The organism is Christiangramia aquimixticola (genome assembly GCF_048285835.1).
Taxonomy (GTDB): Bacteria; Bacteroidota; Bacteroidia; order Flavobacteriales; family Flavobacteriaceae; genus Christiangramia; species Christiangramia aquimixticola.
Window position 1 is genome coordinate 492,861 of the sequence record NZ_JBLVTL010000001.1, and the last position, 40,594, is coordinate 533,454.

Annotated in this window: 35 protein-coding genes; 11 read left to right on the top strand and 24 right to left on the bottom strand. The window is 38.4% G+C overall.

Translation table 11 applies throughout. The annotated features are described in order from the left end of the window. The first annotated feature begins 210 nt into the window (after window positions 1–210). Entirely contained in the window at window positions 211–519 is a 309-nt protein-coding gene (locus ACNKXV_RS02210) for a hypothetical protein (protein WP_417906062.1), read from the top strand. Window positions 520–621: 102 nt separating this feature from the next. On the opposite strand, the gene ACNKXV_RS02215 is transcribed toward ACNKXV_RS02210, so the two are convergent. The 5 genes from ACNKXV_RS02215 to ACNKXV_RS02235 all read right to left on the bottom strand — a co-directional run bounded on the left by ACNKXV_RS02215 (window position 622) and on the right by ACNKXV_RS02235 (window position 6,620). Beyond that, the gene (locus ACNKXV_RS02215; protein WP_417906063.1) at window positions 622–2,889 is read right to left on the bottom strand and encodes an aconitate hydratase; all 2,268 of its coding nucleotides are present in this window, start codon (window positions 2,887–2,889) and stop codon (window positions 622–624) included. 192 nt (window positions 2,890–3,081) lie between these two features. Continuing rightward, window positions 3,082–3,387, bottom strand: a complete 306-nt coding sequence (locus ACNKXV_RS02220) for a PLDc N-terminal domain-containing protein (protein WP_417906064.1) — start codon at window positions 3,385–3,387, stop codon at window positions 3,082–3,084. 1 nt (window position 3,388) lies between these two features. Then, complete coding sequence (locus ACNKXV_RS02225; RefSeq protein ID WP_417906065.1) at window positions 3,389–4,339, bottom strand: AAA family ATPase; 951 nt, start codon at window positions 4,337–4,339, stop codon at window positions 3,389–3,391. 9 nt (window positions 4,340–4,348) lie between these two features. After that, window positions 4,349–5,797, bottom strand: coding sequence for a peptidylprolyl isomerase (locus ACNKXV_RS02230; protein ID WP_417906066.1), 1,449 nt, complete (start codon window positions 5,795–5,797; stop codon window positions 4,349–4,351). Then, window positions 5,760–6,620 (bottom strand): peptidyl-prolyl cis-trans isomerase, encoded by an 861-nt coding sequence (locus tag ACNKXV_RS02235; protein ID WP_417906067.1) that lies wholly within the window; start codon window positions 6,618–6,620, stop codon window positions 5,760–5,762. The genes ACNKXV_RS02230 and ACNKXV_RS02235 overlap by 38 nt, the downstream gene beginning before the upstream one ends. Window positions 6,621–6,817: 197 nt before the next feature. Here ACNKXV_RS02235 and ACNKXV_RS02240 point away from each other — a divergent pair, with 197 nt between their 5' ends. Beyond that, the gene (locus ACNKXV_RS02240) at window positions 6,818–7,270 is read left to right on the top strand and encodes an SRPBCC family protein (RefSeq protein ID WP_417906068.1); all 453 of its coding nucleotides are present in this window, start codon (window positions 6,818–6,820) and stop codon (window positions 7,268–7,270) included. A gap of 71 nt (window positions 7,271–7,341) precedes the next feature. Next, the gene (locus ACNKXV_RS02245; protein WP_417906069.1) at window positions 7,342–7,884 is read left to right on the top strand and encodes an OmpH/Skp family outer membrane protein; all 543 of its coding nucleotides are present in this window, start codon (window positions 7,342–7,344) and stop codon (window positions 7,882–7,884) included. Between the two features lie 62 nt (window positions 7,885–7,946). Here the strand turns inward: ACNKXV_RS02245 and guaB are convergent, their stop codons facing one another. The 8 genes from guaB to ACNKXV_RS02285 all read right to left on the bottom strand — a co-directional run bounded on the left by guaB (window position 7,947) and on the right by ACNKXV_RS02285 (window position 17,510). Continuing rightward, the gene (gene guaB, locus ACNKXV_RS02250) at window positions 7,947–9,419 is read right to left on the bottom strand and encodes an IMP dehydrogenase (protein ID WP_417906070.1); all 1,473 of its coding nucleotides are present in this window, start codon (window positions 9,417–9,419) and stop codon (window positions 7,947–7,949) included. A 36-nt stretch (window positions 9,420–9,455) separates the two neighbouring features. Further along, entirely contained in the window at window positions 9,456–9,980 is a 525-nt protein-coding gene (locus tag ACNKXV_RS02255; protein WP_417906071.1) for a hypothetical protein, read from the bottom strand. Next, on the bottom strand, window positions 9,980–10,492 hold the full coding sequence (locus ACNKXV_RS02260) for an FMN-binding protein (RefSeq protein WP_417906072.1): 513 nt from the start codon (window positions 10,490–10,492) through the stop codon (window positions 9,980–9,982). The genes ACNKXV_RS02255 and ACNKXV_RS02260 overlap by 1 nt, the downstream gene beginning before the upstream one ends. 86 nt (window positions 10,493–10,578) lie before the next feature. Beyond that, on the bottom strand, window positions 10,579–11,748 hold the full coding sequence (locus tag ACNKXV_RS02265) for a porin (protein ID WP_417906073.1): 1,170 nt from the start codon (window positions 11,746–11,748) through the stop codon (window positions 10,579–10,581). A 139-nt stretch (window positions 11,749–11,887) separates the two neighbouring features. Beyond that, window positions 11,888–12,751: a hydroxymethylglutaryl-CoA lyase gene (locus tag ACNKXV_RS02270; RefSeq protein WP_417906074.1), complete on the bottom strand. Its 864-nt coding sequence runs from the start codon at window positions 12,749–12,751 to the stop codon at window positions 11,888–11,890. Between the two features lie 105 nt (window positions 12,752–12,856). Next, window positions 12,857–13,471 (bottom strand): LysE family translocator, encoded by a 615-nt coding sequence (locus ACNKXV_RS02275; RefSeq protein WP_417906075.1) that lies wholly within the window; start codon window positions 13,469–13,471, stop codon window positions 12,857–12,859. 11 nt (window positions 13,472–13,482) lie between these two features. Further along, on the bottom strand, window positions 13,483–14,505 hold the full coding sequence (locus tag ACNKXV_RS02280; protein ID WP_417906076.1) for a quinone-dependent dihydroorotate dehydrogenase: 1,023 nt from the start codon (window positions 14,503–14,505) through the stop codon (window positions 13,483–13,485). A 131-nt stretch (window positions 14,506–14,636) separates the two neighbouring features. After that, on the bottom strand, window positions 14,637–17,510 hold the full coding sequence (locus tag ACNKXV_RS02285) for a TonB-dependent receptor (RefSeq protein ID WP_417906077.1): 2,874 nt from the start codon (window positions 17,508–17,510) through the stop codon (window positions 14,637–14,639). 236 nt (window positions 17,511–17,746) lie between these two features. Between ACNKXV_RS02285 and pepT the strand changes: the two genes are divergently transcribed. Together pepT and ACNKXV_RS02295 are read left to right on the top strand one after the other, a co-directional pair. Beyond that, window positions 17,747–18,988: a peptidase T gene (gene pepT, locus ACNKXV_RS02290; RefSeq protein WP_417906078.1), complete on the top strand. Its 1,242-nt coding sequence runs from the start codon at window positions 17,747–17,749 to the stop codon at window positions 18,986–18,988. 11 nt (window positions 18,989–18,999) lie between these two features. Continuing rightward, entirely contained in the window at window positions 19,000–19,596 is a 597-nt protein-coding gene (locus ACNKXV_RS02295; protein WP_417906079.1) for a YdeI/OmpD-associated family protein, read from the top strand. A gap of 53 nt (window positions 19,597–19,649) precedes the next feature. Here the strand turns inward: ACNKXV_RS02295 and yajC are convergent, their stop codons facing one another. The 4 genes from yajC to ACNKXV_RS02315 form a co-directional block, all read right to left on the bottom strand. Beyond that, window positions 19,650–19,943, bottom strand: coding sequence for a preprotein translocase subunit YajC (yajC, locus tag ACNKXV_RS02300; protein ID WP_417906080.1), 294 nt, complete (start codon window positions 19,941–19,943; stop codon window positions 19,650–19,652). Between the two features lie 8 nt (window positions 19,944–19,951). Continuing rightward, the gene (locus tag ACNKXV_RS02305; RefSeq protein WP_417906081.1) at window positions 19,952–20,410 is read right to left on the bottom strand and encodes a DUF1573 domain-containing protein; all 459 of its coding nucleotides are present in this window, start codon (window positions 20,408–20,410) and stop codon (window positions 19,952–19,954) included. A gap of 53 nt (window positions 20,411–20,463) precedes the next feature. Further along, window positions 20,464–21,408 carry a transcription antitermination factor NusB gene (nusB, locus tag ACNKXV_RS02310; protein WP_417906082.1) on the bottom strand — a complete coding sequence of 315 codons (945 nt, stop codon included), beginning with the start codon at window positions 21,406–21,408 and terminating at the stop codon, window positions 20,464–20,466. An 83-nt stretch (window positions 21,409–21,491) separates the two neighbouring features. Further along, window positions 21,492–22,595: a Glu/Leu/Phe/Val family dehydrogenase gene (locus tag ACNKXV_RS02315; RefSeq protein ID WP_417906083.1), complete on the bottom strand. Its 1,104-nt coding sequence runs from the start codon at window positions 22,593–22,595 to the stop codon at window positions 21,492–21,494. A gap of 132 nt (window positions 22,596–22,727) precedes the next feature. On the opposite strand from ACNKXV_RS02315, the gene ACNKXV_RS02320 reads away from it, so the two are divergent. The 3 genes from ACNKXV_RS02320 (at window position 22,728) to ACNKXV_RS02330 (ending at window position 27,544) form a co-directional block, all read left to right on the top strand. Continuing rightward, the gene (locus ACNKXV_RS02320) at window positions 22,728–24,485 is read left to right on the top strand and encodes an ABC transporter ATP-binding protein (protein ID WP_417906084.1); all 1,758 of its coding nucleotides are present in this window, start codon (window positions 22,728–22,730) and stop codon (window positions 24,483–24,485) included. A gap of 74 nt (window positions 24,486–24,559) precedes the next feature. Then, entirely contained in the window at window positions 24,560–24,937 is a 378-nt protein-coding gene (locus ACNKXV_RS02325) for a PUR family DNA/RNA-binding protein (protein WP_417906085.1), read from the top strand. Between the two features lie 90 nt (window positions 24,938–25,027). Beyond that, the gene (locus ACNKXV_RS02330) at window positions 25,028–27,544 is read left to right on the top strand and encodes a M14 family metallopeptidase (protein ID WP_417906086.1); all 2,517 of its coding nucleotides are present in this window, start codon (window positions 25,028–25,030) and stop codon (window positions 27,542–27,544) included. A 79-nt stretch (window positions 27,545–27,623) separates the two neighbouring features. On the opposite strand, the gene ACNKXV_RS02335 is transcribed toward ACNKXV_RS02330, so the two are convergent. Continuing rightward, a complete protein-coding gene (locus ACNKXV_RS02335; protein ID WP_417906087.1) occupies window positions 27,624–27,962 on the bottom strand; it encodes a tRNA-binding protein in 339 nt (112 codons plus the stop codon). Window positions 27,963–28,027: 65 nt separating this feature from the next. Between ACNKXV_RS02335 and ACNKXV_RS02340 the strand changes: the two genes are divergently transcribed. Further along, entirely contained in the window at window positions 28,028–28,585 is a 558-nt protein-coding gene (locus ACNKXV_RS02340; RefSeq protein ID WP_417906088.1) for a thioredoxin family protein, read from the top strand. Window positions 28,586–28,637: 52 nt separating this feature from the next. Here the strand turns inward: ACNKXV_RS02340 and ACNKXV_RS02345 are convergent, their stop codons facing one another. From ACNKXV_RS02345 to ACNKXV_RS02360, 4 genes are all read right to left on the bottom strand, one after another. Next, entirely contained in the window at window positions 28,638–29,570 is a 933-nt protein-coding gene (locus ACNKXV_RS02345; RefSeq protein WP_417906089.1) for a peptidylprolyl isomerase, read from the bottom strand. A 32-nt stretch (window positions 29,571–29,602) separates the two neighbouring features. Further along, window positions 29,603–31,234: an amidohydrolase gene (locus tag ACNKXV_RS02350; RefSeq protein ID WP_417906090.1), complete on the bottom strand. Its 1,632-nt coding sequence runs from the start codon at window positions 31,232–31,234 to the stop codon at window positions 29,603–29,605. 209 nt (window positions 31,235–31,443) lie between these two features. Next, entirely contained in the window at window positions 31,444–33,180 is a 1,737-nt protein-coding gene (locus ACNKXV_RS02355; RefSeq protein ID WP_417906091.1) for a TonB-dependent receptor, read from the bottom strand. A gap of 25 nt (window positions 33,181–33,205) precedes the next feature. Further along, window positions 33,206–36,226, bottom strand: coding sequence for a tetratricopeptide repeat protein (locus tag ACNKXV_RS02360; protein ID WP_417906092.1), 3,021 nt, complete (start codon window positions 36,224–36,226; stop codon window positions 33,206–33,208). Between the two features lie 159 nt (window positions 36,227–36,385). On the opposite strand from ACNKXV_RS02360, the gene ACNKXV_RS02365 reads away from it, so the two are divergent. Then, window positions 36,386–37,069, top strand: coding sequence for a cell division ATP-binding protein FtsE (locus tag ACNKXV_RS02365; RefSeq protein ID WP_417906093.1), 684 nt, complete (start codon window positions 36,386–36,388; stop codon window positions 37,067–37,069). Window positions 37,070–37,365: 296 nt separating this feature from the next. Continuing rightward, the gene (ppgK, locus tag ACNKXV_RS02370; RefSeq protein WP_417906094.1) at window positions 37,366–38,112 is read left to right on the top strand and encodes a polyphosphate--glucose phosphotransferase; all 747 of its coding nucleotides are present in this window, start codon (window positions 37,366–37,368) and stop codon (window positions 38,110–38,112) included. A 3-nt stretch (window positions 38,113–38,115) separates the two neighbouring features. On the opposite strand, the gene ACNKXV_RS02375 is transcribed toward ppgK, so the two are convergent. Together ACNKXV_RS02375 and typA are read right to left on the bottom strand one after the other, a co-directional pair. Beyond that, window positions 38,116–38,364, bottom strand: a complete 249-nt coding sequence (locus tag ACNKXV_RS02375) for a uroporphyrinogen decarboxylase (RefSeq protein ID WP_417906095.1) — start codon at window positions 38,362–38,364, stop codon at window positions 38,116–38,118. A 69-nt stretch (window positions 38,365–38,433) separates the two neighbouring features. Beyond that, a complete protein-coding gene (gene typA, locus ACNKXV_RS02380) occupies window positions 38,434–40,236 on the bottom strand; it encodes a translational GTPase TypA (RefSeq protein WP_417906096.1) in 1,803 nt (600 codons plus the stop codon). Window positions 40,237–40,594: the final 358 nt, after the last annotated feature.

Consider the following 40,594-nt stretch of genomic DNA (forward strand, 5'->3'; position numbering starts at 1 on the left):
TTGACTTTCTATAATTTATAATGTTAAGCTTTCTGTATTAAAAATTTTTCGAATGTTTTAGATTGAAAGATTATTAATCCCAGGATGAATTCTTATAGATTATATTCCAGACTTTGCAAATTGGAATGTTCCAATAACAAACTTCTGTTTATTTATAACCAGTTAAGTAAACATCAGAATGAAGAAAAGAGAGAGATCTGCTTAAATAGATTGAGAAAAAGAAATAAAATAAAAAACGATCTTCATTTAAGTATCAACAAGATACGCAATGAAAATCGGCTTTGGCCTGAAAAATTTTTTATTTATTTTATTTCCTATTTAAAGGGTAGGAAAGCGGGTATTGGACGTTCATCCAAAAAACCCAAATGGAAAAACGTATCACGGAATGAATTAAAGAATTTGAAGCTTTATTATACGGCTTTATATACGAAAGGTGCACCAAAACCAATAATTGATATGTTGTTGCAGCAGAAGAACGATATCGAGGCCTATTTAAATATAAGAAGCAAACAGTTTTAGAATTAAAAACTCCTAATTACTCCCTTTAAATTTTAAAAATTAAAAATAAAAAAAACCTTCAGGAAGTACCTGAAGGTTTTTTATTCAAATTATTAAACAGGATTAAGATGCGTTTTGCTTCTTGATAAGGTTAAGGGCAGAACCGTGCTTATACCACTCAATTTGTGGAGCGTTATAAGTATGATTAGCCTTAATAGTATCCTTACTTCCATCAGCATGAACGATTTCAATTGTTAATGGAGTATCCGGAGCAAAGTTCTCAAGATCTACAAAGTTGAAAGTATCATCTTCCTGAATAAGATCATAATCATTCTCATTCGCGAAAGTAAGACCTAACATTCCCTGTTTCTTAAGGTTAGTCTCGTGAATACGGGCAAAAGATTTTACCAATACCACTTTAACTCCAAGATGTCTTGGCTCCATGGCAGCATGCTCTCTGGAAGATCCTTCACCGTAGTTATGATCTCCAACAACTACCGTAGGAATTCCATTAGCTTTATATTCTCTTTGTACAGCAGGTACACCGTTATATTCTCCGGTTAACTGATTCTTTACAAAGTTGGTTTTCTTGTTAAAGGCATTGATCGCTCCTATCAAACAGTTATTAGAAATGTTATCCAGGTGACCTCTGTAACGCAACCATGGTCCTGCCATAGAAATATGGTCTGTAGTACATTTACCCCATGCTTTGATAAGAAGTTTAGCTCCGGTTAGGTTTTTTCCATCCCAAGGCTCAAATGGAGTCAATAACTGAAGTCTTTCACTGTCTTCAGCTACTTTCACCTCCACACTGCTTCCATCTTCTTTTGGAGCAATATAACCTGCATCTTCCACTGCGAACCCTTTTGTTGGAAGTTCGATTCCTTGTGGTTCGTCCAGCATTACTTCTTCCCCATCCTCATTGATCAATTTATCACGGGTTGGATCAAAATCAAGTCTTCCTGAAATTGCAATTGCTGCAACCATCTCAGGAGAACCTACAAAGGCATGAGTATTTGGGTTACCATCTGCACGCTTAGAGAAGTTACGGTTAAAAGAGTGAACAATAGTGTTCTTCTCCTCACCTTTTCTATCACTACGATCCCATTGACCAATACATGGTCCACAGGCATTTGTAAAGATAGTTGCATCAAGATCTTCAAAGATCTTAAGCAATCCGTCTCTCTCTGCAGTGAATCTAATTTGTTCAGATCCCGGGTTAATTCCAAAATCAGATTTAGCTTTTACTTTCTTGTCTACCGCTTGTTTTGCGATAGAGGCAGCTCTGGTAAGATCTTCATAAGAAGAGTTTGTACAAGAACCTATAAGTCCCCAATCTACATTGATTGGCCAGTCATTTTTCTTTGCTTTTTCCCCCATTTCAGAAATAGGAGTTGCAAGATCCGGAGTAAATGGCCCGTTTAAATGTGGCTTTAATTCAGATAGATTGATCTCGATCAATTCATCAAAATACTGCTCTGGATTTGCATATACTTCGTCATCACCTGTTAAGTGCTCACGTACTTCGTTTGCAGCTTCAGCCACATCTGCACGATTCGTAGCTCTCAGGTAACGCTCCATAGAATCATCATAACCAAAAGTAGAAGTGGTAGCACCAACTTCAGCACCCATGTTACAAATAGTTCCTTTTCCGGTACAGGACATTGAAGTTGCACCTTCACCAAAATATTCAATAATTGCTCCGGTACCACCTTTTACGGTAAGGATACCCGCAACTTTCAGGATCACATCTTTAGCTGAAGTCCAACCAGAAAGTTTTCCGGTTAATTTAACTCCAATAAGTTTAGGGAATTTAAGCTCCCATGGCATTCCTGCCATAACATCAACGGCATCTGCACCACCAACACCAATTGCTACCATTCCTAATCCTCCGGCATTTACCGTGTGAGAATCGGTACCAATCATCATTCCTCCTGGGAATGCATAATTTTCAAGAACTACCTGGTGAATAATACCTGCACCCGGCTTCCAGAATCCAATTCCATATTTATTCGATACTGATTCCAGAAAATCAAAAACCTCACTACTGCTTTTGTTCGCAGCCTGAAGATCTATCGTAGCACCCATTTTCGCCTGAATAAGGTGATCACAGTGAACGGTAGTAGGAACAGCAACCTGCTTTTTACCTGCCTGCATAAACTGAAGCAACGCCATTTGCGCAGTTGCATCCTGACAAGCGATCCTGTCTGGTGAGAATTCTACATAGTCCTTCCCTCTGGTGAAAGCTTCAGTCGCTTTGCCATCCCATAAGTGAGAATAAAGGATCTTTTCTGAAAGTGTCAAAGGCTTTCCAACAACCTCACGCGCAGTATTAACTCGCTCGGCCATTTGGCTATACACCTTTTTAATCATATCAATATCGTAAGCCATATTCTGTTTAATTTATGTTCTAAAAAAGTCTTGCAAAAATAGGAATTTTAAAGGGAATTTGAAAATTAGAAGTGATACTCAGAATTTAGTATAAATAATTTTCGAAATTATAATTTTGACCGCTGAAAATTTAATAAAACTCAATTTAAGCTTCGAAAATTGAGAATTCAGCAAATTTCACTTAAATCTCTCTCAGGATTTAAACTTATTGTTTTCTAAATGAATCAGATTTTTTCGGCGGAACAGGTAAACTACCGGCGCGAAAAAGGGAAGAAGAAACATAGATAGGATCCAGAAAATTTTATTCTTGATCTGAACCTGGATCATATCAATAAGAATGATAAGCCAGAATATAAAAAGAATGATGTTGCAGGTCCAGACAAAAATTTCGGTTGCGTTTTCACCCAGATCAAGCACAGTAGCAAAGAAGGACGCACCCCATAACAAGTAAAATAATATACTTACTAATAACTTGTATTTAAGGATCCATCCAATCATATTAAAATAATTGTTTGATTATGTGCTCTTCAGTTATTCCTTCGGCCTCTGCCTTGTAATTTTTAATAATACGGTGCCTAAGAATTCCAAAGGCTACAGCCTGAACATCTTCAATATCAGGAGAGAATTTACCGTTCACCACAGCATGAGTTTTTGCAGCCATGATCAGGTTTTGAGAGGCTCTTGGTCCTGCTCCCCAATCGATATAATTTTTTACCAGATCTGGCGCGCCGTTTAGAGGTCTGGTTTTGGCCACAAGCCTTACCGCATATTCCACCACATTATCCGGCACCGGGATCCTTCTAATCACCTGCTGAATTTCCTGAATTTCTGAAGCGGTAAAAAGTGGATTCACTTCCTGAATATCATCAGTGGTTGTTTTTTTAACCACATCCACTTCTTCCTGAAAGCTTGGGTATTCAAGATTTATGGCGAACATGAATCTATCCAGCTGAGCTTCGGGTAATGGATAAGTTCCTTCCTGTTCTATGGGATTCTGAGTTGCAAGAACAAAATAAGGAAGGTCAAGTTTGTAATGATGACCAGCCACCGTTACTGCTCTTTCCTGCATGGCCTCCAGTAAGGCCGCCTGGGTTTTTGGAGGAGTCCGGTTTATTTCATCTGCCAATAGAATATTGGTGAAAATAGGACCTTTAATAAATTTGAATTTCCTGTTCTCATCAAGAATTTCAGATCCCAGAATATCACTGGGCATTAAATCTGGCGTAAACTGGATCCTTTTAAAATCAAGCCCCAGGGCCCTGGCAATTGTATTTACTATAAGAGTTTTGGCCAGACCTGGCACTCCTATCAATAATGAATGACCACCGGAAAAAATGGAGATCAGGATCTGGTTCACCACCTCATCCTGACCTACAATAACTTTCGCGATCTCTTTTTTTAGATCCCGATTCTTTTCTACCAATTTTTCTACCAGTGCAACGTCAGACATATATTGGAATTAGTTTTTAACCCAGCCGCTTGCGTAGTCGCAATCGCGGTATTTCCCGTTCACTTTAATATAAGTGTCCTTGATCTTTTCCTTTTGCCATTTTTCAATAGCTTTAAGTTGTTTATCTCTTAGCGCCAGTTCTTTGATCTTCAAATAATCTGTCGCGTAATTGGCTTCATGCTCCTCGATCTTTTTAGTCACCTTAATGATCTTGAACTGAGGTCTTCCCGTTCTGTCCTGCTGAGTAAGTATTAAAGAAACCTCACCTTCATCCAAAGCCTCTACCTGCTTATATAACTGCGGATCTATTTTGGTAAGTTCAAAACGGGTATCACCTGTTCTTGGGTTGATAAGTTTACCACCTTCAGCTCTTGTTTCTTCCTCATCTGAAGCTTCTCTTGCAGCAGCAGCAAACTCAATCTCGTTATTTACGATCTTTTTTCTTAGCTCTTCGATTTCCTTTTTAGCAGCTTCCACAGATGCATTGGTCACATCTGGAATTAGTAATAAATGTCTCAGCTCTACCGTCTGCCCTCTTATTTTATCTACCTGAATTATATGGTAACCAAATTCAGTTTTAAAAGGCTCGCTAATCTCACCTTCCTGAAGGCTAAAAGCAACATCTTTAAATTCCTTTACAAATGGATCTTTTCTGGTAAGCGTAATTCTACCACCATCTGATGCTGTTCCCGGATCCTGAGAATATAAAACCGCTTTGGTGCTAAAACTTGCTCCGTTTTCTTCGATATCAGCTTTGAATTCGTTCAACCTGTCCACGATCTTTTTAACTTCAGCTTGTGGAATCTCCGGCTCGATCACGATTTGAGCAAGCTCTACCTCTGTCCCGAACATTGGTTTTTCATCCATTTTCACATAATACTGTCTTACTTCTTCCGGAGTAACTTCAATATCTGCAATTATCTTTTGTTGCATTTGCTGTGAAAGCTGTCTTTGCTTGGTAAGCTTAAAGATCTCATCACGCAGTTCCTGCTCTGTCTCTTTGTTATAAAAATCAAGCACCTTTTCTATAGAACCTGCTTGTTGCGTAAGACCTTTAATTTGCTGATCTACCACTCCATTAATCTGAGCATCTGGAATAATAATACTATCCTGGATGGCATGATGAGCGTACAACTTATTTTCCATAAGTGAACCTGCAAGATTACAATCGGTTACTTCCTGTGTGGAAATTCCCTGACTTTGCATATCCTTATACATCAGGTCAATATCACTGTCAAGGATAATATAATTACCAACCACCGCGGCGATCCCATCTACTTTTTTACGTTGAGCACCCTGCGCAGCCTTTTCAACCTTTTTAACTTCGGCATCTGGCTGGATGGCAGTACTATCTGTAACTACTACTTCCTGAGCATATCCCATTCCGGATAGTAAAATACAAACTCCTGCGAGTACTGGTTTAATTGTAGATTTCAAATTCATTATTTTTAATTGCATCTTTTGTAATGTCTTTTTCTAATTCTTTTATAAGTGCTTGTTTTCGTTTATTCAGAAGAATTTCACGAATGGTTGCCGAAGCGTAATCGAAAGGTGCCTGCTCATTTCGGCTTAAAACGTCATTTACGTATACAAGATACACATTTAGCGAATCCTGTAATTCCATAAAATTGGATTTCTTAAGCAGACGTTCACGGTCCTCTACAGAAAGCGGACCAATTTTATTATAAACAGATTTGGTTTTTACCCAAACCGAATCGTTCATGGAATAATTTCTAAACTGAATCGCCATATTTGACAATTCCTCCTGATCCTTCAGATTAAACCTTCTAAAGCTTTTTCTAATTTCATCAAGATTATTGGCATTTTTAGGAAGGTTGATATATCTAAGCTTTACAAGATCTTCATTCAAAACGAAATTCTCTTTATTAAGCTCGTAATATTTCTGAATATCTTCAACATTAAGAGATGTATCAAGGTCACGGCTTACCACAGCTTCAGTATAAGCATTGGTAAAAAGTTCGTTGCGGTAATTTTCAACCAAATCATTGAACTCTTTTTGCTGCGCAGCCGGCAGGTTTAATTCAGCCCTATCAATTAGAAGCTGTTGGGTTGCCCATCTAGTGATGTAATTCCCTACAATGATAGCGCTATCTTCCGGTGAAGTATCTTCCTCTATTAGTGATTGAATGTCTTCCTGATACAAATAAGAATCGTTTACTCTCACCACTACTACCCTGTCATCTGTTTGCCTGAAATACTCACAGCTTATAAAAAGCAAGGATAACATTGCAAACTGGAACCAAATAAAGCTTCTCTTCAAAATTGTTTCTTTTAATCTCAGGATTTGAACTGAAGGTTTCAATCATGTATCAATTCAAATAATACTATCCGCGCAAAAATAACAATAAGTTAAGGTTCTGCAAGCTAAAGGCATAACGAAAAGAGGTATCTCTAAATTATAAATTTTCAAATTATTTAATTCTCCCCTATCTTTAATACTCATTCAATCAAACGAATATGAATTACCAGCAGGAGATTATCATAAACAAGCCCCGGAAAGAAGTGGCAGAAAAGTTTTCAGACCCTGAATGTATTCGACATTGGCAACGCGGTTTTATTGCTATGGATCCCATAAAAGGAGCGCCCGGAGCAGAAGGATCTCAGAATCTCTTAAAATATAAAATGGGCAGCCGGGAAATTGAAATGAAGGAAACCATCCTTAAGAATAATTTACCTACAGAGTTTGATGCCACCTATGAAGCCAAAGGTGTGTACAATCACCAAACCAATATTTTTACCGAAATTGATGATCACACCACCCAATGGCTCAGTTATACCGAATTTAAATTTAGCGGTTTCATGAAATTGATTGGCTGGATCATGCCCGGAACCTTTAAAAAACAATCTTATAAATACATGGAAGATTTCAAGGCTTATGTTGAAACCGGAAAAAGCGTTCTGGATCATTAAAGCCTTAATTTGACGAGAATTTATACTGTTATTATAATCAGGCCGTTATATTTGTGAAAAAATATTACAAAATGAAACAAATTAGCTTAGCCATTTTATTGTTATTCGTAGGTATTACTGCCAATGCCCAATCCAAATTCGGAACTATTGATGCCGAATATATTTTGAGCCAGATGCCTGAAAATGCGGAAATAAACAAAAACATGGAAGCCTATAATCAGGAACTTCAGGCAGACCTGAAGTCTACAATTACAGATTATGAAGCTCAGGTAAAAGATTATCAGGAAACCAGCGCAGGACTTACTGATGAGGCAAAAAAAGAAAAAGAATCCAGTATTATAGAATTGGAGAACAGCATTAAAGGATTCAGACAAAAAGCATCTGTAATGATGCAGATGAAAAGAAATGAATTAACCGGACCGCTTTATGCCAAGATTGACAAAGCAATGAAAGAGGTTATCGCAGAGGAAGGTTACACTCAGATCTTCCATGCCGGTGCAAGCGGAATTGCTTTTTCAAGAGCTGAAGATGATATTACCATGAAAGTATTGAAAAAACTGGGAATTGAGCCAAAGCCAGCTGCTCCAACTGAAGCCGTTGGTACAAAAAAATAGAAATAACACATTTCTATCCTATAAATAAAAAAGGCTCCGAAATGGAGCCTTTTTTATTTGTCTTATCTGCTGTAATTTGGTGATTCTTTAGTAATCGTTACATCGTGAGGATGACTTTCGTGAACTCCGGCAGCAGTGATCTTAACAAATCTACCGGTTTCTTTAAGCGTTTCAACATCTTTAGAACCACAGTATCCCATTCCCGCTTTTAATCCACCTACAAACTGGTGAATACTTTCTTCCAGGTCACCTTTATAAGGTACCCTTCCTACGATACCTTCCGGCACAAGCTTTTTGATATCATCTTCCACATCCTGGAAATAACGGTCTTTAGATCCTTTTTCCATAGCTTCTACAGAACCCATTCCGCGGTAAGACTTGAATTTTCTCCCTTCATAAATAATGGTTTCTCCGGGAGATTCTTTAGTACCTGCAAGCAAAGAACCTAACATAACGCAATCTGCTCCGGCAGCGATAGCTTTTGGAATATCACCGGTATAACGTATTCCTCCATCGGCGATCACCGGAACGCCACTTCCTTTAATGGCAGCGGCAACTTCAAGAACCGCAGAAAATTGAGGAAATCCAACTCCCGCTACAACCCGGGTTGTACAAATTGATCCCGGACCAATTCCAACTTTAACCGCATCTGCTCCTGCTTCCACTAAATATTTAGCTGCTTCCCCGGTGGCGATATTACCTACCACCACATCAAGCTCAGGGAATTTATTTTTTACCTCTTTTAGCACCTGTACCACACCTTTGGTATGTCCATGGGCAGTATCTATGATAACGGCATCCACACCGGCATTCACCAATGCTTCTACACGATCTACCGCATCTCCGGTAACACCCACAGCAGCAGCGACTCTCAGCCTTCCAAAACTATCCTTATTAGCCATAGGCTTTTGAGTTAGTTTGGTAATATCACGAAAAGTGATAAGGCCAACTAATTTATCATCCTCGTTTACAACAGGTAATTTTTCGATCTTATTTTCCTGTAAAATATCTTCTGCATCATCCAGGGAAGTTCCTTCGGCAACGGTCACTAAATTTTCTGAGGTCATAACTTCAGAAATTGGACGATTAAGATTTTTTTCAAATCTAAGATCACGGTTGGTAACTATCCCTAAGAGTTTTCCTTCTTCATCCACGATTGGAATTCCACCAATACTATGCTCTCTCATGGATTCCTTTGCATCACCTACTTTTGCTGAAATGGGTAAGGTTACCGGATCTATGATCATCCCACTTTCTGCCCGCTTTACTTTGCGAACTTTCAATGCCTGTTGTTCGATGCTCATGTTCTTATGAAGCACACCAATTCCACCTTCCCTGGCCATGGCAATCGCCATACGGGACTCGGTAACGGTATCCATCGCTGCAGAAACGATAGGAACGTTAATTGGAATATTACGGGTGAATTTGGATTGGATACTAACTTCTCTTGGAAGAACTTCAGAGTAAGCCGGAACTAATAATACATCATCGTAAGTAAGTCCCTCTCCAAGAATTTTTGAATCGTGTGCTGTCATCGCAATTAAAGATTTAATTGCGTGCAAATATACGTTTTATATATCAGAAACCTGATTTTGAGGCTCCAATAATTCTTTTTTAAAAAGTAACTGGTAGAAAATTATCCAAACAGAAGTTGCGAAGATAAGGGTCATCAAAATACCGGAGATCATCACAATATATTTCATCCATGATATCCCTTTCCACATTAAATAAATACCTCCAAAAGTCAGAATGATGGAGAAGAAAGGTTCAATTATTAAAAAGAATTTCAGCTTTTTAGGTAAGCGGGTAAGTAATAGAATGCATCCAAGTAAGAAAAATATAAAGGACATGGAAAGAATATGAGTATGAATAATGGTAAGCATTTCGCGCTCACCTTTTTCAAACTTCATAACTTCAGCTTCCGGCTCATCTTCATTTCCCAGATAATTTTCTTCGATCCCATCAGGATTGGTAGATTCTGTTTGACCTACAAAGAGTAAACCTGTAAAATAGCCTACACTTAATACAAGGACAAAAACTGCCAGAAAATATTTTATTTCATTAGGTAAACGAAGTAAGAGTCCGTTATAGTTCATTAGATAACATTATTGGACCGTAGAATTCCAACTGTTTCAAGAATATCTCCAACTGCATTTTTCATTGATCTTACCGAGATCGTAGCTCCGGAAATGGCTGCAACATCATACAGATCATCTCCACTGGTTTTACCAATAAATTGTTTCAACCACCTTCTGCTTCCAATCTCTCCTCCATATTCTTCCCGATACACCAAAACTTTGGTCTTTACTATGGTCAGATTTTTGTCAAAGATAACGAGATAATCGAATTGTGCAGTTTTACTGGGGGCTTTATCAACATAAACATAGCCCTGCAGTTTCTTATTAGAAAAAATTTTGTAAAAATTCTCCTTAGAAATTTTTGAAGGAGTTTTTATATGGGAAGGCACCTTTACAGTATTATAAGTAGGTTCCTCAATTTCGAAAACATCCTCAACTTCCCTATCAATTTTTTTACCGGGGCTTTTTTCCAATGCCACAGTAAATGATAAGAAGGAAACGAATATTATAATTAAATTTTTCACCATCATCTTTAATTTTACTTATAACTGCAATAAAAATACCAAAGTCAGGATAGCGCTAACCATCCCGACTTTTGGCTAATTATGTATTCTAATTAGAACCATACTCCAACTCCAAAATTCAATCTGTTTGGAATGTCTGCATTCACAGCATCATTGTCTCTAATCTGGTAATCACCTTTAAAAACAACACCCGGAGCTATGTGATAGCTTAATCCCATAGTTAGATCATTTCTATTATAGGCGTTATTTTGAACCAGATTTCCTTCCACACCTGCATGTGTGTCATACTGCTCATATCTTGTAAAAGCGAACAATTTTTGCTCGTTTTGAATTGGCAATAGATTATAAGCAACTTCAGCATACCAACCTTGTAGTTCGCTACCAAGATCTTTTCCTGTTAATTCGTTATAAGCTTCAGTATCGCTTAAACCTGCATAGATAAACTGACCTCTGGCAGTGAATTTTCTATAAGCATATCTGGCGTCGAAACCAATCATTGACATTCCAACATCGGCACCATCAACGTGATCGATCTCGTCATCTGCCTGAGTTCTTCCAAAGTATCCGGCAAGACCAAGACGTAATCCAGGGAAGCCATAGTAATCTAATTTCGCAGACAGGTTTGGCTTATTGATGGTAGACTTTATACCTTTTTGACGTCCACCTCTAAGGCCACTGCTTCCACCAATTCTCCCGGTACCATCAGCATTAGTAGATTTAAAACCGTTGAAAATGTATGCCTGGTAACCCAAAGAAGCGCTGTTGATTCTCCCGGTAACACCAACTCCAATTTCTCTCCAGGTAGTAGGAACAATTGCATTGTCCACTGCCGGTCTTTCCACTCCGTTAAAAGTTGTAGGCTCGTGATACTCATTCACGATTCCCATTGGTACAAGCATTAAACCTGCACGAAGATTCACATTATCTGCAAAGTTATAGTTCACAAACGCCTGCTCTACATATACTTCTTCAACATGCTCAAATTCAATTTCTGAAACGAACTGAACTTTATCATTAAAACGGTAACCTAAAAGCATCACCAGTCTTTGAACATCCAGCTCACCATTATCACCTTCCGGCTGATTGTAATTGATTTCACCATAAGCTCCAAGAGTTACAGCTTTTGAAAAGTTACCAGATAAAATTCTCTGAGCAGCATTTTGCTGTTTTTGCGGATCAAATGTGATACTATCCTGTGTAGTTTGGGCAATTGAAATAGCACTCAACAATCCGAATACTATTGTAAAATAAAATTTAGTCATTATATCTTATTTAGACTTGATAAAAATAGTAATTAAGTTTCGGCTGCAAATATATATGCCCGTTTCGGGTGTTACAAATTTATTTAGATTAAATTTAAATAACTTTTTTAGATCGATTCCTTATTTACTATAAAGCGACCTAATGGTATTTCGTGAAGATCTTTGAAGCTTCATTGTATGAAGATTCAAAACTGGTCATTTTAATGTTGGAATCAGCCTTTTTGGAATTGAAATAGGAAAGCATTTTTTCTGAAGGCATATTCCCGGTAAGTTCGTCTTTAGCCATGGGACAGCCCCCAAATCCCTGGATGGCTCCGTCAAATCTTCGACACCCGGCATTATACGCCGCATCGATCTTTTCGTGCCATTTTGAAGGAGTGGTATGAAGATGAGCTCCGAATTCGATTTCAGGAAATTTTGGAATAAGGTTAGAGAACAAATAGTCAATAATTTCCGGGGTTGACGTTCCTACAGTATCGGAAAGTGAAAGTATCTTTACACCCATTGCTGCCATTTTCTCGGTCCATTCCCCTACAATCTCCACATTCCATGGGTCTCCATAAGGATTCCCGAATCCCATACTTAGATAAGCCACCACCTCTTTATTGGCATTGTTAGCGATATCCAAAATTTGCTGCAGAACCTCTACAGATTCAGCAATGGTTTTATGGGTATTCCTCATTTGAAAATTCTCTGAGATAGAGAAAGGATAGCCCAGATAATCGATTTCTTCAAATTGAGAGGCATCCTGAGCACCACGGGTATTGGCCACAATGGCTAGCAGTTTACTGCTGGTGGCAGAAAGATCTAGCCTGGAAAGCAAATCGGCAGTATCCTTCATTTGGGGAATTGCCTTGGGAGATACGAAACTTCCAAAATCGATAGTATCAAATCCACAGCGCAAAAGTGACTGTATATATTGAGCTTTCTCTTCAGTAGGAATAAATTCCTTTATTCCCTGCATCGCATCCCGCGGACATTCGATTAATTTCACTTTTACCATATGGCCAAAGATAGCATTTTGGAGAAAATTTAAAAAGAATAAAGTTTTATTGATAATATGAGATTCTGAAACGATTTTCAGCCAGGCTCACTAAGAAAACTTCAATTAAAGGAGAATGAGAACAGCAATCAGTATAAATATTACAATCTGCATCCACTTCAGAAAAATCCCGGCATGAGGATGGGATTTAATATAAGTAGAGATCTTATGAGCGCTAATAGCCACTGCAGAGAATATCACCAATGCCTGAAGTATGAAAATTGCACCAAGAAAATAGAACTGAAGTACCGTATTTCCTTCAGGATCCCATAAGAAACCAGGGAAAAATGCCAGAAAGAATATGCTCACTTTTGGGTTAAGCACATTCATTATAAATCCCTGTCTAAACAACTTCGACATACTTTTTTGGCCGATCCCTTCAGCAGAAAAAGCTATCCGGGCATCACTTTTATATACCTGATATGCCAGATATAATAGATATAAAGCACCCAGAATCTTGATAAACAGGAATATCTGATCTGACTGTTTTATGAGCGCAGAAACTCCAAATGCTACCAGACTGGTATGGATCAATATTCCTGAGACCAAGCCTGTAGCGGTTACAATGCCTTGTTTATAACCATAAGCCATGGATCTTACCAGTACGTAAATTAGATCCGGGCCCGGTGAGATCGTTAATAAAATGGAGGCTGTTAGGAATGGAATTAATTGTTCCAGCATAAATTATCGAATCACAATCCCTCTTCCAGAATCCTTTTGTTGATAGCCTTAATAAGTTCAGGCCCTTCATAAATAAATCCGGTATAAAGCTGAACCAGACTGGCACCTGCTTTAAGTTTTTCAATTGCATCATCTGCAGTATGAATACCTCCCACCCCAATAATTGGAAAAGATCTGTTACTTTTTTGGGATAGGAATCTAATCACTTCAGTGGATCGTTTGGTTAATGGTATTCCACTTAATCCTCCCATTTCGTTCTTATTTGAAGATTTCAAGCCCTCTCTGGAAATAGTGGTATTAGTAGCTATTACCCCTGCAATTTTGGTTTCCTGAACGATATCTATGATATCCATCAATTGATCATCGGTAAGATCTGGAGCAATTTTAAGCAGGATTGGTTTTGGTTCTGCTTTTTCATTATTCTTTTGCTGAAGCACGTTCAATAAATGCATCAATGGCTCTTTATCCTGAAGCTCCCGAAGATTTGGAGTATTGGGTGAGCTTACATTTACCACAAAATAATTCACATGGTCAAAAAGTGCTTCAAAAGAATATAGATAATCGTCCACGGCATTTTCGTTAGGAGTGACCTTGTTCTTCCCGATATTCCCACCAATTAAAACGTTGGTGTTTTCCTTAAGCCGCTCCACCATCTGCTCTACTCCCAGATTATTAAATCCCATGCGGTTGATAATGGCCGAATCTTCTTTTAATCTGAATAACCTTTTTTTCTCATTCCCGGCTTGAGGTTTAGGGGTCACGGTTCCTACTTCTATAAACCCAAATCCTAAACCAGATAACTCCTTATACAACCTGGCATCTTTATCAAATCCGGCGGCAAGACCCACAGGGTTTTTAAACTTCAATCCGAAAACTTCTCTTTCCAGCCTGGGATCCTCCATTTGAAATTTGTTTTTCAGGAAAGATGTTGCACCCGGAATTTTACTTAATTTTCTCAGGAAATCGAAGGTGAAATAATGGATTTTCTCAGGATCGAACTTAAAGAGGACGGGACGGATTAAAGACTTATACATTACTGGTGGTTTGTGCAAAAGTAACCGAAATTCTATAAAACCAAGGGGATTTTTTAAGCCTTATGCTAAGCTTTGAAATAAAAAAAGGCAGCCAATTGGCTGCCTTTTAAAATTATTGAATAAGATAATTCTTAATCTAATTTAATACTCATTCTTGCAAACATGAAACGTCCACCTATTCCAAATTGCTGTGCTCTACGAGACCAGTCAAATCTTCCTGAACTACGATTGTTAAACGCATCTTCTGCTCTGTCTGGATAAATATCAAAGATATTATTAGCTCCAACTGTAAAGGTCAAAGCATCTGAAGCATGGTAACCAACAGAAAGATCTGTTACTACCTTAGAGCTAAACACCTGCTGATTTGCAAGTACTGTAGAAGCTTCAGTCACCTCTCCAAAGTAAACATTTCTAAGGAACACATTAAAGTCTCCCGCAGTTAAACTATTAGTTAGGTTCACCTTAGTTCTTGGCACTGCTTCCTCTAAATAAACTCTACTGTCTTCAGGGAAATAAGTATCTACAAGACCTGCTCTTTCCAATACCGGAGAAGCATTAATATCTCCTACTTTCTTTGTTTTAGAAAGAGTTGCAGCAAGGTCAGATTTTAAACTTACATCGTCATTAAAGAAAGCTTTGTGAGTTAATACAATATCCAATCCTTTAGACTCAGTATCGATCGCGTTCGCAAAGAAAGATGCGGCAGTCGCATTTGCCTGAGCTAAAAGGTTATCAAGCTCAGTTCCTGTACCTGGTCCACTAAATTGTCCAGTATATACAATACGATCATCGATCGCTACGAAATATCCATCTACGGTAAGTGACAGGTTGGCATCTGGCATTTTAGCTGTAAATCCAAGACTGATACTTTGCGAAGTCTCCTCTTTTAACTGAGGGATTCCCAATAATTCTGCCGGACGGCTATCATTGGAGAAAGTTCCCACTTCCTGAGGATTACCTGCATTATCAAAGATCGTTGACGTAGAGTTAAAATATAACTGGTGTAAAGATGGTGCTCTAAATCCTGTATTGGCAGCACCTCTAATGTTGATATTATCTGTAAGCTTATATCTTGAAGAAAGCTTAAAGTTCAATGTTGATCCAAAATCTGAATAGTTTTCAAATCTTGAAGCAAAGGTCATTAGCATTTTTTCGCTAAAGTCCATTTCCACATCAAAATATCCTGCAATACTGTTTCTTTCTCTTGAAAGTTCATTTTTCGGGCTAAATCCAGGGAATACCTGGGATCCTCCCGGTCTTGCACTTCCAAAGAAATCTTGCGCTGGCTGCTGATCTGATCTTAGTACAACATCACCATTCGCAGTATATTGCTCGTAAGAACCTTTTTCACCTGCCATGATCTCATAGTTCTCAAAACGGTGTTCAGCTCCAAAAGCAATGTTCATTCCCATGAAAACATCCTCGAATAATCTGCTTACATCAAGGTTGGTTGTGTTCTGCATAAAAGAGAATCCACCGGCATCAAAAGATGTTGGGCTAGCTCTCTGTAAAGATGCATTCGCTGTATTGGAAATAAAATACTGGAACTCATTCTGTCCCCAGGTATTACTAAAGTCAACTCCCCATTCAGCTATTTCTCCTTTAACCCCAACTGCAAAGGACTGATCCTTGATCTTAGAGTTAATTTCCGGAAGGAAACCATTGATGTATATAGGAGTATAAGTACGGCTTTGATTAGGTAATCTATAGAAACCGGCAGAGTTACCTCTACGGGAACTTATTCCGGCGAAGGAATACAATTCAGTTCCTTCATCATCCAATGGCAAAGACATATTTGCAAAAAATCTACCACCTCTAAGTGCAGATTGTCCAACTCTCATGTTGAAATCTGTTCTTTCAAGGCCACGGGCGCTAAGCTCATTTTCTGTAACATCCATTCCTAAAAGAGACTGTAAAGTCGCTCTGTCTGGAGCATTATTGATATCATTTTTAAAATCACTGCTGAAGTAAGAAACCTGCTGAGCGAAATCCTTGATCTGATCATCAGAAAGATTTGCAATGTTTGCTCCGGCATTGGAAGCACGATATTCAATTGCGTTATAAGCATTGAAAATAGAACCTTCCCATTCTCTCATTCGGTTATAATCTTCACGGTAATCAAAATCACCGGCAAAGGTTATATAACCACCATTTTCTCCAAGGTCGATACCATAACGAGCCGCAACGTTCACGGTTTCTCCGTCAACACCACCGGTTTGCTCATTGGCATTCTTTGAGAAGTTTGCACCTGTGGTAACATTCACACTCAATTGATCTGTTTGATCTTCAAGAACGATGTTGATCACCCCTGCGATAGCATCAGACCCATACTGGGCAGCAGCACCATCACGTAAAACTTCAATTCTTTTAATTGCTGAAGCCGGAATCGCATTTAAATCGGTTCCCACACTACCTCTACCAAAAGTACCATTTACGTTCACAAGTGAGGAGTTGTGTCTACGCTTCCCGTTAATAAGTACAAGCACCTGATCTGGACCAAGTCCTCTTAAAGAAGCCGGATCAATATGATCTGTCCCATCAGATATTGTTTGAGTATTAGAAGTGAAAGAAGGCGCTACATAGTTAAGCATCTGGTTTAAGTTAACCTGAGGAACCGCTACCGTCATTTCCTGCACATCAAGTACATCAATAGGCACGGTGCTTTCCACCACTGTTCTGCTTCGGTTTCTGGAACCTACAAGAACAACTTCACCCAGGGCCATCCCGGACACCATGGTTACATTTATTTTTTCTTTATCAATAACCACTTCACGGGCATCATAGCCTACAAATGTGAATACAAGGGTTTGGCCAAATTCGGCCTCCAGGGAAAATTTCCCATCAAAATCTGTAATGGTTCCGCGGTTGGTATCTTTAATAGCAACCGAAACTCCCCCTAGAGGTTGAGAGTTTTCATCCATTACAATTCCTTCAATAGTTCTGTTCTGTGCTTGTACGACCGCACACAGTAAAAACGATAAAATTAAAAAGTAAAATTTCTTCATATTTAATGTTTTTGTTCCCCTAAATATACCTTATTTAATTTTTTCTCATAAATATTCCTTGAATTGATACTAAAATTTAGGTTTTTTAACTATAGATTTTTTCGTTTCTATGGCTAGAATTACCGCAATTGAAAAAAATTTAGCACTATTTTAAAAAGATTAAGAAAAAAGAGATTTTCGAAATTTATATTTGTAACAACCTATATTTTATAGGGGTTTCTAATTCAATAATCATAATGATCAATAAAGAAAGAATCACCAACAGGTTTATTAGTTATATAAAAATAGATACTCAGAGCGATCCTTCCAGTAATTCTACTCCCAGCACCCTAAAACAATGGGATTTAGCGAAAAAACTCGCTGAAGAATTAAAAGAGATCGGGCTTCAGGATGTTAGCATAGACGAACATGCCTACGTTATGGCTACGCTCCCATCTAATATTCCTCACCAGGTTCCCGTAATTGGTTTTGTAGCCCATTTTGATACCACTCCAGATTTTTCCGGAACCAATGTGAATCCTCAGATCATTGAAAATTATGATGGAAATGATATTGTACTGAATAAGGAAAAAGACATTATCCTTTCTCCGGAATATTTTGAAGACCTCCTTCAGTATAAAGGTCAAACTATAATTATCACAGATGGTACTACGCTTCTTGGTGCCGATGATAAAGCAGGAATAACAGAAATTGTATCTGCCATGGAATACCTGGTGGATAATCCAGAAATTCCTCACGGTACCATAAGAATTTGCTTTACTCCAGATGAAGAAATTGGGAGAGGTGCTCATAAATTTGATGTGGAGAAATTTGGTGCTGAATGGGCTTATACCATGGATGGAAGCCAGATTGGCGAATTGGAATATGAAAATTTCAACGCTGCTCAGGCAGTCATTACTGTAGAAGGTAAAAGTGTTCATCCCGGTTATGCGAAGGACAAAATGGTGAACAGCATGTATATCGCTCAGGACTTCATCAATTCACTACCAAGACTGGAAACTCCCGAACATACAGAAGGCAGGCAGGGATTTTTTCATTTAAGCAGTATAAAAGGAGATGTAGAAGAAACCAAACTGGAGTATATCATCAGGGATCATGACACCACTCATTTTGAAGCCCGAAAGGAAATGATGCGCGACCTGGTTAGTGAGATATGCAGTCAGTATGAAAGAGAATGTATAAAAATCGAGATCAAAGATCAATATCGCAATATGCGCGAAAAGGTTGAACCGGTAATGCACATCGTAGACCTGGCTCAAAAAGCCATGGAAGAAGTGGGTGTTACCCCTATTATCAAACCAATTCGTGGCGGGACAGACGGTGCGCAGTTAAGCTTTATGGGATTACCATGCCCTAATATTTTTGCCGGTGGCCATAACTTTCATGGGAAATATGAATATGTTCCCGTGGAAAGCATGCAAAAAGCTACCGAAGTCATTATTAAACTTGCAGAATTAACTGCAAAGAAATACGAATAAAACTCTAACCCATGGCCGTAAAGAATATTGAAGAATACTTTGATTCCCATCCAAAATGGGATAGGGAACTCAGGCTGCTTCATGACATGATCCTGAGTACGGGTTTAAAACCTGCTATTAAATGGGGGGCACCCGTTTACACCCTTAACGGAAAAAATGTAGTAGGATTAAGTGCATTTAAAAATCACTATGGGATATGGCTATTTAAAGGAGCTTTACTGGAGAAAAATACCAGCATGCTGGTAAATGCTCAGGAAGGCAAAACAAAGGCAATGAGACAGATCAAACTGGATGCTGATCATGAACTGAGTGTTAATGACATCCTCCCTTATGTAAAAGAGGCCATAGAAAATGGAAAGGCGGGAAAAGAAATTAAAAAGGTCGTAACTAAAAAAGAACTCATTATCTGTCCGGAATTTGAAAAGGCTTTAGACGAAGACAAGGAACTTAAAGAAAGTTTTGATCAACTTACTCCCGGAAAGCAAAGAGAATATGCAGATCATATAAGCGAAGCCAAACGGGAAGCCACAAAAATTAAAAGAATGGAGAAAATTATCCCTATGATAAAAAAGGGAGTAGGCCTTCACGACAAGTATAAAAATTGTTAAATAAAAAAAGCAGCTTTTTCAAGCTGCTTTTTTTTATTGTTATCAGATAATTATTACTTCTTATCCTTTACCGGTTCGTTTAATTTCTGACTCATTTCCATAGAGATGGATGATTTGTCAAAAGTAATTTTACCGGCTCCGGTTTCTATTATCACCGAATTATTCTTTTCACTAAAATCGACAATTTTCCCGTGCATTCCGCTTTTGGTAATTATACGATCTCCTTTTTTAAGTTCTGAAGCAAATTTTTTCTCTTGCTTCGCTTTTTTCATTTGTGGGCGTATCATAAAAAAATACACCACCACAAACATTAAAATAATTGGTGCAAACTGCGTTAATTGATCCATATATGCTTTTAGCTCTCGTTTTCGTCAGCTTCTACAAAAGCTTTGATTTTTATTTGCTCTTTTCCGGTTTCAGTATTAGCAGATACAGTTACTGTTTTTGTAACCTGTCCATTTCCTGAACCATTGAATTTCACTAGCATTTCACCAGATTCTCCCGGAGCGATAGTTTCATTCTTTGGATAAGTTGGAACTGTACAACCACAAGAACTTGAAGCATTGGTGATCACAAGCGGCGCATCTCCGGTATTTGTGAATTTAAACACGTGCTCTACGTTAGTTCCTTTGGCGATATTACCAAAATCAAACTCGCTTTCTTCAAAAGTGATCTCCGGATAGTTCGTTTCCTTAGCGTCACGATCTTCGGCAGCTTCTACATTCTCGGCTTTAACCTTATCAGAAGCATTATCTTTACATCCGGTGAACAGCATGGCTCCCACTGCTGCAAACATTAAAATTGTTTTTTTCATGGTGAAGTTATTTTGTTTAATTACTAATTGATAAAAATAGTAAAAAATCTTTACTACATAAGACCTCTGCCGGTTTTATTTAATTTCTCCTCCGTTTGATATTCTTTGGAAAGTTTATCTAAAACCCCATTTATAAAAATGCTACTTTTTGGTGTACTATATTCCTTGGCGATCTCCAGATATTCATTGATGGTAACTTTTACCGGAATACTGCTGAATTTTAAAAATTCACAGATAGCCATTTTTATAAGAACCATATCTACTTCAGCAATCCTGTCTTTATCCCAGTTTGGGGTCTTCCCAAGCATTTCTTCAGAAAGGCTGTCATCGTTCAAATAGGTTTTCTGAAAAAGCTTCAAAGCAAACTCCTTGTCTTCTTCATTTTTGAACAACTGAGTAATTCTCTTTTCTCTGCCCGTTGATTCTTTTAACTTCTGAAGGAATTTTAAAAGAGCGGTATTAACCAAAGGAAGATCATCCACCCAGGTTAATTTTTTGTCTTCTAAATATTCATATAGTTTATCATTTGGTGCAATGATCTCCTTGAATATGGCAATGATAAATTCCTTGTCGATCTTAAAACTGGATTCGCGCGTTTCCATGTACTCTTCGTACAGGGCACTATTTCGAATTTCGTTCCAGATAATGGCAACATACTCATCATCCTGTTTCCAGTGTGTGATTTTATGAGCCTCTAGAGCATTCTGAATGCTTTCGTTCTCATTAAGGATCTTAAAAATTTGATTGTCTACAAACTTGCGGTTGGGATCTTTCTCCTCGGTAGTGGCAAGATGTTTTTGTTGTGATTTTTCAAGAAAAACTTCGGCGTGTTCTCTTATTTCTGTAATGAGACTGATCTGAAGCAGAAACAGGTCATACATTTCCTGCATACTCTTCAGAAGGAATTTCTCCTCTGTGGCAAGGTTATCATTTTGGCTTTGGTTAAAAGCATATAGCGATTGCATTACTTTAACCCTGATATGTCTTCTTGTCAACATAATTGTAAAAGAACTTTTATAAATTAGAAAGGACGAAAGCTTTGGGCTTTCGTCCTGCAAAAATACCAATAAATTAGAACTGACTAATTTAAATTTTGATTTTTTCTGTCCTCGATTCTTTGCTTCGCAATTTGTAAAGCGGCAAAATGAGTGGTAATATCATCATTCGCGGCTTTTTCGAGAATTCTAAGAGTAGTATTATAAATATTTTCGGTTTTGCGCATGATCTCCTGCTTGTCATAATTTTCAAGCTCGGCATATACGTTTATAATTCCACCGGCATTTATAAGAAAATCCGGAGCATATACGATACCTCTTCGTTGTAAGATCTCACCGTGAGATACCTCATCTGCCAGCTGATTGTTCGCAGCACCGGCGATGATATCCACTTTTAATCTTTCAATAGTATTGTCATTGATTGTAGCTCCTAAAGCACAAGGCGCGTAAATATCCACATCTGCAGCATAAATATCTGCTTCAGTAAAAATATGTGCACCGTATTTTTTACTTACTTCCTGTAGACGTTCTTCATTAATATCGCTGATAAATACTTCAGCTCCATCACCCGTAAGATATTCCACAAGGGTTTCACCTACGTGACCAATCCCCTGTACAAGAACTTTTTTATCTTCAAGATCGTCTGATCCATATTTGAATTTAGCCGAAGCTTTAATTCCCATAAAAACTCCATAAGCAGTAATAGGAGAAGGATTCCCGGCACCACCTTTAGATTCAGAAATTCCGGTTACGTAAGGAGTTACCTCTCTTACAGTATCCATATCTGAAGTTTCCATTCCAACATCTTCTGCAGTGATGTACTTTCCACCTAAAGAATGTACAAATTCCCCAAACTTCTTCATAAGAGCAGGAGTCTTATCTTTTTTGGCATCACCAATGATCACAGCTTTACCACCACCAAGATTTAATCCGGTGATCGCACTTTTAAAAGTCATTCCTCTGGAAAGACGCAAAACATCGTTTACAGCTTCCCATTCACTTGAATAATTCCACATACGGGTACCACCCAAAGCAGGTCCTAAAACCGTATTGTGAATACCAATAATTGCCTTTAATCCTGTATCTTTGTCGTTGCAAAAAACGATTTGTTCGTGTTCATCGAACGACACCTGTCCGAATACCGGAGCAGCCTTTTTTAGTTCTTTTGCATTTAGAACGTCAACTTGCATAAATGTTGATTTTTAAATTATTCAGATTTTTATTTTTACCAAAAATCCTGAACAAAAATAACAATAATTTAAAAAGCGGGGATTTAAAACGTGTTAAATTACAGAATCCGCAATTTAGCCAAACATTTCTGAATGAAGAACCTTCAGCATCTTAATAAGTATTTTTACCGCTACAAATGGAAATTACTGAGTGGGTTGGTGATAACCATTGCTGCCAGAATTTTTGCCATTTACTACATTCCGCTTATAGGAAAGAGTACTGTGATCATTGAAAAATACATCAACGGTAAGGTAACCGATATTGAAACCGTAAAAAGCGAACTGGCCTATAACATCATGCTGATTATAGGTACCACGCTTATCGCGGCCTTCCTTACTTTTTTAATGCGGCAAACCTTTATTGTGGTTTCCAGGCATATGGAATATGACCTTAAAAATGAAGTATTTCAGCATTATCAGGATCTATCCTTAAATTTTTACAAGAAGAACAGAACCGGTGATCTAATGAACCGGATTAGTGAAGATGTATCCAAAGTAAGATTATATCTGGGACCGGCTATCATGTATAGTGTTACCACCTTCACCTCTACCGTGGTGGTTCTAATCTTCATGATACAGGCCGCGCCGGAACTTACCCTTTACACAGTAATTCCATTACCTGTGCTGGCATTTTCTATTTACAAATTAAGTGTTGCCATCCACAAAAGAAGTACGATCGTACAGCAATACTTAAGTAAATTAAACACTTTTACTCAGGAAAGTTTTAGCGGGATAGCCGTGATCAAATCTTACGGAATTGAACCTCAAACAAACGAAAACTTCACCGAACTTTCAAATGGCAGCAGAGACAAAAACATCTCCCTGGTAAAAGTCCAGGCCTTCTTTTTTCCACTTATGGTGCTGTTGATTGGAATAAGCAATATCATCGTTATCTATATTGGCGGGAGACAGATCATTTCGGGGCAAATTGCCAATATAGATGTGCTTGTAGAATTCATTCTGTATGTGAATATGTTAACCTGGCCGGTGGCTTCTATTGGATGGGTAACTTCTCTGGTTCAACAGGCTGATGCTTCACAGGAAAGGATCAATGAATTCCTTAAAGAAAAACCGGAAATTATAAACCCAAAAGCAGAAGCCGATAAAATTGATGGAAGTATAGAATTTAAAAATGTAAGCTTTACTTACGACGATACTAATATCACTGCTTTAAAAAATGTTTCTTTTAAAGTTAGTAAAGGTGAAACCCTGGCTATTATCGGAAAAACCGGATCGGGTAAATCCACGATCCTGGAATTGATAGGTAGACTTTATGATATTGATAATGGTGAGTTACTTATCGATAACAGAAAGATCAACGACCTTAATTTAAAAAGTTTAAGGGAAAGTATTGGCTATGTGCCTCAGGATGCCTTCCTTTTTAGCGATAGTATTAGGAATAATATCAAATTTGGAAAAACTGATGCTACCGAGGAAGAGATCATAACCGCCGCTAAAAATGCTTCGGTTCATAAAAATATAACCGGTTTTAACAAAGGTTATGATACGGTGCTGGGAGAAAGAGGAATTACGCTTTCCGGAGGTCAAAAACAGCGTGTCTCTATTGCCCGGGCGATCATTCACGATCCCGAGATCCTGCTTTTTGACGATTGTCTTTCAGCAGTTGATACCGAAACCGAAGAAGAAATCCTGAATAACCTTTTCGAAATCACGAAGAATAAAACCTCCATCATTGTAAGCCATAGGATCTCTTCAGCAAAAAATGCCGATAAGATCATGATTCTTGAAGATGGACAGATCGTACAGGAAGGAACTCATAATGATTTGCTGGAAACCGAAGGTTATTATAAAGAACTGTACGCAAAACAGCTAAATGAAAAAGAAATGTGAAAATTTTTTGTTAGATGTTAAAAATTTTTAGATTTTTGGACTCGACAATAACAAATCACTAAAGAATCTATTTTATGAGCGACAAGGGAATGATGGAGAAAGAGGAAATATTCTCTAAAGTTTTAAGAGCGGGAAGAAGAACTTATTTTTTTGATGTAAGATCTACCCGGGCAGATGATTACTATCTAACGATTACTGAAAGCAAGAAGTTCACAAATGAAGATGGTTCTTTCTACTACAAAAAACACAAGATTTACCTTTACAAAGAAGATTTCGACGGATTTAGAGAGATCCTTGAAGAGATGACAAACTACATCATCAATGAAAAAGGTGAAGAAGTGATCAGCGAACGTCATCAAAAAGATTATAAAAAGGAATATGAAGAAGAAGCAGAAACTGCAGCTTCTCCAACAGCGGAAAAATTTACAGATGTAAGTTTTGACGATATATAGTTAAAAATGCCCCCTTAAATTTTAAACCGTTCTTTTAAGAACGGTTTTTTTTATATTAGACTTTTTCGAATCCTTTACAATCCAGTTAGTATGCGCCGTATTATTTCCGCACTTTTCCTATTCTCTTTCTTTACTATTACCGCTCAAATTTCCAAAGTTGAGCTTGATTACTATCTACCTGAAGATGTCAAATACAATGAGGACATTCCCACTCCCCAGGATGTTTTAGGTTATGTACCCGGCGAATGGCATGTTAGCCATGACAGATTAATTCAATATTTGACCAAACTGGCCGAAGTTTCTCCCCGCATAAAAATGGAAAACAGAGGCTTCACCTATGAAGGTAGGCCTTTAGTATTGCTAACCGTCTCCTCTCCCGGGAATTTGGAAAGGCTGGAGGAAATTCGGCAAAATCACCTGAGACTTTTAGAAAAGGATTCCGAAGGTTTAAATATTGAGAATATGCCGGTAGTGATCAATCAGGGATTTTCGATTCATGGTAATGAAGCCAGTGGTTCCAACGCAGCTCTTTTATATGCTTATCACCTGGCAGCTGCCGAAGGAAAGGAAATTGAAGAAACATTGAAAAACACAGTGATCTTGCTTGATCCGTCTTTTAACCCTGACGGTTTGCAAAGATTCGCTTACTGGGCTAACACCAATAAAAGTAAAAATATCAATCCAGATCCACAGGACAGGGAATACAGTGAAGTTTGGCCGGGAGGAAGAACCAATCATTATTGGTTTGACATGAACCGTGACTGGTTGCCGGTACAATTGCCGGAATCTCAGGCCAGGATCTCCACTTTTCATGATTGGTATCCTAATATCCTTACAGATCATCATGAAATGGGATCTAACTCAACTTTCTTTTTTCAGCCGGGAATCCCCTCCAGGACTCATCCTTTAACCCCGAAAAAAAATCAGGATCTAACCCGTGAAATTGGAAGTTTCCATGCTGCGGCTTTTGATGAAATTGGATCACTTTATTATACTGAAGAAAACTATGACGACTTCTACTATGGAAAAGGCTCTACTTTCCCCGATATTAATGGAAGTGTGGGAATATTGTTTGAACAAGGCAGTTCAAGAGGTCACGCTCAGGAGACTGAAAATGGGGTCCTCACCTTCCCTTTCACGATAAGAAATCAATTTACGGCCGCTCTATCCACTCTTAAAGCTGCCGAAACAATGCGTACGGATCTACTTAAATATCAGCAGAATTTCTTTAAAAACTCCCGGGATTCCTTCGAAAATGAAGCCTATATTTTTGGCAGTGATGCAGATGTATACAAGCCGTATAAATTAGCTGAGATCCTTCAAAGGCATAAACTTGATGTTTATGAGCTTGATCAGGACCTTCAGATAAACGGCAAAACCTTTAAAAAAGGGAAAGCCTATGTCGTTCCCAAGGATCAGCGTCAGCACAGGTTATTAAAGGCTATGTTTGAAAAGCGAACAAAATTTCAGGATAGTTTGTTCTATGACATTTCTGCCTGGACCTTCCCGTTGGCCTTTAATTTAAATTATACTGAAGCATCTAAGCCTAAAAAATTAGGAAAGAAGATCGAAGAACTTCAATATCCTGCGATTGAGGAACCGGCAACTAGCCAATACGCCTATTTACTTAACTGGAATAATTACATGGCTCCAAAAGCCCTTAATATGATTCTGGAAAAAGGACTTAGGGCCAAAGTTGCAATGGAACAATTCTCCCTTAATAAGCAAAAATTCGATCAGGGAACTATCATGATTCCGGTTCAGAATCAAACCCTAAATCAAACTGAATTACATAAATTCTTAATCTCGGTCTCTAAACAAAGCGGAGTGGGCATCACGGGCATTGAAACAGGAATGACCACCGGCATCAATTTAGGCAGTAATCAGTTTAGAGGTCTGGAACCTCAAAAGGTAGCGATCATAGTTGGAGAGAACATCACTCCTTACGACGCCGGGGAGATCTGGCATTTATTCGATCAGCGGTATGACATGAAAATCACCAAACTGGACATAAGTGAACTGGAAAGAGCAGATCTAAGCAAGTATACAGATATAATTCTACCGGCAACCTGGGGAGGTGGTCCAGACAGTGAGATCGCGAAAAAATTGAAAGACTGGACGCGTGATGGTGGAACCATCATTGCCTACCGGAATTCGGTTAACTGGATGCGAAAAAATGAATTCATCGACTTTAAATCCAGGGAAAATAAAATGATCGCTAAAAACGTGAGTTTTGCTGAACGTGGAGATTATAACGGAGCTCAGGTTATAGGTGGAGCTATCTTTGAAGCAGTGCTTGACCGAAGCCACCCGATCGCTTTTGGGTTTGAAAATGATAAACTGCCCATGTTTCGTAATACCACCATTTTCATGGAAGCAGATGAACAAAGCTACAGGAACCCTATTAGATATACCAGCGCTCCACTGCTGAGTGGTTATATAAGTAAACCTAATCTGGATTCACTTGCAGGTACAGTACCATTTAAACATAGCAACCTGGGAAAGGGAGAGGTTATGTTATTTACAGATAATACCAATTTTAGAGCATTCTGGTATGGAACCAATAAATTATTGATGAATGCGATCTTTTTTGGGAAAGAGATGTAATTTCATCTTATTAAGCTCAATATAAAAACGTCCGGAGAACCTCCGGACGTTTTTTGTTGATTCCAATATATCCAAGTGTTCAGGCTATTTTTAATCCGTTAGGTACTTTCTGGCCCGGGGAAAGTAAAACAACATCGGTTTCATCTCCTACCGCTCCAAGTACCAGACATTCGCTTTTAAAGCCTGCAATTCTCTTCACCGGGAAATTTACCACGGCTACAATTTGCCTTCCGGGTAGCTCCTCTAAAGTATATCTACGGGTTATTTGAGCTGAAGTTTGTCTGGTTCCAATCTCCGCTCCAAAATCTATCGTCATTTTAAATGCCGGTTTTCGGGCTTCCGGAAACTCTTCAGCCTTTATTATGGTACCTACCCGCATATCCACTTTTTCAAAATCGTTCCAGTTAATTTCTTCCATATTATTTTTTTAAAGGTTTTAAAATAGAGAATATTCGGTATTAATAATTAATTTTAAGAAAAAAGATGTCTCTTACCGCTTCACATATGTTAGCTCTTGGTTCCAAGGCTCCGGACTTTAAATTAATGGATACTATTACAGGACACCTTACCACTCTCGAAGATGTAAGAGGTGAAAGAGGAACTTTGATCATGTTTCTTTGTAACCATTGCCCTTTTGTAAAACATGTAAATGAAGAGCTGGTAAGAATTTCTAATGAATACAGGCAACTCGGTTTTGGTTCCGCCGCGATTAGCAGTAACGATATCGATAAATATCCTGAAGATCATCCGGACCAGATGAAAGAAGTCGCCGCAAAGAATCAGTACACTTTTCCCTATTTATTCGACGGGACCCAGGAAATTGCAAAGGCATATGAAGCAGCCTGCACTCCAGACCTTTTTCTATTTGATGCTGAATTGAAACTTATCTATCGCGGTCAACTTGATGACAGCAGGCCGGGTAACGGGCTACATCCTAACGGCCGGGATCTAAGAGAAGCAATGGATGCGGTTTTGAATAACAGAAAAGTATCTGAAGATCAAAAACCCAGTATAGGTTGTAATATTAAATGGAAAGACTGAACATAAAAAAAGCCCTGATCTCTCAGGGCTTTTTTTATATATCTATGAAAGATTATTTAACATTCATTAGTTCCACATCGAAGATAAGGGTTGCGTTTGGTGGAATAACTCCACCTGCACCTCTTTCACCGTATCCTAAATGAGAAGGAATTACAAGTCTGGCTTTATCACCAACCTGAAGTAACTGAATACCTTCATCCCATCCCTGGATCACGTGTCCAACTCCAATTGGGAATTCCAAAGGCTGGTTTCTTTTATAAGAAGAATCGAAAACGGTTCCATCTGCCAGTTGACCTTTATAATGTACAGCCACGGTTTTACCTTTTTCAGCCTGAGCTCCATCACCCTTTTGAATGATCTGGTAACGCAGTCCGCTGTCTGTACTATTGAATCCTGTTGCCAGTTTATCAAGTTCAGCCACGGCCTGTTTCTTTTGTTCTTCTTCTCTTTTGGCTTTTTCAGCAGTGAAGTTATTGAATGCTTCTGCCGCATCAAATTTTTCAGCTTCACTTCCAACCCTTTCGATCTCAAGTTTTTCGATTTTATCTCCCTGCTGAATTTTATCTACCACATCCTGACCTTCTACTACAGATCCAAATACTGTATGTTTCCCGTCTAACCATGGAGTTTCAACATGGGTAATAAAAAACTGACTCCCGTTTGTTCCCGGTCCGGCATTAGCCATAGAAAGTTTCCCTGGGGCATCATGTCTCAGGTCCGGGTGAATTTCATCATCAAACTGGTAACCCGGTCCACCGGAACCTGTTCCCTGTGGATCACCTCCCTGTATCATAAAATCCGGGATCACTCTATGGAATTTTAATCCATCGTAATAAGCTTCTCCCTGAGATTTAGCTTTATTCTCTATTTTCCCTTCTGCCAGACCTACAAAGTTTCCAACAGTTCCGGGTGTTTTTTCGTATTCCAGTTCTACAAGGATCTCACCTTTAGAAGTATGGAATTTAGCATATAATCCGTCGTTCATTTTTTTTATTTTAAAGCGCAAAGATAATTGGTTTAATTCTTATACACCTGTTCTCCGTTTACAAATGTATAAATCACTTTAGTGTTAGGGACCTCATCGATATTCACCTTCATGATATCCCTGTCCAGGATAATAAAATCTGCAAATTTTCCCGGTTCGATACTTCCTTTCTCATTTTCTTCAAAATTTGAAAAAGCTGCCCAGATGGTCATTCCCTTTAAAGTCTCTTCCCTGCTTAAGGCCTGATCTTTCATAAAACCTTCTTCCGGAAAATTTTCGGTATCCTGACGGTCCACAGCGGCATAAAAAGTTAGGAATGGGTTCACCTGCTCTACCGGAAAATCTGTTCCCAGGGCTATAATCCCGGCTTGATCCAGTAATTTTTTATAGGCATAAGCACCTTTTATTCTTTTTTCACCAAGCCTGTCCTCTGCCCAGTACATATCACTGGTAGCATGAGTTGGCTGCACTGAAGGCAAAATGTTTTCACTGAAATATTTAAAATCTGCTGAATCTATTACCTGTGAATGTTCAACTCTCCATCTTCTTTCATTTCCATTAGCCAGTAAAGCGTCATAGGTTTTAAGCACCATAAAGTTGGCCGAATCTCCAATGGCATGCGTATTCATCTGAAATTTTGAAGCTGCTATTCGTTTAGCAGTTTTCTTGAATTCTGTAACAGGTGATAATAAAGCTCCATAATGATTCTCCTTGTCTGAATATGATTTTTTAAGTGCGGCGCCTCTTGAACCCAAAGCTCCATCACCATAAAATTTCACAGAACTTACATTTAATCTTTCAGTTTTATAAGGCCCTTGGTTTAAATAATGATCAAGATTCTCTTTATTATTACTAAGCATGGCATACAATCTAATTTTAAGTTCTCCGGATTTCTGAAGACTGTCCATTAGTTCGATAACCTGCTTGTCTACTCCGGCATCATCTACCGTGGTAAGACCGTAACTAAAACAAATTTCCTGAGCTTTTAGCAATGCTTTTGACTGGGTCTTTAGATCTGCCTGCTCCGTAATCTCCCCTATAAGCGACATTGGGTTATCTATAAGAATACCGGTAATTTTGCCATCTTTCTGCTCAATATCTCCTCCATCAAACTTTGTAGCTGTAGTAATATTCGCTTTATCCAGGGCGGCTTGATTAACCAGCATGGCGTGACCATCAATGCGGGTTACAGCTACCGGAGTGTCCGGGAAAAGTTGATCCAAAGTATCTTTAACCGGAAATTCTTTTGTCTCCCAGTCGTTTTGGTCCCATCCCCTTCCGGTGATAAATTTGGCATTGTTTTTTTTCTGAAATTCAACAATTCGGGAAACCACCTCTTCAAAACTTTTAGTTCCGGTTAGATCTACCTTTTGTTGTTGCATTCCCAAGCCATAAAAATGTGCATGAGCATCTATCAATCCCGGAAAGATAGCTTTCCCTTCAGCATCAAGTTCATTTTTAAATTCGTATTTATCCAGCAATGCTTTTTTTGATCCGGTCTCCAAAAACTTGCCGTCTTTTATTGCAAAGGCTTCGGTTTGATTAAAATCCTTATCTACGGTATATACGGTTCCATTAAACACCAACAGATCTGCCTTTTCCTTTCCTTCATCACAGGAAACAAACAGGATCAATACACTTAGCAGGAATAAAACTTTTCTCATATTTTAAAATTTTGAACTAAAGTAAAGAAACATGACTAATTATCTACCTGAGTCTGGCGATCTTTAGATAGTTACATATGATATATTTATTTTTTCACTGGGTTTCCGGGGCGCTCTGCCAATGAGTTACTGAATTAAACACAAAAAAAATCGGAGTAAAAACCTGTGGTCTCTACTCCGATCAATTAAAAAATTAAATTCCTGTTCGCTTATTTAAAATCGAACTTATAAGTTACACCTCCCAGCACCTGAAGTCCCTGAACATTATAATCCATCCATTTCTGGTAACTATTATTTAAAAGGTTACTTCCTTTTACAAAGGCAGATAATTGATCATTGAATCTATAACCTAAATGCGCATTTGCATCAAAATAGCTATCAAGCGTTACAATGGAATCACTAAAGGTTAAACTTATAGACCTGTTCTCATCCATTCTTTCCCCTACATAGAATAAATTGGCTCCGGTGTACCATTTTTCGGTAATTTGATAATCGGCATTTAAACTTGCCTTCATAGTCGGCAGGTTCCATGGTTCAGGTTCTTCTTCAGTTCCATAATCAAATACTTCGGCATTGATCCCCAGGCGAAAATTTCTGTTTACATCTACATTCAGCTCTCCATACAAGGACAGGGTATTCACATCATCGTAAACCACCTCAAAACTATTTCCGTAGGTATAAGGCTCACCGTCCAGGACCATGGCATCATAATTTCTCTTATAGAGAGGACGGTTAAACTGAGACTGGTAACTGGCTTTTAAATTATAGGAGACAGCATTACTAAGCTTTCCTTTCCCTCCAAGATATCCTTTAAACTTACTATCTGTAGGTTGAATTTCCAGGGTTGGAGACACATATGGATTTTTTTGATAAAATTCATAATATGTATTTTGATCCAGATCGCCATCTACTCCGGCATAAGCGGTGAAATAATCACCTGCTAACCTGTAACTGGCAGAAACTGCCGGGTAAATATAAAAACTACCATCACTGTTCTCCACATCTGCACCATACACGAAATTTACACCCAAATTAATGCTAAGATCATCCCTAAGGATCAATAAACTTGGCTTGGTATTAAAGTTCATAAAGGTGTAGTTGTAATCCATATCTGAATCATATCGCTGATCGAATTTACCGTTTACGATCTCAGCGCCTATACTGGTCGTGATCAACTCTTCAGCAATCTCCAATTCAAATAATCCATCTAAATTAAAATGATTTTCAGAGGTTTTATAAGAGTCGCCGGAATGTCTGAATTTCGCTTTTGCACTTTCAAAAAAGGAATCATATAATTCGATCTCACTTCCAACATAGACAGAAAAATAATTTTGTGCTGCATCCATATTGGCCAGAAATTCTGAAGATTCCGGATTTGGAGGAATATTATATTCAGGAAGCCCATACCAGTTAAATAACTGATGTTCTGCTCCTACCTCAGCTATCCAGGAAAGATCACGGTTTCTGGTGTTATAATTCAAATTAAGCTCTGTATCATAGAATTTATCATCCAGATACACCTCTTTGATTCCACCCTGAGAAGAGTTATGAGTTAGAAAAATCCCAAAATTACTGCTGCGGTCAATTTCCAGATTTGAATAAAATTCGGCGAGCACATTGGAATAGTTACCGAATCCTAAAGTAGCGTAATTATCATAAACTTTAGGTGGTCTCACTCTCTCTACAGTAGTTGCTCTTCCTTTAGCAGGAGTAAAAGTAGATGCTACAGGAACCGAAAAAATGGAATATTTCACCGGTTTCTTCTGCAGGTTTACCGAATCCTTTCGGGACGGAGTAGCTTTGATTTTTGTGGCATCGCTTACAGAAGGGGTATAAGGTTTTACCACCGTTACCGTTTCGCTTCCCAAGGGGTCTTGTGCATATAAAACACCCCCAAGCAGGAACATACTTAAGAACAGGTTTTTCTTGATCGCTTTAAATCGCATATATAGAGAATCTATTAGATTAAGTTTAGTTATTTGTTTCTACGGAAGAATTGGTCTTTGCTTCCAGAGTTTTGATTCGGGATAGTTCAGCTTTAGCTTCTGAAACCACATCGGGATATTTCTGGAAATTCTTGATTACGTTTTCCAGAATATAGGTCGCCTGGTAGGCATCTCCAAGAGCGTAGAAATTCTTCGCCATTAACACCAATCCTTTTGCTCCCCACAATTTGTACCCGGAATAATCTTTTGCCAGCACCTGCACGGCAGCATTAGAGGCTTCGTAATTTGCATCCTTGTTTTTAAAGTAAGCATCATAGTACAAGGCTTCAGCTCCTAATTCCCCGGTTGCAGTTTTTTGAACTTCTTTATAAGCCGATTTTGCCTTAGCGTTGTTACCCGATTTTATAGCAGCTCTTGCTACCATAACCCGGGCATCATTTCTCGCCTGAACATCTGCAGTTCCGTTACTCAGAACTTTTTCAGCATACTCATTGGCCTTGTTGAAATTCCCGGTCTCATAATAAGACTTCATAAGGTTTTGCTGAGCAAAAACAACGTTCTGTTGATTATCTGCCTGCTTCTCCAGTTTCTCTAATAACGGAAGTGCCTGAGTATAATCTTTCTTTTCAAGATAGATCTGAGATAATCTTGTTAAAGCCTGCTCACTAAACTCGTTTTTAGGTTTCGAAGTAACATATTTGTAATTTGGGATGGATTTTTCAATTTTCCCATCGCGATAATACAACTGAGCCAAATAGAAATTAGCATTAATAGAATGTATCCCGTTTGGAAAATTCTGAATATACTTTTCAAAATTGGCAATCGCCTTTTGAGTGTTGTTGTTTAAATATTGATTTTCGGCAGCCTCATAAGTCGTATTATCCAGGTCTGCATCACTTACTTCTACAAAATCGATATTTCTAACCCAGGCTGCATATTCATCGGTTCTACCAAGGTCTACATATACGTTTCTTGCAGTAGACACGGCCTGTTTAGCCTCCGGGGTATTAGGGAATTCGGCAACAACCTTTTTCAATCTTTCAAGGGCTTTATTTCCTTCATTGCCGTTATAATAGATAAGCCCTTGTCTAAGCATGGCTTTAGGAACCAAAGCACTTCCTGGCACATCACGAATCAATCGGTTATACGACTGGATAGCCTCCTGAGTATTTCCGGCAGAAACGTATGTATTTCCAAGTTCGTACATGGCATCGTCTCGGTATGACGATCGCGGATATTTATTAATAAAGGAATTAAGATCTTCAATCTTAGTATCATTTCGGTTTACAAAACCATAACTAATGGCTTTTTGAAATGCTGCATAGTCGGCATTGCTTACCCCATTGTCAATAGCTTTTTGATAAGCCTCCATTGCCGGCCAGTATTGGCTGGTCACATAATAAGTATCACCAAGCCTAAGTAAAGCATCATTTTTCTTAGCCCCTTCAGCATCTGCACTGGAAGCAAAAGATTTAAAATAGTTTACTGCCTGGGAATAATCATTCTTTTTGAAATAAGCATATCCAATGTGATAATCAAGATCTGTATATTCCTCGGTATTACGAGCCGCATTCATTCCTTTAAATTCACGATATCCCAAGATGGCATCGTCCATTCGGTTTACATTGTATTCACTTTCAGCTTTCCAGAAGGTAGCTCTCGCGGTAATATTTTGATCTCTTGGTTCTTTTAAAGCTTTATCGAAGTTCTTGATCGCTTCATAATAATCTCCTTCTTCAAATAATTCCAGACCATAGTAATAAGCTACTTTTTGATAAGCCTGCTTGTCGCTGAAATTCCGGTTATTTTCCAGCAACCTCATCGCTTCTTCATAATTCTTAGAAGTAATGAACGAATCTATAAGTAAACTTTCCAGTTCGGCTTTATCAGCTGTATTGGGATATTTATTAAGGTAATTGATCAATACCTGCGAAGGACTTTCGTAAGAATTCCCTATTTCATAACTCAATTTGGCATAATTAAGCATCGCATCTTGCTGGATCTTTACATCAAATTCCATCTCACTGGCATTCTTGAATGCATTCAGAGCCTGTTGCTTTTGGCCCGATTCAAGGTAAGATTGTGCCAGGTGATAATAGGCATTTTGAGCAATGGCATTTTTTCCATCAACGATCTTATTAAATTCATTGATCGCAGCTTCATAATCTCCTTGTTTATAGAAAGCATAACCTAACTGGTAATAATCTGTATTATTCCATTTTCCCCGAAGGCCATTATAACCTTTTAGATACGGAATGGCTTCTTCATATTTTCCAAGGTTAAAGTAGCTTTCCCCTATGATCTTATTTAACTGTGGAATCTCCTGTCTATTTGCTTTAGGTAACTGTTCCAGTGCCTGCTCTATGGCTTTTTCAAAATTCCCTAATTTGAAATTCATATCGGCCTGGAAGTAAGAAAGATCTTCAGTGTATCTATCGTTTCCTTTTACCTCCTCAAAGTACTCATTGGCCTCTTCATAATTATCTCCTTCATAGGCGATATATCCAAGGTAATATTTTGCCTGAGCACCATATTCTTTAGAATCACGAACTCTGTTCAAATAAGTTTGAGCCTCTTCAAATTGATTTGCACGGAAATAAGCATAACCGTTATTAAAATAATAACGCTCGCGATCCTTTTTACTCATGGCCTTTTCGTCCACACGATCGTACCATCTTCTGGACAACGCATATTTCCCGGTTTGGAAATAATAGTCGGCTACATCAAGGTATGCAGAATTTGTTTTGGTACTGGTTGGATACCTGGTTACAAAATTCTCCATTAACCTGTCGGCTCCCGGTTGATTTAAGCGAACGGCTGCATTTGCGATATAATAAGCAGCGTCACCTTTGATCTTTTCATCACTGGTTTCGTCCATTACCTCATCGAACAAATTTTGAGCGGCGAGATATTGCTCATTATTATAAAGTTCAAGGGCCCGGTTAAAGTTTACCAGGTCATGGGTATACACAGCAGATTGCTGGGAATTACCGGCAAATGAGATGATTATAAAAACGACCAGCAGATAGGCTTTCTTAAGTGTCATTTAATATGTTTTAGATTGGAATTCAAAGATAATTTAAAGCTTGATTCTATAACGTCGAATAAGTTCTATAATTATGTTAACGAAAAAAAGTATTTGAGCGCCTTTTGAAAAATGTATATTTGGAGATAATTTTACAATCCAAATCAACCTTCATTTCATATGCCTGAAACTGTTCTGGAACTTAAAAACGCTGCGATCTATCAACGAGAAAGTCTCATTCTTTCTGAAGTTGACGTAACCGTAAACAAAGGTGATTTTGTTTACCTGATTGGTAAAACCGGAACGGGGAAAAGTAGTTTTATGAAAACTCTTTATGGAGATCTTCCTTTGACTGAAGGTGAAGGTCACATTGTAGACTACAATCTTAGAACCCTGAAAGAAAAGGACATTCCTTATTTACGCCGAAAGCTTGGAGTGGTCTTTCAGGATTTTAAATTGCTAACAGACAGGAATATAAAGGATAATCTGCTTTTTGTACTGAGGGCCACAGGCTGGAAAGACAAGAAAGCAATGGACAGTAAAATTGATGAAGTTCTGGACAAGGTTGGAATGAAGACCAAAGGATTTAAGTTTCCGTATCAGCTTTCTGGTGGAGAACAACAACGTGTTGCCATTGCCCGGGCATTACTTAATGATCCTGAACTCATTCTTGCCGATGAACCTACCGGAAACCTTGACCCGCAAACTTCAGTAGAAGTAATGGAAGTGTTGCAGGAAATCAGCAAAAATGGAAACACCATCCTAATGGCTACACATGATTATGCCCTTCTGCTAAAATATCCGTCTAAAACATTGAAATGTGACGGGCAACGTGTATTTGAAGTGGTTCAAAAATCGGTGTAATTTGAAAAGTAAGAAAGTTGCTTATTTAGTTTTAGCCATTTCTATAATCCTTTTCATAGGCAACCTTTGGAATGCTTACCCAAATAACTTTGATACTGGATTTTATCTTCGAATTTTTAGTAATATTTTCTTAATTATTGCTATGCTTATTACACTCCGATCCCGAAAAAAAAGCGATTCAAATTCATAAACCCTCGATTCATTTCCATTTCCTCCTCATCCCTGGTTAAACATTCAGAAAAAAACTTCCTGAAGATTATCATTTTTGATAACTTGTAGCCACTTCAAATAAAGAGATGGAAATTTTAGGAATTGATATAGGCGGTTCCAGTTTAAAAGGAGCTTTAGTTGATGTGCGAAATGGGGAGCTAAAAACCCTTACCCATAGAATTCCCACTCCGGCAGATCGCAAACCCGAAGGAATCGCAAAGGCCGTAAAGGAGATGGTTGCACATTTTGATTATAAAGGTGTGGTAGGCTGTGGTTTTCCCACCATTGTAAAAAATGGATATTGCAAACACGAAGGCAATCTTAGCAAAGACTGGGTAGACATGAATGTTGACGCCCTATTTGAAGAAACTACCGGACTAAAATTCACCGTAATTAATGATGCCGATGCGGCCGGACTTGCAGAAGTACAGTTTGGTGCCGGCAGAAATCTCGACGGCTTTATTTTAATGATCACAATAGGGACAGGCCTGGGAAGTGGCGCCTATTTAAGAGGAGAGCTTATCCCTAATTTTGAGCTGGGACAAATCCCTTATAAACAATTCGAAAAGATCGAAGATTGGGCTGCTTCCTCTATTAAAACCGAAGAAGGTTTAAGCTATAAGGAATGGGGAAAACGCTTCAATGTCTTTCTACAGTATATCGAGAAGATCCTGAATCCCGACACCATTTTAATTGGCGGTGGAATTTCCAATGACTGGAATAAATTTGAAAAACATCTGCACACCCGAGTAAAACTTATTCCGGCAGAATTAAGGAATGACTCCGGAATACTGGGCGCCGCGATTGCAGCGCACCATAAGTATTCAGGTTAGTTGTTAGGCGGCTTCTGCTGCCTTATTTTTATTGATGAACAGGTAATACACGTTCACACATACAATAGCTACGTTGGTTATGATCACCGGCCAGCTATCCAATAATACTCCGTATGCCACGAAGAATAAACATCCCACACTGTTCACATATCTAAGTGTAACAATATTGCGCATTAAAAAAGAAAGCAGAACGAAAAATGAAGCCAGGTAGCCAATCCATTCTGTAACCGATATTCCAAAAATTTCTGTCATTATAATTTTATTAATGTTCCAAAAAAAAGCCCGCCTTCCGGCAGGCTTTTCAATTATATATAAAATCTATTAAATAGCTTTAGATCTCTTTCTTTCATTCTCGGTAAGAAGAACTTTTCTTAACCTCAAGTGATTTGGAGTAACTTCAACATATTCATCTTTCTGAATATATTCCAATGCTTCTTCCAAAGAGAATTTGATAGCAGGAACGATCTTCGCCTTGTCATCTGCTCCCGAAGAACGTACGTTAGAAAGCTTCTTGGTTTTAGTGATATTCACAACCATATCATCCTGGCGTGAGTTTTCTCCAATAACCTGACCTTCATAAATATCTTCACCCGGATCAACGAAAAACTTACCTCTGTCCTGAAGCTTATCGATAGAATAAGGAATTGCTTTTCCTTTTTCCATAGAAACCAAAGAACCATTCTGTCTTTGTGGAATTCCACCTTTCAAAGGCTGGTATTCTTTATACCTGTGCGCCATGATCGCTTCACCTGCAGTAGCAGTAAGCAACTGGTTTCTTAATCCAATGATCCCTCGGGATGGAATAAGGAACTGAATATTCATTCTTTCCCCTTTAGCTTCCATGCTCAACATCTCCCCTTTTCTCATGGTCACCATTTCCACGGCTTTCCCAGAAACATCTTCAGGAAGATCGATAGTAAGCTCTTCTATAGGCTCACATTTAACTCCGTCAATCTCTCTGATGATTACCTGCGGCTGTCCAATTTGAAGTTCGTATCCTTCACGTCTCATCGTTTCGATAAGAACAGATAAGTGAAGTACACCTCTACCAAATACCATGAATTTATCTGCACTATCAGTCTCCTCTACACGAAGTGCAAGGTTCTTTTCAAGTTCTTTATACAGTCTTTCCTTGATATGTCTTGATGTAACGAATTTTCCATCTTTTCCAAAGAAAGGAGAATCGTTAATTGTGAAAAGCATACTCATGGTAGGCTCATCGATGGCGATAGTTTTAAGTCCCTCAGGATTTTCAAAATCGGCAACGGTATCACCAATTTCAAAACCTTCAAGTCCAACGATCGCACAAATATCACCTGCCTGTACTTCATCAATCTTTCTTCGGCCTAAACCTTCGAAAGTATGAAGTTCTTTAATTCTTGTTTTCTTGATACTTCCATCACGTTTCACAAGAGAAACCTGCTGATTTTCTTTCAGGATCCCTCTCTGAAGTCTACCAATCGCAATACGTCCGGTAAAAGAAGAGAAGTCAAGAGAAGTAATAAGCATTTGCGGAGTTCCAACAAGATCCACTTTTGGAGAAGGGATATGTTCGATCACCATATCAAGCAATGGCTCAATATTTTTAGTCTCATTTCTCCAGTCATCACTCATCCAGTTATTTTTGGCAGAGCCATAAACAGATGGGAAATCAAGCTGCCACTCTTCGGCACCAAGTTCGAACATAAGGTCAAATACCTTTTCATGAACTTCTTCAGGAGTACAGTTTTCTTTATCAACTTTATTTATTACAACACATGGTTTAAGCCCAAGGTCAATCGCTTTTTGAAGTACAAAACGCGTTTGCGGCATTGGTCCTTCAAAAGCATCTACCAAAAGTAGAACTCCATCTGCCATGTTCAAAACCCTTTCTACCTCACCACCAAAATCGGCGTGACCAGGGGTATCAATAATATTAATTTTGGTATCCTTATAGGTTACTGAAACGTTCTTGGAAGTAATGGTAATCCCACGCTCTCTTTCAAGATCATTATTATCCAGGATAAGTTCACCCGTAGATTCGTTATCACGGAACAATTCACAGTGATGCATTATTTTATCAACCAGGGTAGTCTTTCCGTGGTCAACGTGTGCGATAATCGCAATATTTCTTATAGCTGTCATTTAGCCTTCAATTTTAAAGGCTGCAAATGTACAGCTATTTTTCGCCAAACCCTCTATTTTTAAAAGATATTTAAATAACTGAATTTCAACAGGTTCAAATCGAAATTCTGAGAGCCCGGAATAGTTAAGGACACATCCCAAGTATCTAAAAAGCATTTAATTTAATATTCTCCAAAAAAAGTTAATTTTTTCGGCACTCAATTTGCCTGAATTCTTTTCTAATTCCCTCACAATAAATTATATAAAATCACCCCATCACGTTCTGCACTGTTAAAAGATTTTTTTTGCCGCTGTTAAACTCTTCTAATTGTCTTTAGTAAAACTGGGACTGGTTATAGTTTTGAGACAACCAAAAAAA

Excerpts from the sequence above, each read along its gene's own strand:
- ACNKXV_RS02215 (WP_417906063.1), bottom strand. The coding sequence starts at position 2,889 with ATGGCTTACGATATTGATATGATTAAAAAGGTGTATAGCCAAATGGCC.
- ACNKXV_RS02220 (WP_417906064.1), bottom strand. The coding sequence starts at position 3,387 with ATGATTGGATGGATCCTTAAATACAAGTTATTAGTAAGTATATTATTT.
- ACNKXV_RS02225 (WP_417906065.1), bottom strand. The coding sequence starts at position 4,339 with ATGTCTGACGTTGCACTGGTAGAAAAATTGGTAGAAAAGAATCGGGAT.
- ACNKXV_RS02230 (WP_417906066.1), bottom strand. The coding sequence starts at position 5,797 with ATGCAATTAAAAATAATGAATTTGAAATCTACAATTAAACCAGTACTC.
- ACNKXV_RS02240 (WP_417906068.1), top strand. The coding sequence starts at position 6,818 with ATGAATTACCAGCAGGAGATTATCATAAACAAGCCCCGGAAAGAAGTG.
- ACNKXV_RS02245 (WP_417906069.1), top strand. The coding sequence starts at position 7,342 with ATGAAACAAATTAGCTTAGCCATTTTATTGTTATTCGTAGGTATTACT.
- guaB (WP_417906070.1), bottom strand. The coding sequence starts at position 9,419 with ATGACAGCACACGATTCAAAAATTCTTGGAGAGGGACTTACTTACGAT.
- ACNKXV_RS02255 (WP_417906071.1), bottom strand. The coding sequence starts at position 9,980 with ATGAACTATAACGGACTCTTACTTCGTTTACCTAATGAAATAAAATAT.
- ACNKXV_RS02260 (WP_417906072.1), bottom strand. The coding sequence starts at position 10,492 with ATGATGGTGAAAAATTTAATTATAATATTCGTTTCCTTCTTATCATTT.
- ACNKXV_RS02265 (WP_417906073.1), bottom strand. The coding sequence starts at position 11,748 with ATGACTAAATTTTATTTTACAATAGTATTCGGATTGTTGAGTGCTATT.
- ACNKXV_RS02270 (WP_417906074.1), bottom strand. The coding sequence starts at position 12,751 with ATGGTAAAAGTGAAATTAATCGAATGTCCGCGGGATGCGATGCAGGGA.
- ACNKXV_RS02275 (WP_417906075.1), bottom strand. The coding sequence starts at position 13,471 with ATGCTGGAACAATTAATTCCATTCCTAACAGCCTCCATTTTATTAACG.
- ACNKXV_RS02280 (WP_417906076.1), bottom strand. The coding sequence starts at position 14,505 with ATGTATAAGTCTTTAATCCGTCCCGTCCTCTTTAAGTTCGATCCTGAG.
- ACNKXV_RS02285 (WP_417906077.1), bottom strand. The coding sequence starts at position 17,510 with ATGAAGAAATTTTACTTTTTAATTTTATCGTTTTTACTGTGTGCGGTC.
- pepT (WP_417906078.1), top strand. The coding sequence starts at position 17,747 with ATGATCAATAAAGAAAGAATCACCAACAGGTTTATTAGTTATATAAAA.
- ACNKXV_RS02295 (WP_417906079.1), top strand. The coding sequence starts at position 19,000 with ATGGCCGTAAAGAATATTGAAGAATACTTTGATTCCCATCCAAAATGG.
- yajC (WP_417906080.1), bottom strand. The coding sequence starts at position 19,943 with ATGGATCAATTAACGCAGTTTGCACCAATTATTTTAATGTTTGTGGTG.
- ACNKXV_RS02305 (WP_417906081.1), bottom strand. The coding sequence starts at position 20,410 with ATGAAAAAAACAATTTTAATGTTTGCAGCAGTGGGAGCCATGCTGTTC.
- nusB (WP_417906082.1), bottom strand. The coding sequence starts at position 21,408 with ATGTTGACAAGAAGACATATCAGGGTTAAAGTAATGCAATCGCTATAT.
- ACNKXV_RS02315 (WP_417906083.1), bottom strand. The coding sequence starts at position 22,595 with ATGCAAGTTGACGTTCTAAATGCAAAAGAACTAAAAAAGGCTGCTCCG.
- ACNKXV_RS02320 (WP_417906084.1), top strand. The coding sequence starts at position 22,728 with ATGAAGAACCTTCAGCATCTTAATAAGTATTTTTACCGCTACAAATGG.
- ACNKXV_RS02325 (WP_417906085.1), top strand. The coding sequence starts at position 24,560 with ATGAGCGACAAGGGAATGATGGAGAAAGAGGAAATATTCTCTAAAGTT.
- ACNKXV_RS02330 (WP_417906086.1), top strand. The coding sequence starts at position 25,028 with ATGCGCCGTATTATTTCCGCACTTTTCCTATTCTCTTTCTTTACTATT.
- ACNKXV_RS02335 (WP_417906087.1), bottom strand. The coding sequence starts at position 27,962 with ATGGAAGAAATTAACTGGAACGATTTTGAAAAAGTGGATATGCGGGTA.
- ACNKXV_RS02340 (WP_417906088.1), top strand. The coding sequence starts at position 28,028 with ATGTCTCTTACCGCTTCACATATGTTAGCTCTTGGTTCCAAGGCTCCG.
- ACNKXV_RS02345 (WP_417906089.1), bottom strand. The coding sequence starts at position 29,570 with ATGAACGACGGATTATATGCTAAATTCCATACTTCTAAAGGTGAGATC.
- ACNKXV_RS02350 (WP_417906090.1), bottom strand. The coding sequence starts at position 31,234 with ATGAGAAAAGTTTTATTCCTGCTAAGTGTATTGATCCTGTTTGTTTCC.
- ACNKXV_RS02355 (WP_417906091.1), bottom strand. The coding sequence starts at position 33,180 with ATGCGATTTAAAGCGATCAAGAAAAACCTGTTCTTAAGTATGTTCCTG.
- ACNKXV_RS02360 (WP_417906092.1), bottom strand. The coding sequence starts at position 36,226 with ATGACACTTAAGAAAGCCTATCTGCTGGTCGTTTTTATAATCATCTCA.
- ACNKXV_RS02365 (WP_417906093.1), top strand. The coding sequence starts at position 36,386 with ATGCCTGAAACTGTTCTGGAACTTAAAAACGCTGCGATCTATCAACGA.
- ppgK (WP_417906094.1), top strand. The coding sequence starts at position 37,366 with ATGGAAATTTTAGGAATTGATATAGGCGGTTCCAGTTTAAAAGGAGCT.
- ACNKXV_RS02375 (WP_417906095.1), bottom strand. The coding sequence starts at position 38,364 with ATGACAGAAATTTTTGGAATATCGGTTACAGAATGGATTGGCTACCTG.
- typA (WP_417906096.1), bottom strand. The coding sequence starts at position 40,236 with ATGACAGCTATAAGAAATATTGCGATTATCGCACACGTTGACCACGGA.